The 55791-nt window shown below is 65.2% G+C and carries 54 protein-coding genes and 1 tRNA gene (2 of these 55 only partly in view); 22 read left to right on the top strand and 33 right to left on the bottom strand.

Annotated elements, in window-relative coordinates; translation table 11 throughout:
- Positions 1-901 carry the 3' portion of a 3-deoxy-7-phosphoheptulonate synthase gene (locus AC0YKC_RS23225; RefSeq protein WP_488512726.1) on the top strand. The gene continues 191 nt to the left of window position 1, outside the view, so the window shows 901 of its 1092 coding nt (coding positions 192-1092); its start codon lies off the left edge, out of view; it ends in the stop codon at positions 899-901.
- A 21-nt stretch (positions 902-922) separates the two neighbouring features.
- Here AC0YKC_RS23225 and AC0YKC_RS23220 read toward each other — a convergent pair whose 3' ends face one another.
- Positions 923-1558: a LysE family translocator gene (locus AC0YKC_RS23220; protein WP_488512725.1), complete on the bottom strand. Its 636-nt coding sequence runs from the start codon at positions 1556-1558 to the stop codon at positions 923-925.
- A gap of 125 nt (positions 1559-1683) precedes the next feature.
- Here AC0YKC_RS23220 and AC0YKC_RS23215 point away from each other — a divergent pair, with 125 nt between their 5' ends.
- A complete protein-coding gene (locus AC0YKC_RS23215; protein WP_488512724.1) occupies positions 1684-2385 on the top strand; it encodes a helix-turn-helix transcriptional regulator in 702 nt (233 codons plus the stop codon).
- Between the two features lie 48 nt (positions 2386-2433).
- Here the strand turns inward: AC0YKC_RS23215 and AC0YKC_RS23210 are convergent, their stop codons facing one another.
- Together AC0YKC_RS23210 and AC0YKC_RS23205 are read right to left on the bottom strand one after the other, a co-directional pair.
- Positions 2434-3231: a methyltransferase domain-containing protein gene (locus AC0YKC_RS23210; RefSeq protein ID WP_488512723.1), complete on the bottom strand. Its 798-nt coding sequence runs from the start codon at positions 3229-3231 to the stop codon at positions 2434-2436.
- A 107-nt stretch (positions 3232-3338) separates the two neighbouring features.
- Positions 3339-4451 carry a LacI family DNA-binding transcriptional regulator gene (locus AC0YKC_RS23205; RefSeq protein ID WP_320294015.1) on the bottom strand — a complete coding sequence of 371 codons (1113 nt, stop codon included), beginning with the start codon at positions 4449-4451 and terminating at the stop codon, positions 3339-3341.
- A 627-nt stretch (positions 4452-5078) separates the two neighbouring features.
- Here AC0YKC_RS23205 and AC0YKC_RS23200 point away from each other — a divergent pair.
- The 7 genes from AC0YKC_RS23200 (at position 5079) to AC0YKC_RS23170 (ending at position 12238) form a co-directional block, all read left to right on the top strand.
- Positions 5079-6041, top strand: coding sequence for a sugar-binding protein (locus AC0YKC_RS23200; RefSeq protein WP_434724793.1), 963 nt, complete (start codon positions 5079-5081; stop codon positions 6039-6041).
- Positions 6042-6163: 122 nt separating this feature from the next.
- A complete protein-coding gene (locus AC0YKC_RS23195) occupies positions 6164-7729 on the top strand; it encodes a sugar ABC transporter ATP-binding protein (RefSeq protein ID WP_488512722.1) in 1566 nt (521 codons plus the stop codon).
- Positions 7726-8721 (top strand): ABC transporter permease, encoded by a 996-nt coding sequence (locus AC0YKC_RS23190; RefSeq protein ID WP_488512721.1) that lies wholly within the window; start codon positions 7726-7728, stop codon positions 8719-8721. Before AC0YKC_RS23195 ends, AC0YKC_RS23190 begins: the two co-directional genes overlap by 4 nt.
- 184 nt (positions 8722-8905) lie before the next feature.
- Entirely contained in the window at positions 8906-9748 is an 843-nt protein-coding gene (locus AC0YKC_RS23185; protein WP_488512720.1) for a transporter substrate-binding domain-containing protein, read from the top strand.
- 217 nt (positions 9749-9965) lie between these two features.
- A complete protein-coding gene (locus tag AC0YKC_RS23180; protein WP_434725606.1) occupies positions 9966-10682 on the top strand; it encodes an ABC transporter permease in 717 nt (238 codons plus the stop codon).
- Between the two features lie 3 nt (positions 10683-10685).
- A complete protein-coding gene (locus AC0YKC_RS23175) occupies positions 10686-11423 on the top strand; it encodes an ABC transporter permease (protein WP_488512719.1) in 738 nt (245 codons plus the stop codon).
- Entirely contained in the window at positions 11423-12238 is an 816-nt protein-coding gene (locus AC0YKC_RS23170; protein ID WP_320294021.1) for an ABC transporter ATP-binding protein, read from the top strand. Before AC0YKC_RS23175 ends, AC0YKC_RS23170 begins: the two co-directional genes overlap by 1 nt.
- A 163-nt stretch (positions 12239-12401) precedes the next feature.
- Here AC0YKC_RS23170 and phnN read toward each other — a convergent pair whose 3' ends face one another.
- The 9 genes from phnN to AC0YKC_RS23125 all read right to left on the bottom strand — a co-directional run bounded on the left by phnN (position 12402) and on the right by AC0YKC_RS23125 (position 22669).
- A complete protein-coding gene (gene phnN / locus AC0YKC_RS23165) occupies positions 12402-13028 on the bottom strand; it encodes a phosphonate metabolism protein/1,5-bisphosphokinase (PRPP-forming) PhnN (RefSeq protein ID WP_320294022.1) in 627 nt (208 codons plus the stop codon).
- Positions 13025-14164, bottom strand: coding sequence for an alpha-D-ribose 1-methylphosphonate 5-triphosphate diphosphatase (locus AC0YKC_RS23160; protein ID WP_488512718.1), 1140 nt, complete (start codon positions 14162-14164; stop codon positions 13025-13027). Before AC0YKC_RS23160 ends, phnN begins: the two co-directional genes overlap by 4 nt.
- Before the next feature lie 134 nt (positions 14165-14298).
- Entirely contained in the window at positions 14299-15006 is a 708-nt protein-coding gene (locus AC0YKC_RS23155; RefSeq protein ID WP_320294024.1) for a DUF1045 domain-containing protein, read from the bottom strand.
- A 390-nt stretch (positions 15007-15396) separates the two neighbouring features.
- Positions 15397-16209, bottom strand: a complete 813-nt coding sequence (gene iolB / locus AC0YKC_RS23150; RefSeq protein ID WP_488512717.1) for a 5-deoxy-glucuronate isomerase — start codon at positions 16207-16209, stop codon at positions 15397-15399.
- Between the two features lie 398 nt (positions 16210-16607).
- Positions 16608-16820, bottom strand: coding sequence for a DUF3329 domain-containing protein (locus AC0YKC_RS23145; RefSeq protein ID WP_320234997.1), 213 nt, complete (start codon positions 16818-16820; stop codon positions 16608-16610).
- Positions 16821-16884: 64 nt separating this feature from the next.
- Positions 16885-17799, bottom strand: a complete 915-nt coding sequence (iolE, locus tag AC0YKC_RS23140) for a myo-inosose-2 dehydratase (protein ID WP_488512716.1) — start codon at positions 17797-17799, stop codon at positions 16885-16887.
- Between the two features lie 36 nt (positions 17800-17835).
- Positions 17836-19680 carry a 3D-(3,5/4)-trihydroxycyclohexane-1,2-dione acylhydrolase (decyclizing) gene (gene iolD, locus AC0YKC_RS23135; RefSeq protein ID WP_488512715.1) on the bottom strand — a complete coding sequence of 615 codons (1845 nt, stop codon included), beginning with the start codon at positions 19678-19680 and terminating at the stop codon, positions 17836-17838.
- Between the two features lie 53 nt (positions 19681-19733).
- A complete protein-coding gene (locus AC0YKC_RS23130; protein WP_488512714.1) occupies positions 19734-21668 on the bottom strand; it encodes a bifunctional 5-dehydro-2-deoxygluconokinase/5-dehydro-2-deoxyphosphogluconate aldolase in 1935 nt (644 codons plus the stop codon).
- A gap of 155 nt (positions 21669-21823) precedes the next feature.
- The gene (locus tag AC0YKC_RS23125) at positions 21824-22669 is read right to left on the bottom strand and encodes a MurR/RpiR family transcriptional regulator (RefSeq protein ID WP_224586284.1); all 846 of its coding nucleotides are present in this window, start codon (positions 22667-22669) and stop codon (positions 21824-21826) included.
- Positions 22670-22829: 160 nt separating this feature from the next.
- Here AC0YKC_RS23125 and AC0YKC_RS23120 point away from each other — a divergent pair, with 160 nt between their 5' ends.
- On the top strand, positions 22830-23939 hold the full coding sequence (locus tag AC0YKC_RS23120; RefSeq protein ID WP_488512713.1) for a Gfo/Idh/MocA family protein: 1110 nt from the start codon (positions 22830-22832) through the stop codon (positions 23937-23939).
- Positions 23940-24007: 68 nt separating this feature from the next.
- On the opposite strand, the gene AC0YKC_RS23115 is transcribed toward AC0YKC_RS23120, so the two are convergent.
- The 7 genes from AC0YKC_RS23115 to iolE (AC0YKC_RS23085) all read right to left on the bottom strand — a co-directional run bounded on the left by AC0YKC_RS23115 (position 24008) and on the right by iolE (AC0YKC_RS23085) (position 31106).
- Positions 24008-24946 carry a sugar phosphate isomerase/epimerase family protein gene (locus AC0YKC_RS23115; RefSeq protein ID WP_488512712.1) on the bottom strand — a complete coding sequence of 313 codons (939 nt, stop codon included), beginning with the start codon at positions 24944-24946 and terminating at the stop codon, positions 24008-24010.
- Between the two features lie 34 nt (positions 24947-24980).
- Positions 24981-25973 carry an inositol 2-dehydrogenase gene (gene iolG / locus AC0YKC_RS23110; RefSeq protein WP_320294031.1) on the bottom strand — a complete coding sequence of 331 codons (993 nt, stop codon included), beginning with the start codon at positions 25971-25973 and terminating at the stop codon, positions 24981-24983.
- 66 nt (positions 25974-26039) lie between these two features.
- Positions 26040-26858 (bottom strand): carbohydrate ABC transporter permease, encoded by an 819-nt coding sequence (locus AC0YKC_RS23105; protein WP_320294032.1) that lies wholly within the window; start codon positions 26856-26858, stop codon positions 26040-26042.
- Positions 26855-27760 carry a carbohydrate ABC transporter permease gene (locus AC0YKC_RS23100; RefSeq protein ID WP_320294033.1) on the bottom strand — a complete coding sequence of 302 codons (906 nt, stop codon included), beginning with the start codon at positions 27758-27760 and terminating at the stop codon, positions 26855-26857. Before AC0YKC_RS23100 ends, AC0YKC_RS23105 begins: the two co-directional genes overlap by 4 nt.
- Positions 27760-29073, bottom strand: a complete 1314-nt coding sequence (locus AC0YKC_RS23095) for an extracellular solute-binding protein (protein WP_488512711.1) — start codon at positions 29071-29073, stop codon at positions 27760-27762. The genes AC0YKC_RS23100 and AC0YKC_RS23095 overlap by 1 nt, the downstream gene beginning before the upstream one ends.
- A complete protein-coding gene (locus AC0YKC_RS23090; protein WP_488512710.1) occupies positions 29070-30167 on the bottom strand; it encodes an ABC transporter ATP-binding protein in 1098 nt (365 codons plus the stop codon). Before AC0YKC_RS23090 ends, AC0YKC_RS23095 begins: the two co-directional genes overlap by 4 nt.
- A 27-nt stretch (positions 30168-30194) precedes the next feature.
- Complete coding sequence (iolE, locus tag AC0YKC_RS23085) at positions 30195-31106, bottom strand: myo-inosose-2 dehydratase (protein ID WP_488512709.1); 912 nt, start codon at positions 31104-31106, stop codon at positions 30195-30197.
- A 544-nt stretch (positions 31107-31650) separates the two neighbouring features.
- Between iolE (AC0YKC_RS23085) and mocR the strand changes: the two genes are divergently transcribed.
- The gene (gene mocR, locus AC0YKC_RS23080; protein ID WP_488512708.1) at positions 31651-33123 is read left to right on the top strand and encodes a rhizopine catabolism transcriptional regulator MocR; all 1473 of its coding nucleotides are present in this window, start codon (positions 31651-31653) and stop codon (positions 33121-33123) included.
- Positions 33124-33518: 395 nt separating this feature from the next.
- Here the strand turns inward: mocR and AC0YKC_RS23075 are convergent, their stop codons facing one another.
- The 3 genes from AC0YKC_RS23075 to AC0YKC_RS23065 all read right to left on the bottom strand — a co-directional run bounded on the left by AC0YKC_RS23075 (position 33519) and on the right by AC0YKC_RS23065 (position 35432).
- Positions 33519-34052, bottom strand: a complete 534-nt coding sequence (locus AC0YKC_RS23075) for a hypothetical protein (protein WP_488512707.1) — start codon at positions 34050-34052, stop codon at positions 33519-33521.
- 156 nt (positions 34053-34208) lie between these two features.
- Positions 34209-34285, bottom strand: a tRNA-Arg gene (locus tag AC0YKC_RS23070).
- A gap of 217 nt (positions 34286-34502) precedes the next feature.
- A complete protein-coding gene (locus AC0YKC_RS23065) occupies positions 34503-35432 on the bottom strand; it encodes a DUF1003 domain-containing protein (protein ID WP_434724810.1) in 930 nt (309 codons plus the stop codon).
- A gap of 462 nt (positions 35433-35894) precedes the next feature.
- Between AC0YKC_RS23065 and AC0YKC_RS23060 the strand changes: the two genes are divergently transcribed.
- Positions 35895-36344: a universal stress protein gene (locus AC0YKC_RS23060; protein ID WP_488512706.1), complete on the top strand. Its 450-nt coding sequence runs from the start codon at positions 35895-35897 to the stop codon at positions 36342-36344.
- 241 nt (positions 36345-36585) lie between these two features.
- Here AC0YKC_RS23060 and AC0YKC_RS23055 read toward each other — a convergent pair whose 3' ends face one another.
- The 6 genes from AC0YKC_RS23055 to AC0YKC_RS23030 form a co-directional block, all read right to left on the bottom strand.
- Complete coding sequence (locus tag AC0YKC_RS23055; protein WP_488512705.1) at positions 36586-37644, bottom strand: D-alanyl-D-alanine carboxypeptidase family protein; 1059 nt, start codon at positions 37642-37644, stop codon at positions 36586-36588.
- A 174-nt stretch (positions 37645-37818) separates the two neighbouring features.
- A complete protein-coding gene (locus tag AC0YKC_RS23050; protein WP_488512704.1) occupies positions 37819-39987 on the bottom strand; it encodes a malate synthase G in 2169 nt (722 codons plus the stop codon).
- 250 nt (positions 39988-40237) lie between these two features.
- Entirely contained in the window at positions 40238-42259 is a 2022-nt protein-coding gene (locus AC0YKC_RS23045) for a hydantoinase/oxoprolinase family protein (RefSeq protein ID WP_320294047.1), read from the bottom strand.
- Between the two features lie 328 nt (positions 42260-42587).
- Positions 42588-42890, bottom strand: coding sequence for a cupredoxin domain-containing protein (locus AC0YKC_RS23040; protein ID WP_320294048.1), 303 nt, complete (start codon positions 42888-42890; stop codon positions 42588-42590).
- 58 nt (positions 42891-42948) lie between these two features.
- Positions 42949-43575 carry a CDGSH iron-sulfur domain-containing protein gene (locus AC0YKC_RS23035; RefSeq protein WP_320294049.1) on the bottom strand — a complete coding sequence of 209 codons (627 nt, stop codon included), beginning with the start codon at positions 43573-43575 and terminating at the stop codon, positions 42949-42951.
- A 117-nt stretch (positions 43576-43692) separates the two neighbouring features.
- Positions 43693-44064, bottom strand: coding sequence for a hypothetical protein (locus tag AC0YKC_RS23030; RefSeq protein ID WP_320294050.1), 372 nt, complete (start codon positions 44062-44064; stop codon positions 43693-43695).
- A 252-nt stretch (positions 44065-44316) separates the two neighbouring features.
- On the opposite strand from AC0YKC_RS23030, the gene AC0YKC_RS23025 reads away from it, so the two are divergent.
- From AC0YKC_RS23025 to AC0YKC_RS23010, 4 genes are all read left to right on the top strand, one after another.
- Entirely contained in the window at positions 44317-46230 is a 1914-nt protein-coding gene (locus tag AC0YKC_RS23025) for a methyl-accepting chemotaxis protein (protein ID WP_488512703.1), read from the top strand.
- A 174-nt stretch (positions 46231-46404) separates the two neighbouring features.
- Positions 46405-47511 carry a hypothetical protein gene (locus tag AC0YKC_RS23020; protein WP_488512702.1) on the top strand — a complete coding sequence of 369 codons (1107 nt, stop codon included), beginning with the start codon at positions 46405-46407 and terminating at the stop codon, positions 47509-47511.
- Positions 47512-47729: 218 nt separating this feature from the next.
- Positions 47730-48341 (top strand): nucleoside triphosphate hydrolase, encoded by a 612-nt coding sequence (locus AC0YKC_RS23015; RefSeq protein WP_488512701.1) that lies wholly within the window; start codon positions 47730-47732, stop codon positions 48339-48341.
- Positions 48342-48511: 170 nt separating this feature from the next.
- Complete coding sequence (locus AC0YKC_RS23010) at positions 48512-48838, top strand: hypothetical protein (protein ID WP_434724817.1); 327 nt, start codon at positions 48512-48514, stop codon at positions 48836-48838.
- 408 nt (positions 48839-49246) lie between these two features.
- On the opposite strand, the gene AC0YKC_RS23005 is transcribed toward AC0YKC_RS23010, so the two are convergent.
- From AC0YKC_RS23005 to AC0YKC_RS22995, 3 genes are all read right to left on the bottom strand, one after another.
- Positions 49247-49951: a glutathione S-transferase family protein gene (locus AC0YKC_RS23005; protein ID WP_488512700.1), complete on the bottom strand. Its 705-nt coding sequence runs from the start codon at positions 49949-49951 to the stop codon at positions 49247-49249.
- A gap of 134 nt (positions 49952-50085) precedes the next feature.
- Positions 50086-51294: a beta-ketoacyl-[acyl-carrier-protein] synthase family protein gene (locus AC0YKC_RS23000; protein ID WP_320294056.1), complete on the bottom strand. Its 1209-nt coding sequence runs from the start codon at positions 51292-51294 to the stop codon at positions 50086-50088.
- A gap of 4 nt (positions 51295-51298) precedes the next feature.
- Positions 51299-51553, bottom strand: coding sequence for an acyl carrier protein (locus AC0YKC_RS22995; protein ID WP_126063251.1), 255 nt, complete (start codon positions 51551-51553; stop codon positions 51299-51301).
- Positions 51554-51755: 202 nt separating this feature from the next.
- On the opposite strand from AC0YKC_RS22995, the gene AC0YKC_RS22990 reads away from it, so the two are divergent.
- The 5 genes from AC0YKC_RS22990 to AC0YKC_RS22970 are packed head-to-tail and all read left to right on the top strand — an operon-like array spanning position 51756 to position 54166.
- The gene (locus AC0YKC_RS22990; protein WP_488512699.1) at positions 51756-52643 is read left to right on the top strand and encodes an urease accessory protein UreD; all 888 of its coding nucleotides are present in this window, start codon (positions 51756-51758) and stop codon (positions 52641-52643) included.
- Between the two features lie 21 nt (positions 52644-52664).
- The gene (locus AC0YKC_RS22985; protein ID WP_041003069.1) at positions 52665-52967 is read left to right on the top strand and encodes an urease subunit gamma; all 303 of its coding nucleotides are present in this window, start codon (positions 52665-52667) and stop codon (positions 52965-52967) included.
- A gap of 12 nt (positions 52968-52979) precedes the next feature.
- Complete coding sequence (locus AC0YKC_RS22980) at positions 52980-53234, top strand: DUF1272 domain-containing protein (RefSeq protein WP_488512697.1); 255 nt, start codon at positions 52980-52982, stop codon at positions 53232-53234.
- Between the two features lie 25 nt (positions 53235-53259).
- Complete coding sequence (locus tag AC0YKC_RS22975; RefSeq protein ID WP_320294059.1) at positions 53260-53853, top strand: HupE/UreJ family protein; 594 nt, start codon at positions 53260-53262, stop codon at positions 53851-53853.
- A gap of 7 nt (positions 53854-53860) precedes the next feature.
- Positions 53861-54166, top strand: a complete 306-nt coding sequence (locus tag AC0YKC_RS22970; RefSeq protein ID WP_320294060.1) for an urease subunit beta — start codon at positions 53861-53863, stop codon at positions 54164-54166.
- Positions 54167-54201: 35 nt separating this feature from the next.
- Here the strand turns inward: AC0YKC_RS22970 and AC0YKC_RS22965 are convergent, their stop codons facing one another.
- Together AC0YKC_RS22965 and AC0YKC_RS22960 are read right to left on the bottom strand one after the other, a co-directional pair.
- Positions 54202-54681 carry a hypothetical protein gene (locus tag AC0YKC_RS22965; protein WP_320294451.1) on the bottom strand — a complete coding sequence of 160 codons (480 nt, stop codon included), beginning with the start codon at positions 54679-54681 and terminating at the stop codon, positions 54202-54204.
- Positions 54682-54828: 147 nt separating this feature from the next.
- Positions 54829-55206, bottom strand: coding sequence for a hypothetical protein (locus AC0YKC_RS22960; RefSeq protein WP_320294061.1), 378 nt, complete (start codon positions 55204-55206; stop codon positions 54829-54831).
- Between the two features lie 182 nt (positions 55207-55388).
- Between AC0YKC_RS22960 and ureC the strand changes: the two genes are divergently transcribed.
- Positions 55389-55791 carry the 5' end (the start) of an urease subunit alpha gene (gene ureC / locus AC0YKC_RS22955; RefSeq protein WP_430699224.1) on the top strand. The gene runs 1310 nt beyond the window's last position, so only the first 403 of its 1713 coding nucleotides appear in the window; it begins with the start codon at positions 55389-55391; the stop codon falls past the right edge of the window.

Genomic DNA, 55791 nt, shown 5'->3' with positions numbered 1-55791 from the left:
CGATCCGGTCGCCGCCGTGGACTACGCCAGCCGTCTGGCGGCGCTGCGCGAGGCCCTGGCCGACCGGCTCGAGATCGTCATGCGCGTCTATTTTGAGAAGCCGCGCACCACGGTCGGCTGGAAGGGTCTCATCAACGATCCCGACCTTGATGGCTCGTTCAACATCGACAAGGGCTTGCGCATGGCGCGCAACGTTTTGTCGGCCGTCAACAATCTCGGCCTGCCGGCGGCGACCGAATTCCTCGACATGACCACGCCGCAATACATCGCCGACCTCGTCGCCTGGGGCGCCATCGGCGCGCGCACCACCGAAAGCCAGATCCATCGCGAGCTGGCGTCGGGCCTCTCCTGCCCGGTCGGCTTCAAGAACGGCACCGACGGCAATCTCAGGATCGCCGGCGAAGCCGTGAAGTCGGCCGCCCAGCCGCATCATTTCATGGCGGTGACCAAGGACGGCCGCAGCGCCATCGCGGCGACCACCGGCAATGAGGATTGCCACGTCATCCTGCGCGGCGGCATCACGCCGAACTACGATGCGGCAAGCGTCGAGGCCGCGGCTGCCGAGCTCGGCCGCATTGGTGTTGCGCCGCGGCTGATGATCGATGTCAGCCACGCCAACAGCGCCAAGAAGCCTGAGAACCAGCCCAAGGTCGCGCATGACGTGGCGGGGCAGGTGGCGGCGGGGGACGAGCGCATCATCGGCGTCATGATCGAGAGCAATCTCGTCGCCGGCCGGCAGGATGTCGTGCCCGGCAAGCCGCTCACCTACGGCCAGAGCATCACCGACGGCTGCATCGACTGGGCGACCACCGAGACCGTGCTGCACGGCCTTGCCGGCGCCGTCGAATGGCGCCGGTCGGTGAAGCGCGAGCTGCTCGCCAGCCGGCAGGGCGCGGCCTGAACAAAATCGAGAGGGCGGCGCTCACGCCGCCCTCAACCCTTCCCAGGCCGTGAATATCGAAACCGCGAACAGCAGCAAGCCCGCCGCGCGGCCTGCGAGTATGGTCGCTTGCGGATTGTCGACCAACAGCCCCCGGCTGCGCCCGGCCGTGACGGCAAGTCCGCCATAGACCGCGGCCTGGGTGGCGACGGTCAGCAATCCCATGATGGTCGCCTGCATCCAGATCGGACCGTAAGCCGGCTTCAGGAATTGCGGATAGACGGCAAGGATGAAGAGATACGCCTTGGGATTGATCAGGCAGGTGATCATGCCTTGCCGAAAGGCCTTCCAGGCCGAGCGGCTCCCCGCGGGTCCGTTGTCGCCGACGGTGATCGAGCTGCGCATCAGCGAAATGCCGATATAGGCCATATAAGCGGCGCCGGCGAGCAGCAGCGGCGTGAACAGCATCGGCACGAAATGCATGAGCAGGCCGACGCCGATCGCCCCGTTCAGCGTATGCACCGCGCCGCCCAGCATGATGCCGGCGGTCGCCGCCAGGCCTCGGTTGCTGCCGCCGGTCAGCGCGTTGGCGAGCACGAACAACATGTCCATGCCCGGCACGGCGATGATGCCGAACAGAAGCACGAAGAACAGCCAGAGGTTTTCGGCATAGCTCATGTCAGTTGCCCGTCGCATGACCCGCTTGCGCAAAAAGGAATCTGTTGATTTTCAAGCCGGTAGGCGGCCCTATAGGTCACCCCAACTGACGGGGATGTGTCAGTTGCGTTTCGTCGGATGGAAAAATGCGCAAGGCCTCGCGCCTGTTCGAGATCATCCAGATCCTGCGGCTGGCCAGAAAGCCGGTGACCGCAGCCGCTATGGCCGGACAACTGGAGGTGACGGTGCGCTCGGTCTATCGCGATATTGCGGCGCTGCAGGCGATGCGCGTGCCCATCGAGGGCGAGCGCGGCATCGGCTACATCCTGCGCCCCGGCTTCGACCTGCCGCCGCTGATGTTTTCCATCGAGGAGATGGAAGCGATCGTATTGTCGCTGGCGCTGCTCGAACGCACCGGCGACGACGAGCTCAAGCAGGCCGCGAAGCGCGTCGGCGCCAAGATCGCCGGCGCCGTGCCGCCGCCTCTACGGCAGACGCTCGATGCCAACGCAATCCATGCCTGGGGCTTTGCGCCGCCGTCAGCCGCCGCTGTCGATCTTGCGCTGGTCCGCCGCGCCATCCGCGACGAGGAGAAGCTCGACCTTTCCTATCGCGATGAGTCGGGACGGGCGACCGACCGCATCATCCGTCCGGTTGCGCTGATCTACTATGCCGAGACCGCCAACATCGTCGCCTGGTGCGAATTGCGTCAGGCGATCCGCAATTTCCGCAGCGACCGTATCGAAGACTGCCGGCCGGCGGGCCAGTGGTTCAAGGGTGAGGGCGACCGGCTGCGGCAGGTCTGGGTCGACGGCTGGGAGATCAATGCCGCGGCCGCCGGCAACTGACGCTTTGCCGGCTTCGCGATGCAGTGCGCCGGACACTCGACGTGGATTTCAGGGCACGATGCCGCGACAGGCCCAGGCGACATTGGCGAAGGATCGCGGGCCGTCGGGCCGGCCGGCCTGATAGGCATCGCGGACGGCGGCCTCGATGCGGTCCCGCTCGGTGGCATCCAATGTCATATATCTGCCGAGCGGGCCTTCCCCAGCGCCGATCGGCGCCCAGAAGTCGTCGAAATTCTGGTAGTCCATGCGGATCATCAGCTCGACTTCGCTGACGTCGGCCAGGCCTTGCTCGACAAAGGCCCGCTTCATCTCGCCCGGCTGCATCATCGGCTGGAAGCAATAGCGGCTGCGCATCTGGCGCCCGCTTTCGCTGAGCGCCGCCACCGTGTCGATCATCATGCGCATGCCGGTCATGCCGCCGTAATGATCCCAGACCACGGCCGCGACCACGCCGCCAGGCCGCACGACGCGGCGCATCTCGGCCACAGCCTTGCCGGCCTCCGGCACGAAGTGCAGCACCAGCAGCGCCAGCGCGCGGTCGAACGCATTGTCGGCGAATGGCAGCGCCGTGGCGTCGGCCTGGCTGATGGTGACGCGCGGATCGCTGTTTTTCTCCTTAGCCGCCTCGACGAACACCGGTGAAAAGTCGATGGCCTGGATTTCCGCAAGATCGGCGGATTTTGCCAGCTCGAAGGTAAGACTCCCCGTGCCGCAGCCGACATCGAGGATCTTTTCGCCACCGGCCAGACCGGCGAAGTCGATGAACTTGGGCGCGAGCCTGCGGCTCCAGCGCCCCATGAGCTGCTCGTAACCGGATGCCGCATGGACGGTGAAGGTGGACGTCATCGGAGCCTCCCATTGATGAGCTTAGGCTAAACGACGGCGCAACTGCTGCATAGGCGCCGGGTGATCTGTAACATCGGCAGCAAAGGTAGCCTGACTGGGTCGGCGCTTTATGTGGGCGATCTCACGGTCGCGACCGACTCCCGCTCCACGAGCGGGCACTCCAGCTTGGTGATGGGATACCGGCCGCGGCCGGGCGTCGGCGGCGCTTCGAGCTGCTCGATTGCCCATTGCCCCATCGCCAGATGCGGCAGGATGGAGGTGGTCAGCGGCGGGAAGAGGTGGCGGGCGATCTCCTCGTCGTCATAGCCGACCACGGAAATGTCCTGCGGGATGTGCAGGCCGGCTTCCTTCAGCGCCTCGTAGCAGCCGATCGCGGTGCGGTCGTTCTGGCAGAAGATGGCGGTGGGCCGCTCCTTGAGTCCCAGCAGCTTGACCGTCGCGGCATAGCCGGCGCTGGCCGACCAGTCGCCCTCGACCACCAACTCGGGGTCGAACGGGATGTCGGCGGTGGCCAAGGCGCGGCGATAGCCTTTCAGCCGATCTTGCGCGGCCTGCATCCACGGCTCGCCGGTGATGGTGGCGATGCGGCGATGGCCATGGCCGATCAGGTGCCTTGTCGCGCTCTGGCCGCCGGCGATCTCGGAGGGAACCACCGCCGGGAAGGCATAGTCGGCCGTATAGCAGTTGAGCAGGATGACCGGGATATCGAGGCTGTAGAGGAAATCCGGCGCCGTGATCTCGCGCGTGAAGATGGTCATATAGATCAGCGCCGAGATGCCGCGCCGCGTCAGCGCTGAAATCGCGCGCGGCTCCATCACCGCGTCGCCCATGGTCTGCGCCACCAGAAGCACATTGCCCGCGTTCCACGAGGCCTGCCGCGCGCCCTCGATGGCGACCACCGCCTCGGGGCTGGTGGCGAGCTGGTCGACCGCGAAGCCAATGACGCCGTCCAGGCCTTCGAATGGCGTCACGGGCGGCCTGAGCGCCGAAAAGACCGGCGGCGAATAGCCCAGCGCCCGCGCCGCCTCGATCACCCGGTCGCGTGTCTGCTGCGACAGCCTGATACCTGGCGAATTGTTGAGCACGAACGAGACCGTAGCCTGCGAGCAGCCGGCGGCGCGCGCAATGTCGGTCATGGTGACGCGCCCCTTCGGCTTGGCCCCCGGCTTGCGGCGCCTGGAGGCTCCGGGGGGATCGCGCAGGTCCGTCGGTTCGCTCATGGTCGTTTCCCAAAACCCAGCCGGCTCTAAAGCAAAGGCGGCGGTAACGGCAAGATGGTCCAGGCCGTTGCGTTTATCGAGGCTGCGCCAGACTAATACATATTAGCAGGCAACACATGCAAATCGCCGGCTAAGCCGCTGCGCGACGAAACCAGTCAGACAAGGTCGGCAACGCTGACAATTCAGGTATTTCCCGCGCGGCCATAGACTCTGTCGCGCTCGCTCTCCTCACTCCCGGCGCGTCCTTCGACAAGCGTCTCCTCCGCATCGAAATCGCGCCTGGCGGCTTCATAACTAATAGTATTTACTAATAGCCGTAAGCGTTCTACTGTCAACTCGTCGTAACCGTCCGGGCTTCCGCTCGGTGCCGGCAGTGCGAAGGACGCTTGCCCGGAACTCGGCGGCATGCCGGATCGGGTGCGCACTCCATCTCACGAAAATGTCAGACAAATCGGACTATTTACGAACGCCACATGAGTGTCTAGTGTCTCGACCGCGGCCGGATCGGCACCGTTCTTAAGTCGGCGGACCTTTGCGCCACACCCTTGAGGAGGAGGGTTATCCAGGCCGCAGCCGAGACATCAGCGACGAGTTCCACAAGGCAAGTTCTACAAGGGAGGTTGAACTATGAAATCCACGATCCGTAACGCATCTGTCGCCGCGGCGGCCTTGCTCATCGGCCTGTCGGTAAGCGCCAGTGTGCGCGCCGACGACAAGCCGACGCTGGCCTTCGTCGTCAACGGTGCGTCAGACTTCTGGAAGGCGGCGGAAGCCGGCGTCAAGAAGGCGCAGGGCGAACTGCCCGACTACAATCTCGAGCTCAAATATCCGGAACAGTCCTCGGTCGCCATCCAGCAGCGGCTGATGGACGACCTGGTGACGGCAGGCGTCAAGGGCATCATGGTCTCGGCCGTCGATCCCAAGACCTCGACCGACGGGCTGAACAAGATCGCGTCGCAAACGGCGCTGTTCACCACCGACTCCGACGCCCCGCAGACCAAGCGCGTCGCCTATATCGGCTCGTCCAACGTCGACGCCGGCAAGCAGGCGGCCGAGATCGCCAAGAAGGCGATGCCGAACGGCGGCAAGTGCCTGGGCTTCGTCGGCCTACTCGGCGCCGACAACGCCAAGGAGCGCATCCAGGGCATGAAGGACGGGCTCGCCGGCAGCAAGATCGAGCTGGTCGACGTGCGCGGCGACGACATCGACCAGGCGCGCGCCAAGAAGAATGTCGAGGATGCGCTGGTCGCCAGCCCCGACATCACCTGCATGGTCGGCTTCTACTCCTACAACACGCCGCGCATCTATGAAGCGCTGCGCGACGCCGGCAAGCTCGGCCAGATCACCGTCGTCGGCTTCGACGACGATCCGATCACGCTGGGCGGCGTCAAGGAAGGCACCGTTGCCGCCACCGTGGTGCAGCAGCCGTTCGAGTGGGCCTATCAGGGCATGAAGCTGATGGCCGCCTATCTCAAGGGCGACAAGTCCGGCATCCCGGCCGGCAACCTGATCATCATCCCGACCAAGATCATCGGCAAGGATGACGTCGACGCCTACGCCGCCAACCTGAAGGCGATGCAGGGCAAATAAGCCCAAAACAGTCGCGCCGGCTCAAGGGTCCGCCTTGAGCCGGCGTTCGTATTGACGGACCTGCCAAGGCCCGTCAGTCTGTGGGCCACCGGCTGCTGCCCCGTGCGGTAAACTATGGCGTGATGACCTCAACCGACACCACTCAACAGATCGCCGCTCCGTTCCTGAGCCTGGAGGCCGTGCGCAAGACCTATCCGGGTGTTGTGGCGCTGGACAGGTTCTCGATGGAAGTCCGTCCCGGCGAGGTCATCGGCCTGGTCGGCGAAAACGGCGCCGGCAAATCGACGCTGATGAAGATCCTCGGCGGGGTGACGCGGCCGGACAGCGGCACCGTCGCCGTCGATGGCGTGGCACATGACGGGCTGACCGTCGAACAAAGCATCGGCTCCGGCATCGCCTTCGTGCACCAGGAGCTCAACCTCTTCGAAAATCTCGATGTCGCCGCCAACATCTTCTTCGGCCGCGAGCCGCTGCGTGCCGGCCTGCTGAAGCTGGTCGACCGCGCGAAACTGCGCGAAATGGTGGCGCCGCTTTTGAAGCGGGTCGGCGCCAATTTCTCGGCCGACGCGCCGGTCGCATCGCTGTCGCTCGCCCAGCAGCAGATGGTCGAGATCGCGAAGGCGTTGTCTATCAAGGCCCGCCTGGTCATCCTCGACGAGCCGACCTCCAGCCTGCCGATGGCCGAGACCGAAAAGCTGCTCGACGTCATCAAGGGGCTGAAGGCTCAAGGCATAAGCGTCATTTTCATCTCGCACCGGCTGCATGAGATCGAGCGCGTCGCCGACCGTGTCGTGGTGCTGCGCGACGGCACGCTGGCCGGCACACTGGCGAAGGACCACATCAATCACGACGAGATGGTCAGGCTGATGATCGGCCGCATGCTGAAGGAGCGCGAGAAGGCCGGCGAAGCCGCCCGCGCGCCGGGCAGCGTGGCCCTGTCGGCGGACGCGATCCGCACCAGCACCTATCCGGATCGTCCGGTCAGCCTGGAACTGAGGCGCGCAGAGATCCTCGGCCTCGCGGGCCTGGTCGGCTCCGGCCGCACGGAGCTGGCGCGCGTGCTGTTCGGCATCGACGAGCGGCTGGCCGGCAGCGTCACGCTCGACGGCAAGCCGCTGAACGTGACATCGGCCGCCGACGCGATGGCGAACGGCATCTTCCTGGTGCCCGAGGACCGCAAGCTCACCGGCATCCTGCTCGATCTGTCGATCGCCCAGAACATCTCGCTGCCCAACCTGCCGGCGCATGCCAGGCGCTCGCTGGTCTCGGCCAGCGCCGAGCTCGCGACGGCCGAAAAACAGAAGAAGAACCTCGGCATCAAGGCGCCATCGGTCCTGACCCGCACCGGCACGCTGTCCGGCGGCAACCAGCAGAAGGTGGTGCTGGCCAAATGGCTGGCGATGAACCCAAAGGTGATGATCCTGGACGAGCCGACGCGCGGCATCGACATCGGCGCCAAGGCCGAGATCTACGGGCTGATGCGGGCGCTGGCCGATGCCGGCGTCGCCGTGCTGATGATCTCCAGCGACATGGAAGAAGTGATCGGCGTGTCGGACCGCATCGCGGTCATGCATGAGGGGCAGATCTCCGGCATCCTCGACAAGGACGATTTCAGCCAGGAGAACGTGCTCTTGCTGGCGGTCGGCAAGAAGCCGAAACTGCTGCAAGCGGCGGGAGGAGTTGAATGAGCAAGAAAGATCTCGGCCTGCTGATCCTGATCCTGGTGGTCGGCGCGGTGGTGACGGCCATCAACCCGCGCTTCCTGTCTGCGATCAACCTCGCCAATACCTCCAACCTGGTCGCGCTGTTCGGCATCCTGTCGATCGGCCAGGCCTTCGTCATCATTACCGGCGGCATCGAATTGTCGGTTGGCTCGCTGATCGCGCTGCTCGGCACTCTGTTCATCGACTTCATCGCGGTGCGCGAGGTGGACTGGCCGCTGGCCTTCGTGCTGATCCTCGTGCTCGGCGCCGTCATCGGCTTCGTGCATGGCTGGCTGATCACGCGGCTGAAACTGCAGCCCTTCGTGGTGACGCTGTGCGGCCTCTTGATCTATCGCGGCGTGGCGCGCTTCTACACCGCCGACGGCACGGCGGGTTTCGCCTTCGGGCAGAATTTTCCGACGCTCGAATTCCTGACCGCCGGACGGTCGGGCGGCCTGCCGAACAGCTTCATCGCGCTGATCGTCATCGCCGTCGTCATGTGGGTGGTGCTGCACCGCTCGGTGTTCGGCCGCTATCTCTATGCGATCGGCAAGAACGAGGAAGCGGCGAAATATTCCGGCATCCGCACGGGCCGCGTGATCATCGCGGCCTATGTCATCTGCGGCGTGCTGACGGCGCTGTCGGCGATCTATTTCGCCATGTACACGCGCTCGATCTCGCCGGCGAGCCACGGCCAGTTCTACGAGCTCTATGCCATCGCCGCGGCGGTGCTCGGCGGCTTCTCGCTGCGTGGCGGCGAGGGCTCGCTGGTCGGCGTCATCCTCGGCACCGTGCTGCTGCAGGAGTTGCAGAACCTCGTCAACCTGCTCGGCATCCCGTCCTCGCTCAACTTCGCCGTGATGGGCGGCGTGATCCTGATCGGCGTGCTGGTCGACCAGCAATGGGGCGTCTTCCGCGCGCGACGCCGGATGATCGAAGCGACGCGCCAGAACGTTGCTGGCGCGCCGGCGGAGTAGCTTCGCTTCTCCATTCACGGTCCCGATTGGATCGATGCTCGCGGTGAAGCCGCCGGGCAAGCCCGGGCTCGTGGGCGGATTGCAACAACGCGTGAACCGGAAAACTGCCCTTGTCGCAGAATTGGGGCTGGGCTAAGCAATTGGTATCAGAGGGTTCCAAGAACAAAATACGGGAGACACACCTGTGACATCATCACGTTGGATCGCGCTCGCAGCGCTGGCGTTGACTTGCTCGACCCCGGCACTGGCCAAGGACTGGAAGACCGTGACGGTCGCCATGGAGGGCTCCTACGCCCCCTGGAACCAGACGGACTCCAGCGGCAAGATCGTCGGCTTCGAGGTGGACATCCTCAACGACGTCTGCGCCCGAGCCAAGCTCGAATGCAAAATCGTCGCGCAGGATTGGGACGGCGTCATTCCCGGCCTCACGGCGGGCAAGTTCGACATCGTCATGGACGGCATGTCGATCACCGAAGAGCGTATGAAGACCATCGACTTCTCGATCCCCTACGCCTCGTCGCCGGTCGCCTTCCTGGCCGACAAGAACGGCCCGCTGGCCAACCTGTCCAACAGCGGCAAGATGATCGACCTGTCGAAGGACGACGCCGAATCCAAGGCGGCGCTCGACACGCTGCGCAAGGAGCTCACCGGCAAGAATGTCGGCCTGCAGGTCTCGACCACCGAGGCGACCTTCGCCGACAAATATCTCAAGGACGTCGCCAACGTCCATGAATACAAGACCACCGACGAGCACGACCTCGACCTGATGGCCGGCCGCATCGACGTGGCCTTCGCCGACACCACCTATTTCCTCGGCACGCTGGCCAAGCCCGATGCCAAGGACCTGGAATTCGTCGGCCCGCAATTCAAGGGCGGCCCGATCCTCGGGCCGGGCATCGGCGCCGCTTTCCGCAAGACCGACAAGGACCTGCAGGACATCTACAACAAGGCGCTCAAGGCCGCGCTCGACGACGGCTCGGTGTCGAAATACTCCATGCAATGGTTCAAGATCGACATTACCAAGTAATGTCGCAACGGGAGCAGCCAAGGCTGCTCCCGTTTTGCATTGCATGTCGGCCAAAAGTGCGCAGCGGTTTTGGGAGAACGACATGCATCAAGGCAAGGCCTAAAAGCGCGTCGCCTAGTCCGTTTTGACACGCGCTTTAAGGCGGGCAACCCGTCGATGCCTATCTCGGCGCCCGCAGGAGCCGTAAGTGGAGTTTCTCAACGATCTCAAGGACCAGATGTCGACGGCCTATGAGCTGTTGGCCGCCGGCTGGGGCGTGCAACTGCTCTGGGGTATCGGCTGGACGCTCGCCGTTACCCTCGTGTCGATGCTGATTGGTGCGGTGCTGGGCTCGCTGGTGGCGGCGGCCAAGCTTTCGCATCGCGGCGGACTGAGGTTCATCGGCGAGAGCTACACCACCGTGTTTCGCGGCGAGCCGGAACTGCTGATCATCTACCTGTTCTACTATGGCGGCACGCAGGTTCTGACCGGCGTGGCGAGGTCCACCGGATCGATCGGCTCGACCGACATCTTGAACATGCCGAGCTTCCTCGGCGGCGTTCTCGCGGTCGGCATCATTTCCGGCGCCTACCAGGCCGAGGTTTTTCGCGGATCGTTCCTGGCGATCCATCGCGGCGAGCTGGAAGCGGCCCGCGCCTACGGCATGTCGGCCTGGCTGCGGTTTCGCCTGGTGATCGTGCCGCAGGTCCTGCGCCTCGCCGTGCCGGGGCTGGGCAATGTCTGGCAATTGACCATCAAGGATTCGGCACTGATCTCGGTCACCGGCGTCGCCGAGCTGATGCTCACCGCGAACAAGGCGGCGCGTTCGACGCATCATTCGCTGCTTTTCTACACGGTCGCCGGCATCCTCTACCTGGTGATGACCTCGGTCTCGACGCCGATCTTCGAGAAGGCCGAGCGCTACACCTCGCGCAGTTTCACGCGGCCGAAGTGAGAGGTGGCGGTGGATTTCGACTTCTACCTTTCGACCATGTGGAGCGTGCTCAAGGCGCTGCCGCTGACGCTCGAGATCTGGTTCTTCGGCATCGCCTTCGGGCTCATCATCGCCTCCGGCCTGACCTGGCTGCGGGCTTCCGGCCACAAGTTCGGTGAATATTTCACCCGCGCCTATGTCTTCGTCTTCCGTGGATCGCCGCTCTTGGTGCAGCTCTATCTAATCTATTTCGGGCTCTCCCAGTTCGATTTCGTGCGCCACAGCCCGATCCTGTGGCCGATCCTGCGCGATCCGATGTATTGCACGATCGTCGCCATGGCCTTGAACACAGCCGCCTATGAGAGCGAGATCTTCCGCGGCGCGCTGCGGGCGGTGCCTGTCGGCCAGATCGAGGCGGCCAAGGCGTTCGGCATGTCGGCCTTCACCCGCTTCCGCCTCGTCACGCTGCCGATCGCGCTGCGGCTCGCCTTGCCGGCCTATTCGACCGAAATCATCCTCATGACCAAGGCGACCGCGCTCGCGTCCGTCGTCACCATCATGGAGATGATGGGAACGGCGCAAAAGATCCAGCACGACACGTTCCGGCCGATCGAAGTGCTGACCTGCGCCGGCGTGATCTACCTGCTTCTCAACCTGTCGATCGCCCGGCTGTTCGCCTGGGTCGAATACCGGCTTTCACCGCATCTGCGCCCGCCGCCTGAGCAGAGCCAGCAAATCAAACCCGTCCCGGAGGTGTTGTGATGTCGGCAAATGTCGCCGCTGCCGCGCAAGCGGCATCGTCTCCGGACGACAAGGCAGCCATCAGCGTCAAGGACCTGCGCAAGTGCTTTGGCGATCATGAGGTGCTCAAGGGCATTTCGCTCGAAGCCCACAAGGGCGACGTGATTTCGATCCTCGGCTCCTCGGGCTCCGGCAAGAGCACGATGCTGCGCTGTATCAATCTCTTGGAGACCCCGGATTCCGGCGAAGTGCGGGTGGACGGCGAGCTCATCCAGATGAAGCGGAGCCGCGACGGCCACCAGTTGCCGGCCGACATCCGCCAGGTGGAGCGGATCCGCGCCAATCTCGCCATGGTTTTCCAGAGCTTCAATCTCTGGTCGCACATGACGGTGCTGGAAAACCTCGTCGCCGCGCCGACGCATGTGCTGAAGCGGCCGCGCGCGGAGTGCCTGGAACAGGCAGAGGCCTTGCTGAAGCGCGTCGGCATATGGGAGCGCCGCAACTACTACCCGCCGCATATGTCGGGTGGCCAGCAGCAGCGCGCGGCGATTGCCCGCGCGCTTGCGATGAATCCCAAGGTGATGCTCTTCGACGAGCCGACATCCGCGCTCGATCCGGAACTGGTCGGCGAGGTGCTGCGCGTGATGCGCTCGCTCGCCGAAGAAGGGCGCACCATGTTGGTCGTCACCCATGAGATGGGCTTTGCCCGCGACGTATCGAGCAAGGTGATGTTCCTGCACAAGGGCGAGGTGGACACGGTCGGCGAACCGAAGGAGATGTTCGCCAGGCCGCCAACGCCGCAGTTCAAGCAGTTCATCGCCAACTTCAACAAGTGAGCGCGCCTTCCCCTTCTCCCCCTGTGGGAGAAGGTGTCGCCGAAGGCGACGGATGAGGGGTGTTCCAGGGAACGCCGGCGTCTCACTCCGCTGGAACACCCCTCATCCGTCTCGGCGCTGCGCGCCGATCCACCTTCTCCCACAAGGGGAGAAGGACAAGGCGTTAGATCATGTCCGACAGGTCCGAGAACGCCATCGCCCTGCGCAGCACCTCGGCGAAGCGTTCGCCGGCGACCTCCTTGTCGCCGCCATTGTCGATCGACGTGACGTCCGGTCCCGTCAGCTTGACGTTCGTGCTGCGCGCCAGACGGGCAAGCACTTCGCCGCGCGATTCACGGCCGCGCGCCGCCAGCCGCTCGGCGAGGATCTCCGGCGCCGCCGTGATCTCGACCACGGCCAGATTGGCGTAGCGTTCGCGCAGCGCCGGGATGACCGCGCGCGACACGTTGGCGACCGCCACATGGCCGTTCGCCACGGCCCAGTCGACATCGGCCGGCAGGCCGTAGCGCAGGCCGTGCGCGTCCCAGCACAGCGAGAAGGCGCCGTCGGCCTCGGCTTCGGCGAAGGCGGCATCGGCCAGCGTGTCGTGGTCCTCGCTTGCCGTGTCGCTCGGCCTGGTGATGACGCGGCGCACGAATTCCAGCCGCGTCTCGTCGGCAAAGCGCTGCTTGGCGTAGCCGATCACCGTATCCTTGCCGGCGCCACTCGGGCCAACCACCGCGACGAAGACGCCGTTGCGGATCGGCAGGCTCTCGGCCAGCTCGCGCTCGATGAGGGCCGACACCATCATGCGACCCGGCGGCCCTGGCGCCACACGGTGCGCACGACCGGCACGTGGTCGTCGACGCGCACGCGCACCAGGTCGGCGCGTCGGCCCGGCTCGATGACGCCGCGATCGGCAAGGCCGACCGCTTCGGCCGGGTTCTTGGAGACCATGGCGACCGCCTGCGGCAGCGAAATCCCTTCGACGACATCGCCGAGGAAGAAGGCCGACTGGATCAGGCTGAAGGGGATGTAATCGGAGGACAGGATGTCGAGCAGGCCATCGGCGGCGAGCGTGCGCGCCGAAACGTTGCCGGAATGCGAGGCGCCGCGCATGACGTTCGGCGCGCCCATCAGCACGCCGAGGCCTGCGGCCTTCGAGGCCTTGGCCGCCTCTTCCGTCGTCGGGAACTCGGCGACCCGCACACCTTGCTCGATCGCTTCCTTCACATGGCCGGTGGTGGCATCGTCATGGCTGGCCAGCACGATGCCGCGCTCCTGGCAGGCGGCCGAGATGAAGACGCGGTTCGGACCGGAATTGCGGGCCGATTCCGCCATCCGCTTCTCGCAGAATTTCTTGAAGTCACGGTCCGTCAGCTTCAGTTTGCGCTGGTAGTAATAGGCATAGGTCTCGAGATTGACGAACTGGCGCTGTCCGGGCGCATGGTCCATCAGCGAGGCGAGCTTCACCCGGTCGTCGGTCTCGAAATTGGCGAAAGCCTCGAGGCAGTCCGGCGCCGAGACTTCGCAGCGCAAGTGGATGAAATGGTCGGCCCTGAGCCGATCGTGGCGCACGCTGTCCTCGATCGCGTCGGCCAGCTTGCGAACGTCGTCGGATTTCAGGTCGGCGTCCTCGTCCATGCCGACGCGCAAGGCGTCGAGCACGGTGGTGATGCCTGCGGTCGCCACCTGCGCATCATGGGCGAGCACGGCGGCGATCGGGTTCCAGCGTACTTTCGGGCGCGGCGCGTAATGACCTTCGAGGTGATCGGTGTGCAGCTCGACGAGGCCCGGGATGATATAATCGCCGCCCATGTCCTCGCCGGTTCGGGCAGCGCCCGGCTCGACCGCGGCAATCAGGCCGTCGCGCAACAGAAGCGAACCTTCGACGATTTCGTCGGGCAGCACGATGCGGGCATTGGTGAGAACGGTTTCGGCGGTCATCTCAGGCGGTCCTATCTCAAGCGGTCGGTCGGCGGTCATCCAGAGCAATTCCAGGAAAAGTGTTTTTGCGGTTTTCCGTTTGGAATTGCGTAAAACAAAGAGATAGGGCGGTTCAGCGTTTCCGCTGATCCGCCCTAGGCGGTCTTGCGGGCAGGGCTGCGGCCAAGCGCATGGTGGGAAAGCGCCATGAACGGCGCACCGGGCTCGCTTTCGACGAACAAGGTCAGCGCATCCACCGGCACCGGCTGGCGCAGGATGTCGGCGAACAGGCCGTCTATCGCTGCCCGAAGACGTGGGCTTTCCTGTGGCCCGACGCGCCCCGACAGCGTCATGTGGAAGCGGAACGTGTCGAAGACGTAAGGATAGCCCCATTGGCAGAGGTTGCGGAACTCGTCCGGCTTCAGCGCATCGGGGCTGCGGCGCTCGATCTCGGTCTCGGTCAGCGGCGCGCGGAACGGATCGAAGGCGCGCACCACCTCGCCGGCAAAATCGTTGAGTGGCGCAAACTGCGTTTCCGGCACCAGCGCGAAGAAGCCGTCGATCTGCCCGACGACCAGACGCGGGATGACGACCGGCGGCGTCGCCTCGGCGAAAGTGTCGAGCGCGGCGCGCAGCGAGGCTTCCGTCTCGTTCGCCGCCAGCCGGAACGGCGCCTTCAGCGTCGCGTGGAACCCGTAACGCCTGGCGGAGGCCGTGTGGAAGGCGACTTCCGCGGCCGACAGGTCGCCCACGGCCTCGACCGGCCGCGTCGCCGCACCGAACGGGTCGCGGCCCAGCCAGTTGGCGGCAATGCGCGCCAGCTTCTCGTCCTGTCCCGGGGTGTAGTAGATGGCGTAGCGCATGGGCGTTCCTCGTCAAGCGCTGCGCGCCCCGAAGGATCATGCGACACGCTTCAAGTCATTGTCTTGGCAGGTCGTGGCCCCAAAAACGCCGGAGCGTTTACGGCGACATGCACCGGAACCGCTGCCATAGGTGATTTCCATGACGGATTGACGAAGCTTTCATGGGTTTTCGAAGGCAAGTCCAGCCGCCAGGTGCTTAGCCGACGATTTTTCTCAACTGGACCAACGGCTTTGCCGGCCTGCTTAGGGTGTGTTGAGATTCAGGTCAGGCCGAGTCGAAATGGCGGCTTCCGAGAACCGGAGCGGAGCGTACTTGAAGTACGTGAGCACCGGAAGCGCAGGAAACCGCCATTTGCAGGCCGGCATCACCTGAATATCAACACACCCAAATCAGGCCTTCATCAGCCACTCATGCTCAGCAGCGTTGTGGAATTTCCACGTCCGCTTCGGTCCGGCCATGACATTGAGGTAATAGAGGTCGTAGCCGTGGCAGGCCGCGCAGGGGTGATAGCCCTTCGGCACCAGCACGACGTCGCCGTCCTCGATGGCCATCGCTTCGTCCAGCTCGCGCACGCCGTTGCGGTCGGCATCCGTGTAGACGCGCTGGAAGGCAAAGCCCTGCGGCGGGTTGAGCCGATGGTAATAGGTCTCCTCGAGATAGGATTCCGCCGGCAGATTGTCCTGGTCGTGCTTGTGCGGCGGATAGCTCGACGTGTGGCCGCCGGGCGTGATCACCTCGACCACCAGCAGCGAATCCGCCGGCTTGCCCTCGGGCAGGATGTTGGTGACGTAGCGCGTGTTGGTGCCCTTGCCGCGCACCTCCTGGCCGAGATCGTCAGGCCCGATGACGCGCACCGGCAGGCTGCCGCTTAAGCCAGGCGCCGAGCAGACGGCGACCTCCAGCTCGGTGTCGGCGGTCACCGACCAGTCGGCGCCTTGCGGCACATAGACCGACCACGGCTTGCCTTCGAAGGGCGACATGCGCTCGCCGAGCAGGCCAAGATCCTTGCCGCCGGCCGAGGCCTTGCCCTTGCCGGTGACGAAGACCAGGCAGACCTCGCGGTCGCCGGTCTTGCCGGACACCGTCTCGCCGGGCTTCAGCCGATGCAGATCGAAACCGACATAGGTCCAGCCGGCGCTTTGCGGTGTGACGTGAGCGACGTGGCCGTGGCCCTTGTCGGCCTTGACGAGCAGTTTCGACATTTTTGTCTCTCCTATCCTGGACGCCCGATTGGCGCAGCTAAGAATCCGATGGGCTATCGCGAAAACCTTGGAGATTAGCCGGTTCCCTCGCGACGTCGTCATTCTAGGGCGGAGCGACGCGAAGCGGCGCGCAGACCCTAGAATCCATGCCGTTACCTCGGTCGTAGAATGCAGTGGTGCAGAAAGAGGCTGTCTGGGCCGGCGTTCCGGCGCCATTGTCTACACCGTCGCAACACTTCAAAGTCACGGCATGGATCCTAGAGTCTGCGCTGCGTCGCTTCGCTCCTTGCTCCGCCCTAGGATGACGAAGCGAGGGGCGTTCCGGCCAATCGCCGACGCATGCGATCCGTCATGCACGTAGCATCCGGTACACAAAACCTCTGCGCCGTGCATCCCAATCATTCCTTTGGCTCGGCCGGAGGTTTGGCCCCCTCCGCCGGCTTGTAGAGATAGAAAAACTGCCACACGGCATAGCCGGCGAAGCCTAGCGCGATGACGCCCCAGAACGGCGTGCCGGAGGCGAACTCGATCACCGACCAGACCAGGCAGACGGCGACGACGGCGATGCGGCGCCACAACGGCCGGAAGAAGGGATGCTCATAGTCTTTCATCGCGCCAATCCAGGATTTGCCCAAAGCGCAACGGATAAACCGGGCGCCCCGACTAATCCACCGTTCAGGCCGGAAAACCTTGCGTCTCCACCGTGTAGCCGGCGGCCGTCATCACCCGCATCAGCTCCTTGTGGCCGACCTGCGCCATCTTCAGCGGCGGGTTCTTCTTGGGATCCTGCTCGGCCTCGACCACGAACCAGCCTTCATAGCCGTAGTCGGCGAAGCGCTGGACGATGGCGCCGAAATCGAGCGAGCCGTCGCCGGGCACGGTGAAGGCCCCGAGCGCCACCGCATCGAGGAAGGACTGCTTGGTACGATCGAGCCCCTCGATCACGGCCACGCGCACGTCCTTCACATGGACGTGGTTGATGCGCTTGTGGTGGTTGTCGATGGCGCGCAGCACGTCGCCGCCGGCAAAGGCGAGATGACCGGCATCGAGCAAGAGCGGGATGCCTTCGCCGGAATGGCGCATGAAGGAATCGAGCTCCGGCTCGGTCTCGACCACGGCGGCCATGTGATGGTGGTAGGAAAGAGGCATGCCCTGTTCCGCGCACCATTCACCGAATTCGGTGACGCGGCGGCCATAGGCCTTCATCTCGTCGCCGGTGAGCTTCGGCTTGGTGGCCAAGGGCTTGGAGCGGTCACCCTGGATCGAACGGCCGACCTCGCCATAGACGATGCAGGGCGCGTCGACCGCCTTGAACAGGTCGATCATCGGCTGGATGCGGTCCTTGTTCGTCGCCAGGTCCTCATTGACCAGCGTGCCGGAGAACCAGCCGCCGCAAAGCGTGACGTCGGCTTCCTTCAGGATCGGCAGCATCACCTTCGGATCGTTGGGGAAGCGGCGGCCCATCTCCATGCCGGTGAAGCCGGCCGAGCGCGATTGCGCCAAGCATTCCTCCAGCGACACGTCATCGCTCAACTCCACGAGATCGTCGTTCCACCATGCGATGGGGGACATGCCCAGTTTGGCTTTCAAGTCGTCACTCCGATGTCGGTTCGTTGCGAGCCCGGTTCAGCCCTTTCGGCTGCCCACGGCTTCCTCGTATTTCTTGCGCGCGGCGTTGACCTGGGGCCGCGACGAGACTTCCGGTACGGCAACGTCCCACCAATGGCCGCCGGCATCGGTCGAAACCAGCGGATCGGTGTCGATGACCAGCACGGTCGTCTTGTCGTTCTTCTTCGCCTTGGCCAGCGCCGTTTCCAGCTCGGCGATGGAGGCCACCTTCTCGGCGATGGCACCGAGGCTCGCCGCATGCGCGGCGAAGTCGACGTCGGGCATCACCTCGTGACGGGCGTCCTTCAGGAGATTGTTGAAGTTGGCGCCGCCGGTCGCCATCTGCAGCCGGTTGATGCAGCCATAGCCGCGATTGTCGAGCAGTACGACGGTGAGCTTCAGGCCAAGCATAACCGAGGTCGCGATCTCGGAATTCAGCATCAGATACGAGCCGTCGCCAATCATGACGACGACCTCCTCGTCCGGCTTGGCCATCTTGGCGCCGAGCCCGCCGGCGATCTCATAGCCCATGGTCGAGAAGCCGTATTCGGCGTGGTAGGAACCTGGCGCGCCGGCCTGCCAGAGCTTGTGCAATTCGCCCGGCAGACCGCCCGCGGCATGCAGCAGCGTGACGCCCGAGCCCATGGCGCGCTGCACGGCGCCGATCACCTGCGCGTCGGACGGATAGGCGGCATTGGTCGAGGCTGTCACCTTGGCGGCGGCCGCCTGCCACTCCGTCTTGCCCTTCAGCGCATTGTCCGTCCAGGCGGCCGGCGCCTTCCAGCCCTTCAGCGCGGCGGAAAGTTCGGCAAGCCCTTCGGCCGCGTCGGCGACCAGCGGCAGCGCCCAGTGCTTGCCGGCGTCGAAGACCTGGCTGTTCAGGCCGATGATTGTGCGGCCGGCATTCTTGAACAGCGCCCACGACCCGGTGGTGAAGTCCTGTAGCCTGGTGCCGACGGCAAGCACCACGTCGGCCTCTTCCGCCAGCCGGTTGGCGGCGGAGGTGCCGGTGACACCGACAGCGGCCATGTTGAGCGGATGGTCGTCCGGCAGCGAGGATTTGCCGCCCTGCGTCTCGCAGACAGGAATGCCGGCGCCCTGCACCAGCTTGGCGAGCTCGTCCGAGGCCTGCGAATAAAGAACGCCGCCGCCGGCGATGACCAGCGGCTTTTTGGCCCCTTTCAGCTCCGCGACGGCCGCCGCCAGCTCATTGCGGTCCGGGCGCAGCCGGCGCGGTGTCCAGATGCGCTCGGCAAACAGGCTTTCGGGATAATCATAAGCCTCGGCCTGCACGTCCTGGCAGAGCGAGAGCGTCACCGGGCCGCATTCGGCCGGATCGGTCAGCACCTGCATGGCGCGGTTCAGCGCCGGGATGATCTGCTCCGGTCGCGTGATGCGGTCGAAATAGCGCGACACGGGGCGGAAGCAGTCGTTGACGCTCGCCGTGCCGTCGGAAAAATCCTCGGCCTGCTGCAGCACCGGGTCCGGCAGGCGGTTGGCGAAGACATCGCCGGGCAGGAACAGGACAGGCAACCGGTTTACATGCGCAAGGGCCGCTGCCGTCACCATGTTGAGCGCGCCCGGGCCGATCGAAGAGGTCGCGGCCATGAAGCGGCGGCGGAAATTCGCCTTGGCGTAGGCGATCGCCGCATGCGCCATCGCCTGCTCGTTATGGGCGCGGAAGGTCGGCAGCTCGTCGCGCACCTGGTAGAGCGCCTCGCCGATACCGGCGACATTGCCATGGCCGAAGATCGCCCAGACGCCGCCGAAGATCGGTACTGTCTTGCCGTCGATCACGGTCATCTGCCGGCTGAGGAAGCGGGTCACGGCCTGCGCCATCGTCAGGCGAACGGTCTTGCTCATTGTCGTTTCCTCCGGCTTTCGTTGACGCCGTTTTCTTATGCTGCCCGTGTTTCTTATGCTGCTTTACGGCCACGCGCGGCAAGCCAGGCCTCGGTCAGCTGCTCGAAGCGCGCGGCCATGTCGGCCACCGCCTCGTCATCCGACATCTTGCCGGCCAGCCATTGTTCGGCGGCGCTGATGAAGATGGTGCGACCGACCGCAAATCCCTTGACGATCGGCGCATTGCTCGTCGCGGCAAAGGCCGCGACCAGCTCGTCCTGCGGCGCCTCCAGCCCGAGCAGCACGACGCCGCGGCACCATGGATCGTTCTTGACGATCACCTGTTCGATCTTTGCCCAGGCGCCTGCCGAAGCCTGCGGCTCCAGTTTCCACCAGTCGGGCTTGATGCCCAGCGCATAGAGCTCCTCCAGCGCGCGCGGAATGGTGGTGTCGTCCAGCTTGCCATGCTTGCCGGCGATGATCTCGACCAGCAGCTCCCGGCCGACCTTCCGCGCCGCCTCGAACAGCGCGCGCAGCTTCTGCTGCTGCTCGACTTTAAGCGCTTCCGGGTCGTCCGGGTGATAGAAGCACAGGCATTTGATGCAGTGGTCGACCGGCCATTCGGTAAGCTGCGAGCCGATATCCTGCGAGAACTCGAAGCGCAGCGGCCGCGATCCGGGCAATTCGACCGGACGGCCGAGCCAGGCAAAGGGGTGGCGGGCGAATTCGAACATAGCGTCGCGGCCATATTTCTCGTCAATCAGCATGCCGTAGCCGTCGCGGCCAGCGGCGACCTTGGCCGCAGCCTTGACCGTCAGCACCTTGAAATCGGGAATGCGTGCAACGTCGGCGCCGACTTTCGCCGCGACGTCTTCCAGCTGGACGCGATGGTCGCAGGCCAAAGCCATCAGCGAGGGTATGTCGCGCCGCCGCGTCGTCGCCCAATGGATGTGGTTGATCGCCTCGTCCTTGCGCAACGCCAAATGCTTGCTGCCGTGCTTGAGGAAGAACTGCAGCTCCTCGAAGGTCGGATATTCCGGCGCGCAGAGCAGGCGCGAGACGGCAAAGGCGCCGCAGGCATTGGCCCAGGTGGCGGCGGTGGCAAAACTCTCTCCGCCCAGCCAACCGCGCAGGAAGCCCGACATGAAGGCGTCGCCGGCGCCCAGCACATTGTAGATCTCGATCGGGAAACCCTTGCCGACGATGCCGTCCTCGAGGTCGTCGCTGATCGGCCCGTCATAGACGATGCAGCCCTTGGCGCCGCGCTTGAGAACGATGGTGGCCGAGGACAGCGCGCGGATCGTCTTCAGCGCGCTCAGGCAATCGTCGGCGCCCGACGCGATCATGATCTCTTCCTCGGTGCCGACGATGAGATCGCAATCGGGCAGCACCGTCTTCAGCTGCGCCGATACCCGGTCCGACTTGACGTAACGCTCGAAACCCTCGGCATGGCCTGCAAGGCCCCAGAGGTTCGGGCGGTAGTCGATGTCGAACACCACCTTGCCGCTCTTGGCCTTCATCAGGCGGATGGCCTTGCGCTGCGCGGCATCGGAATTGGGACGCGAGAAATGCGTGCCGGTGACGACCACCGAGCGGGCCGAGGCGATGAAGGCCTCGTCGATATCCTCTTCGGCGAGCGCCATGTCGGCGCAGTCCGAGCGGCAAAAGATCATCGGCGAGACGCCTTCGCTCTCGACCGAAAGCAGCACCAGCGCCGTCAGGCGTTCCTTGTCGGTCTTCAGCCCGTCGACCGAGACGCCCTCGCGCCGAAGCTGTTCGCGAATGAAGCGGCCCATCTGCTCGTCGCCGACGCGCGTCAGCAGCGCCGAGCGCAGGCCGAGCCTTGCCGTGCCGACGGAAATATTGGCCGGACAGCCGCCGACCGACTTGGCGAAAGAGGCGATGTCCTCCAGCCGCGAGCCGATCTGCTGGCCATAGAGATCGACCGATGCGCGGCCGATGGTGATGACGTCGAGCGGCGGGTATTTCCCTTCCACGGCTTCGCCCATTCGAACCTCCCATCAGCCTTGTTGTGCAGAGCAGCGTCGTTTTGGACAGCACGCGCCAAGGGCGGCGTGGTGCCGTCAATATGAAATATTAATTCCAATCCGTAGTCAATATGGAATGAGCGTTCCCGTGCCGAAAAGCGCTTCCCGGCGAGGGCTCAGCCCTTGCGCCGGCGTCCGGCTTCGCGGCGCTTCTCGCCAACGGCGACGGTCAGCGCCATGGCCAAAGCCATCGTCGCCGAAATCGAACGGAAGCCGCCGAAATCGGCCTCGGCCACCTCGAACCAGACCTTGGCGAATTGCGCCAGCGGCGAGAACGACGAGTCGGTGATCGCCACGATCGGCACGCCCTGTTCCGCGATCGAGCGCGTCTCCTCGATGGTCGCCGGTGCATAGGGCGAAAAGCTTATGGCGATGACGGCGTCGCGCGGCGTGGCGAAGCCGATCATCTCGGCATTCAGCCCCGCGGCCGATTCCACCAGCTGGTTGCGGATCTTGAGCTTGCCCAGCGCATAGGCGATGTAGGAGGCGACCGGATAGGAGCGGCGCTTGGCCAGCACATAGATGGTCTCGGCTTTCGCCAGAAGCGCCACCGCCTCTTCGAAATGCGCATCGTTGAGCGAGCGCGAAATGTCGCCCAGCGAGGTGCTGGCGGCGGCGACGAAGCCGTCGAAGATCGCCCGATGGCCGCCGCCGTCCTCGGCCTTGGCGCGCAGCGCCGCCAGCCGCTCGTCATAGGAGGAATTGCGCTCGCGCAGGCGCTCGCGGAAAACCTGCTGCAGGCTGGTGAAGCCGTCGAAGCCGAGCTGCTGGGCAAAACGGATCAGCGTCGAGGGTTGGACGCCGGCCGAGGCGGCAATGCTGGCCGCCGTGCCGAACGCGATGTCGTCGGGGTTGTCGAGCGCGTAGGCGGCGATCTGCGCGATGCGCTTGGGCAGGCTCGCGCGCCTGTCCAGGATCGTCGCGCGCAGTGTTTCGAAATCGCGAGGCACCCGTTCGTCCATCGTCGCTCCGCCTACGCCCATAAAGATCTGTCCCTCTCCTGCCTCATCATAGCGAGTTCACGCAAGAACACCATAAAAAATGATTTGGATGTTCCATTCTCAGGTGAAATGGACTAATTCATCCATATAGACTTTCCCCTCTATTATGGAGACAATCGACATGGTCGCAGTGGGCCTCATCGGCACGGGCTTCATGGGCAAGTGCCACGCCATCGCCTGGAACGCGGTGGGCACGGTCTTTCCCGATGTCGACAAGCCGCGACTGGTGCATCTGGGCGAGGTCAATGACGAGCTTGCCCGGCGCAAGGCCGGCGAGTTCGGCTTCGCCAAAGGCTCCGGCGACTGGCGCGCCGTGGTCAACGACCCGGAGGTCGACGTCGTCTCGCTGACCACGCCCAACCAGTTCCATCCCGAGATGGCGATCGCCATCCTGGAAGCCGGCAAGCATCTGTGGTGCGAGAAGCCGATGGCGCCGAGTTTCGCCGAGGCCGAGACCATGGCGGCCGCGGCGAAGAGATCCGGCAAGGTCGCCGTGCTCGGCTACAACTACATCCAGAACCCCGCAATTCGCCACATCGGCGCGCTGCTCGAGGAGAAGGTCATCGGCGACGTCAACCTCGTGCGCATCGAGATGGACGAGGATTTCATGGCCGATCCGGAAGCGCTGTTCTTCTGGAAGCACGAGGCTTCGTCCGGCTATGGCGCGCTCGACGATTTCGCCGTCCATCCGCTGTCGCTGATCAAGGCGCTGTTCGGCCGTGTCAGCCGCGTCATGTGCGACATGGTCAAACCCTATGCCGATCGCAAGACCGCCTCCGGCGCCCGCCGCGCGGTCGAGACCTACGATATCGCCAGCGTCTTGATGCATCTCGAGAACGGCGTTGCCGGCACGCTGCTGCTCAACCGCTCGGCCTGGGGCCGCAAGGGCCGCATCGCCATCCAGATATTCGGCTCGAAGGGCTCGATCCTCTACGACCAGGAGCGGATGAACGAGTTCCAGCTCTACCTCACCGCCGACCGGCCGACCGAGCAGGGCTACCGCACCATCCTGGTCGCGCCGCATCACAAGCCCTATGATTCCTTCCTGCCGGCGCCCGGCCATGGCCTCGGCTTCAACGACCTCAAGATGATCGAATGCCGCGAGCTCCTGATGCGCATCGCCGGCAAGCCGGCCCGCATCATCGACTTCGACGAGGGGCTGGAGATCGAGCGCACCGTGCATGCCATGGCGCGCTCGTTCCAGGAGCAGCGCTGGGTCGATGTGAGGTGATCGAGCCAAGCGCTCAGACTGGTATGGTGGCCCGCGGTGACCGGCCAATGCAAAATCGGATCTGAGCATCAGGCCAGGTTGATGGCGACGTTGCGCAGCAACGCCACGGATTTGCGCATGCCTTCCATCGGCGACAGCATCATGTCCTCGTGCTCGATCGACAGCACGTCATCGTAACCGGCCTGCTTCAGCGCGGTGCAGAACTGCCGCCACCAGGTTTCGCCGTGGCCGTAGCCCAGCGTGATGTAATTCCAGGCCCTCTCGGCATAAAGCGTGGGCGGGCGCGCATCGAGCGTGCCGTCGATGCCGGCCGGCACCGGCTCGACGCGGGTATCCTTGGCGTGGACATAGTAGATAGCCGACCCAAGCTTGCGCACGGCGGCGATGGGATCGGCGCCCATCCACATCGGATGGCTCGGATCGTAGTTCGCGCCCACAGTCTCGCCGACGGCATCGCGCAGGCGGAACAGCGTCTGGACGTTGTACACAGCCTGATGTCCATGCAGTTCCAAGCAAAGCTTCCTGATACCGAGATTGTTCGCGAACCTGACCAGATCACGCCAGTAGGGGATGATGCAATCATCCCACTGGTAACGCTGGATGTCGGCGCATTCGGGCGGCCAGTCGGTGATGATCCAGTTGGGGTTGGCGTCGCCGGGGCCGCCGGGCAGCCCGGACATCATCACCACCCGGTCGATGCCCATCAGGCTCGCCAGCCGGATCGTATCCTCGGTCACCTGGCGGTGCTTCTTGCCTTGCGGTCCAGGATGCAGCGGGTTGCCCGAGCAGTTGAGCGCCGCGATCGTCAGCCCGTGGTCGCGGACCTTGGCGACGAATTCGGCGCGGGTCGCAGCACTTTCCAGCATTGCCGCGAGGTCGATATGCGGCGCTGACGACCAGTTGCCGCAGGCGAACTCCAGCGTCTCCAGCCCGAGCTCGGCCGAGGCGCGCAGCATTTCGTCGAAGGACAGGTTGCCTAGGCTGTCGGTGATCATGCCAATCTTCATTTTGGGGACTCCCGCTTGCCTTCAGACCGTCCGCTCAGAGTTTTACCGGCTCGAACCGGCCGGACCGCGCCGACGCAAGAGCCGCCTCGCAAAGGATCATCGCCTTGCGGCCGTCGCTCGCCGTGACCGCCGGCGTCCTGCTCGTTTCGACGCAGGTGATGAAGTGATCGATCTCGGCGGCGTAGGACTCCGCGTAGCGTTCGACGAAGAAGTAATAGGGCTTGTCGCGCGATATGCCCTTGCCGCCATACATTTCCACGGAGGTCGGCAGCCGGTTGCCGGCCTGCAGCATGCCGTCGGCGCCATGCACCTCGATGCGCTGGTCGTAGCCATAGGCAGCCCTGACGCTGTTGTTGATGTGGCATTGCCGGCCCGACGCCGTTCGCAGGACAAACATCGCGGTGTCGTAGTCGCCGAGCTTCCTGTACTGCGGCGCCACCAGCGAGGAGCCGGTTGCGAACAGTTCCACCGGCTCCTCGCCGAGCATGTTTCGCGCCATATCGAAGTCGTGGATGGTCATCTCGCGAAAGACGCCGCCGCCGCCTGCCAGCGCTTCCTCGGTCTCGGGCTCGGGGTCGCGGCTGGTGATGATGACCTGCTCGACGGCGCCGATCTCGCCGCCGTCGAGGCGCTCTTTCAGCGCCCGGAAGCTCGGATCGAAGCGGCGGTTGAAGCCGATCTGGAACGGCACGCCGGCTTTCGCGACAGCGGCCAGGCACTCGTCCGTGCGCTTGAGGTCGAGATCGATCGGCTTCTCGCAGAAGATCGCCTTGCCTTTCGCCGCCGCGGCCATGGCGAGCTCGGCATGGGTGCGCGTCGCCGAGGCGATGAACACCATTCTCACCGACGGATCGTTCATCACTGTCTCGGTGTCCGCGATCTCGGCGCCGGTAACGGCGGCGACCTTTTCCGCCGCCTCGCGATTGGGATCGACGATGTAGCGCAGCCGCACCTTTGGATGGCGCGCCAGATTGCCCGCGTGCACGCGGCCGATCAGCCCCACCCCGAACAGACAGACATCCATCATGCGTTCGACTTTCCTATCGGGCCGCGCCATCGCGGCACGGCCGGTTCAGTGTTGCCCGCGCGGTGTTCATTTCACCGCGCCCATGGTCAGCCCGCGCACCAGATGCCGCTGCACCAGGAGCGCGAAGAAGACGATCGGCAGCGCGCCGATGACGCCGGCCGCCGACATCGACGCCCAGTCGGTATCGATGCGGCCGATCAGCGTCGCGGTGCCGCGCGGCATGGTCATGGCGCGCGGCGTCGCCGTCAGCGCCAGCGCGAAGAGGAACTCGTTGAAGGTGACCAGCACGGCGAAGATGGCGGTGGCCGCGAGCCCGGGTGCCGCCAAAGGCAGCGTGATGCGGCGGAAGGCGCCGAAGCGCGAATCGCCGTCGACCATCGCCGCTTCCTCGAGATCGACGGGGATCTCGCGGAAGAAGCTCTCCATCATCCAGACGCAGAAGGTGACGTTGAAGGCGGTGTAGGTGGCGATCAGGCCGAGCCAGCTGTCGAGCAGGCCGAGGCTGAGCATCAAGAGATAGACAGGGATCAGGATGACGACCGGCGGGATGATGCGCAGCGTGAGCAGGAACAGGCCGACCTTGCGCTCCGCGGCGAAGGGCAGGCGGAACCTGGCGATCGCATAGGCGCCCATCGCGCCGACGATGAGCGCGATGGCGACCGAGAAGAAGGTCACCACCAGCGAGTTCGTCAGGTAGGAGCCGAACTGCTTTTCGGTGAACAGCCGCACGTAGTTGTCGAGCGTCGGCACATGCGGGTAGAGCGTGCCTTCCTGGGTGATCTCGCGGTTCGATTTGAGCGAGGTCGAGACCAGCCAGTAGATCGGCAACAGCACGACGGCCAGCACGAAGACGGTGGTGAGGATGCGGGCCAGACGGTTGCTCATGACGCGTCGATCCTGCGCAGGAGCCTGATGGCGCTGAAGGCCAGCGCGAGCACGACAAGGCCGATCGTCACGAACAGCGCCGCCGCGTATCCGGTCTGCTGGAACTTGAATGCGGTGTCGTAGCCGTAGATCGAGATCAACCTCGTCGCTTCGCCCGGCCCGCCGCGGGTCAGCACGAAAACCTGGTCGAAGGTGCCGAAGGCGTCGATGGTCCTGAGCACGATCGCCACCGCCAGCACCGGCCGCATCATCGGAAAGGTGAGGTCGGCAAAGACGCGCCAGGCACCGGCGCCATCGACGCGCGCCGCCTCGAACGGCTCGTGCGGCAGCGATTGCAGCCCGGCAAGCAGGATCAGGAACATCAGCGGCGTCCATTCCCAGACGTCGAGCGCGACCAGGCCGATGAAGGCATTGAGCGGATTGCCGAGGATCTGCACCTCGCCGCCGCCCATGGCCTTAGACAGCGCGGTCAGCATGCCAGCGTCGCTGGCGTAGATCAGTCGAAAGACGATGGCGACGACGACGGGCGTGACCACCATGGGAATGATCAGCACGGTCCTGAGCAGCCGGATGCCGCGAAATTCGTTCAGGCAAAACAGCGCCAGCGCGAAGCCGAGCACCGCCTCGAAAGACACCGACAGCGCCACGAACTTCACCGTGACCCAGAGCGCGTTGAGAAACTGCGCATCGCTCCACAGATGCAGATAGTTCTGCAAGCCGACATCGGCGACCGGCGAGCCATAGCGGTAGGCCCTGGTGCTGGCGCGCAGCCCATCCCAAAGCGGATAGACCAGCACGCCGAGCACGATCATCAGGCCCGGCGCCAGCATGAGATAGGGGAGGGCGAGGTCGAGCCCCGCCCCCTGCAGGCGATATTTGCGCGCCTGCGTTGCCCCTTGCATCAGTAGTAACCGGCCGTGGTCAGGTAATCCTTGACCTGCTTGGCCGCCGTCTCGAGCGCGGCGCCGCCGCCGGAACCGGCCTGCAGCGCCTTGTTGAGTTCGATGCCGAGCAATTCCTCGACCTTCGCCCAGTCCGGCGTGCGCGGCCGCGGCAGCGCGCCGGCGTCGAGCTGCTGGAGCGCAACCGGGATCAGCCGGTTGCCCGGCTTGGCGATGCCGAAGGCGCTGCGCTTGACGGGAATAGAGCCCGCTTCCGAGAGCTTGGCCTGGGTTTCTGCGCTGACATACCACTTCAGGAACTCGATCGAGTTCGCCTTGTTGGGCGCCGATTTCGGCACCCCGGCGATGAAGATGCCCATCTGCGCGATCGCCTTCTGCTGCTTCGGCACGACGCCGAAATCGAGCTTGCCGGCGACCTTGGTCTGCGCCGAATCGTCGGCTTTCAGCGCATTGCCCGAATACTGGATGATCGCGCCGGCATCGCCGCCGAGGATCGCAGCGCCCTCCTGGTCGGAGTCGAACTCGACCACCCCGCTCGGCGCGTTCTGCTTCATCGTGCCGACGAAGAAATCGGCTGAAGCCTTGCCTTCGGCCGAATTGAAGATCGGGTTCCACTTGTCGTCGAAGAACGAGCCGCCGAACGACAGGAAGATCGGGTACCAGCTGGTGACGATCGGGTTGCCCGAGACGCCGCGGAAGACGACCGGGTATTTGATCTTTCCGGCGGCCACGCCTTCCTTGCCCTTGGCGATCACCTCGTCCCAGGTCTTGGGCGCGCCGCCGGTGAAGACGTCGTTGCGATAGGTGAGCGTCTGCAGGTCGCCGACGAAGGGTACGCAGATCAGCGTCGGCTTGGCCTTCTCGAAGCCCTTGACGCGCGGCCCCTGCTGCGGCGGCCAGTAGCCCATGTCGATCATCGAGCCGATCCAGTCCTTGTCGGACCCGTCGATGCCGCCGGCGCCGAGATCCTCGAGCACGTTGGCGGCGCCGAACTGCGGCACCCATGGGTCGTCGAGCAGATAGAGGTCATACTGGCCGGCGCCGCTCTGGGCATCGGCGAACCACTTCTCCAGCGTCACGCCGTATTCGTCCTCGAGGAACTGGATGTCGAAACCCTGCTCCTTCGCCAGCGGTATGATTTTTTCCTTGAACGGCGTCAGCCCGCCATCGGCAAAGGCGCCGATGATCACCTTCTTGCCGGCGGCGCGGGCCGGCATCGGCAGGCCGAGCGTGGTGAGGGCGGTGGTCGCCAAAGCCAGGCCAAGCCCGCCCTTGATGACGGAGCGGCGAGTAAGTCTGCTGGAATGCATCATGTCACTCTCCCATTGTTGTTGACCCTGTGGACGGCGGTGAGGCCGGCCGAATTGAAGAAACAGGCGTTCGCCGGGTCGAAGGCGACGCCGATGCTTTCACCCACCACACCCCTGAAATCGCGGCCGGCCCGGACCGAGACGTTGCCGCCTTCGAGGCGGACATTGACCAGCGTCTCGTTGCCCATTGGCTCGACGACATAGATTTCGCCGGGCAGCGCATCCGGCGTGTCGGCCGGGGCGACGCTGCAGTCCTCCGGCCGCAGGCCGATTTCAGCGATGGAGGCGGCATGGCAGGCGGCGAGCCGCGCGGCCTCTAGCGGGATGGTCTTGCCAGCCACCATAACGCCTTGCTCGGAGAGCCCGGCCGGCAGGATGTTCATTGGTGGATTGCCGACGAAGGTGGCGACGAAGCGGTTGGCCGGGCGGTCGTAGATGTCGATGGGCGGCGCCATCTGCTGCAACTCGCCGCCATGCATGACGGCGACGAGGTCGGCCATGGTCAGCGCCTCGACCTGGTCATGGGTGACGTAGATGGTGGTGGCGCTGAGACGCTGGCAGAGCCGCTTGATCTCGCCGCGCATGGTGAGCCGCAGCCGCGCGTCGAGATTGGACAGCGGCTCGTCCATGAGAAAGGCCGCCGGATCGCGCACGATGGCGCGGGCCAGCGCCACGCGCTGGCGCTGGCCGCCGGAGAGCTGCCGCGGCCGGCGGTCGAGCAGATGGCCGATTTCGAGGATGGCGGCGACCTCGCCGATCTTGGCCTTGCGCCCGGCGTCCGGCGTGCCTCGGATCCACAGCGGGTAGCCGATGTTTTCGGCGACCGTCATCTGCGGGTAGAGCGCATAGCTCTGGAACACCATGGCGATGTCGCGGTCGCGCGGTTGCAGCCGGGTGACGTCGCGCTCGCCGATGAAGACCTTGCCCGCGGTCGGCATGTCGAGCCCCGCCAGGATGCGCAGCGCCGTCGTCTTGCCGCAGCCCGATGGACCGAGCAGGGCGAGGAATTTATGGTCCGGCACGGCGAGGTCGAGCGATCGCAGCACGTTAAGCGCGCCGAAATTCTTGACCACGTTTTGATACAGGACCGAACTCATCGCCCTCCCCGGCCCTCCATTCCGCCTTCAGGCCTTGCGCTCGTGCGCGTAGAAGCCCGCGCCCTCGGCCAGCCTTTTCAAATTGCGATACCCCATCGTGGCATAGGTCAAGGGGTGCGCCTTGGCCGGGTCCTGCTCGGCCTCCACCACCAGCCAGCCGGAATAGCCCTGGTCGGCGAGGATCTTGAGCAGCGTCGGGTAGTCGATCGCGCCGTCGCCAGGCACCGTGAAGATGCCTTCCATCACCGCGCCCATGAAGCTCATATCGGCCTCGCGTGCCTTCTTCAGCATCGCCGGGCGCACGTCCTTGCAATGGACATGCACGACCCGCTCGACATGCCGGCGCAGCAATTGCTCCGGGTCGCCGCCCGAAAAGGCGCAGTGCCCGGTGTCGTAAAGCAGGCCGACGGCCTCGCCGGTTGTATGCATCAGCCTGTCGATCTCCGCGTCGGTCTCGACGATCGTGCCCATGTGATGGTGGAAGGCCATGCCGACGCCGAAATCGGAAAAGCGCTCGGCGAGCCTGGTGATCTTGGCGCCATAGGCCTTCCATTCCCCGTCCAGCAGCTTCGGCCGCTGCGAGATCGGGTCGTGGATCGCGCCATGCCGGCCGCGCGAGGTGTCGGCATAGACGACGCGCCTGGCGCCGAGATCGCGCAATAAAGTCAGATGCGGCCGGATCGCCTCGAATTCCTCGTCCACCTCTTTCTCGCAAATGCGCCCGTCATACCAGCCGGAGACCAGCGCCAGCCCGTAATGGTCGAGGATAGGCCTGAGCTGGCGGGCTTCACGCGGAAACTTCCCGCCAAGCTCGGTGCCGGCATAGCCGGCTTCCGCGGTTTCGGCGAGGCAGGTCTCGAGCGGCGTGTCGCCGCCCAGTTCCGGCACGTCGTCATTGGTCCAGGTGATCGGGTTGATGCCAAGTCGAACTGTCGTCATTGCTCGCTTTCCGCCCCGCAGCCGGGATGGCTGCGGGGTGTCTGGTCTCGGGAGGAGATGGCTGCGATTGCTGGCGACAGGGCGAAAACCCTGCCGTCTTCGTTCGGCAGGACGCCCTCCCAGCATCCCGCCTCACATGTCCCCGTCTTCATGTTCTTGTCGACGTCCTACCCCAACGTCAGTAAGCGAAGTCTACCCCGCTCTGTCTCCCTCGCGAGGGCCAGTTTTGAAGGAAATGAAGGAACCAGTTTGTGCTGGAAGGTGGGTGTGGCAGGATGGGGGGATGGGAGATCTGGAAATCATCAAGCGGTGGCGCGAGGCCCCCCTCTCTGCCCTGCCGGGCATCTCCCCCTCAAGGGGGGAGATTGGCAGCTTCGCCGTCGCGCCCCCCTTTGCGACGTTGGCGATTTGCGAAGGCCTCCGCGCCATCCGATCTCCCCCCTTGAGGGGGAGATGTCCGGCAGGACAGAGAGGGGGGCGAAGGAACTCGACCTTCAAAGCCTGCGGCACGCAAATGCGCGCTATGCGTGGAGCGACGTGATCCATGCGCCCCCACCCCAAACCGCAACCCTTCCCCCTCGACATGCTGGCCGTCAACCGCGGCAGCCCCGAGCAGCTGTCGCGCCAGCTCTATCACGGCCTCGTCGCCATCATCCGCAGCCGCGCGCTGCCGCCGGGCTCGGAGCTTCCTTCCACCCGGGCCCTGGCCGCCGAGCTCGGCCTCGGCCGCAACACCATCGTCGCCGCCTACGACCAGCTCGTCACCGAAGGCTATCTCGCCAACCGCCAGGGCGCGCGCCCGGTGATCGTCGACCTGCCCGACGGCCCGCGCGAGACGCCGGCGCAGGAGCCGCCCGAGCCGCTGCGATCACCTTCGCTGCGCGGCCAGCTTCTGCTCAGCCAGCCCTATCATCACGGCAGGCCGGGGCATGTCGCCTTCCATCCCGGCATGCCGGATGCGCAGAGCTTTCCCTTCGGCGTCTGGGGCCGGCTGGTCGCGCGTCGCGCCAGCCATGGCGGCGAGACGCTGTTCGGCACCTATGACGTCACCGGCCACCCGGCGCTGAAGGATGCGATCGCCGGCTATCTTTATTCCGCGCGCGGCGTGCGCTGCAGGCCGGAGCAGATCGTCATCACCACCGGCGCGCAGGCCGCCTTCGATCTTCTGGCGCGCCTGCTGCTCGACCCCGACGACACGGTGTGGATGGAGGAACCCGGCTATTACGGCGCCAAGGCCGCCTTCACCGTGGCCGGCGCCAGGGTCCTGCCCATCCCGGTCGACCAGGAGCGCGGCTGGCGGCTCGATGCTCCAGACTTTTCGCCTCGCCTCATCTATGTGACGCCGGCCTGCCAGCATCCGCTCGGCATCACCATGCGCATGGAGGAGCGGCTGCGCCTGCTCGACATCGCCGAGACCGCCAATGCCTGGGTGATCGAGGACGATTTCGACGGCGAGTACCGTTTTCAAGGTAGGCCTGTGCCGGCGATCCAGAGCATGGACCGCTCCGGCCGCGTCATCTATGTCGGCACCTTCGCCAAGCTCCTGTTCCCGGCGCTGCGCCTGGGCTTCATGGTGCTTCCCGCGGAACTCGCCGGCCGCATCGTCAACGCCCTCTCCACCACCGGCCAGTTCGCGCCACTGCTGTTGCAGGCAGCGCTCGCCGATTTCATCACCGAAGGCCATATGAGCCGCCACCTGAAGCGCATGCGCCGCATCTACGCCCAGCGCCGCCAGCTTTTCCGCGACATCGTGAGCGAGCGCCTGCGTGACGAGATCACGCTCTCCCCCGCCGAAGCCGGCATCCAGGTGGTGGGCTATCTGAGGCCTGGCATCGACGACATCAAGGTCAGCCAGGCGGCGGCGAAAAGGGCCATCAACGTCTCGCCGCTGTCGAAATATTTCCAGAACACGGCGCCGACCCAAGGGCTGGTGCTGGGCTATGCGGCCTGTGATGCGGCGCAGATGAGGGATGGGGTCGAGAGGTTGGCGGCGGCGATACGGGAGACGCTGGGATAAACCAATTCCGCGAAGAGTGGACCTCAAGAGGGGTAGATCTCTGAGCGGCGGCCGCCTTACCCTCCGAATCGGATCGTCTGTGTGGCGCTAAGACTCGTCACCTTTCATCAAGCAAGGCTTACGGCAATAGAGGTAGGCCAAGCTCCCTGATCGGACAGACCAACCGGAACATTAGCTCTTGCTGAAGGTTCACGTTCAGGAAGACACACGTTGGGTGAACCGATGTCCGAATTGGCGTTCGCCTTCGTCTATTATTCAGGATTGACCAACCAAGACATGGTAGGGGCGGTCGTGTCCCTGATCGCTGGCCTGCTTCTATACAACGTTTTGCGGGAGGACCGACCCAGCCGGTAGCTGCTTTACCGGACGGATTCCGCCAGGGTCAGGTCGTACGTTTATTTCTTCGAAGTCAGATAGTCCCAGTACTCTCTCATTGCCGTCGGTGCGATCATGACCAGATTTCTGAAATTCGGATTTGACTCTATCGGCACGTAAAGCCAGCGCCGCCCCTCCTGCTGGAACCGAAGCATTTTGCCGCCGTGCAAGACAAACGAGATAGTCGTGTTTTTACGATCGAGGGTTTCGACGTATTGGGCGCCGATGTAGCAGCCCGTCTCAATGAATGCGCTGTCAGTGGCGATCATTCTTATACGCAGGTGCGACAATGGACCGGTTAAAGAGATGGTTGCCATGGTGGCGAGCGCCGCTATCCCGCTGACGACCAGGATTGGTCTCACGGTCGGATCAGCTTTCATAGCCTCCAAATCCCATCCGAAGCCACCTGGTGCTGTCAGTCCGTTGAGGCAGACAACCGCAATCCAAATGGCGACAAAAACAATGATGAGGCCAAACACCTTGAAGTACGCGATCAACGCCAACTGCAGGCACGTCGGCGTTGCAAATGAACCGTCGAGCAGCAGGTCAGGCATGCTGACAAAATGGCTGGAGCTTACACTAAACGCAAGCCGGCCAGCTTTCGGGAGCGGCCCGCAAGTTGGCGTTTTGTACCGCATCTAGCTGCATACAAATGCGAGCCAGAACAAAACCGGCTCGGTGTAAGTGCTCATTTTCATTGAGAAGGTTATTGGCGCACCCGACAGGATTCGAACCTGTGACCTCTGCCTTCGGAGGGCAGCGCTCTATCCAGCTGAGCTACGGGTGCTTCCCGGAAACCGGAAAACGAACCGACCGGTGAGCCGGCCAGCCACGGCTTCTTAGCGGAAGCCGCTGCGGGCTTCAACGGGCAATTGGAGTGGCGGCGGCTTGTGATGGTTGATTGTCTTACCGACAGAGCAATCGGACACGGCGCTCCCCCTCTCCGTCTCGGCTTCGCCGAGCCACCTCTCCCCCGCCTCTGGCGGGGCGAGGAACTCCTAGCCTCACCCCTCCGCCCCGCTCTTCGCCGCCTTGCGCCGCACGGCCCGCCTTGCGGTGTGCTTCTGCTTCTTCGCGGTCAGCTCGTTCATCGCGTCGAGCTGCATCTGCTGCATTTCGGCCAGCCGCGTCCATTGGCGCGAGATCAGGTAGTCGAGCTTTTCGTGCAGGTGCCGCACTTCGAGCTCGGCCTTGAGGTTGACGCGGTATTCGTTGAAGGAGCGCAGGCGGTCTTTCACCTCCTGGCGCTTCTGGCTCATCATGATCACCGGCGCCTGGATGGCGGCGATGCAGGAGAGCATCAGGTTGAGCAGGATGAACGGGTAGGGGTCGAACGCCTTGGATTCGCCCTGGACGAGGTTGAGGCCGATCCACACCAGCAGGATGGCTGCGAAGGAGATCAGGAACCACCAGCTGCCGCCAAAGGCGGCCATCGAGTCGGAGACGCGGTCGGGAAACGTCCGGTGCTCCTCGAATTCCTCCTCCGAGTTTTCCGAGATCGTGTCCTGCTTCGCGATCGACTCCACCACCTGGCGGTCGAGCTCGGAGAATTCGCCGTGCTCCTGCTGCAGCAATTCCTCCATGTAGCGCATGCGGTAGCGGCCGAGCTCCTCGCGGCTGACACGGGCGCCGCGCGGCAGGTCGGGATGGTCGGAGCGGATGCGGTCGGCGAGGCTGGGCCGCAGATCATCGATGCGCACCAGGTCGCGCTTGCGGAACTTGCGGCCGCTGATCGCCGAGGGCTTCTTCTTCGGCTTGACCCTGGTCGTGCCCGGAACATGCGGCTCGGAATCCGGCACTTCCGGCGCTTCGAGGATTTCGTCGGCGGCGGCTTGCGCATCCTCCGGCACGGTTTCCGCCTCGAGATATTCGCCGGCGATGTCGTTCTCATTGTCGGCCTGGACTTGCGCGGATGTCTTCGGGTCGCCTGCCATGGTCGGTGCTCCTGTTCGCGGGCTTTGCGAGGTACGATACGCCAAGCCGGCGCGGCATATCCATGGTCAGTGTGAAGGTGGTATGACCGAACAAGTTCTTGTGATCGGCGGGGGGCGGGTTGCTTCGCTGGCCCGCTATCCAATAGGGCGGCGCTCGCCCCTCATCCGGCCGCTACGCGGCCACCTTCTCCCTGGCGGGGAGAAGAGGAAGCGCCGGCGCTGACAATCTCCTCTCCCCGCCGGGGAGAGGTCAGCCGAGCGAAGCGGAGGCTGGGTGAGGGGGAGCGCCGTTGGCGATTTCTCGCCCAACCCCTGGAGCAACCGTCTCTGCCGGCTGGCCTTGATCCAGATCAGGCTGGCCCCTGTGGCGGGCCTGGTAGGCTGACTATATCGAAGCCAGGCCTGAAGGTTCAGGCTCCCGCCACCTGGGGCGCGTCGCCCCGCAAATGAGGGATCGCCAGCATGTACAAGAAAATCCTGATCGCCACCGACGGCTCGGAACTCGCCGGCAAGGGCGTCGCCCATGGTCTCGAACTGGCCAAGGGCCTCGGCGCCGCCGTCGCCTTCGTCACCGTCTCCGAGCCGTTCCCGGCGCTCGCCTGGGGCGGCGCCATGGCCGGCTATGTCGCCGCCGACGAACTGGTCAATTACGAGGAAAGCGCGCGCAAATACGCCCGCGAGGTGCTCGACAAATGCAAGGCCGAGGCCGCTGCGAAGGGCGTCGAGGCGAAGACCCTGCATATCGAGAACCGCACGCCCGCCGAGGCGATCCTCGAGGTCGCCGGTGCGGAAGGCAGCGACCTCATCGTCATGGCCTCGCACGGCCGCCGCGGCATCGGCCGCCTGGTGCTGGGCAGCCAGACCGCCGAAGTGGTGTCGCTGACGCAGATCCCGGTGCTGGTGGTCAGATAAGCAACGGCAGGGCACCCTCAGAACGAGATAGGCAGCGTTCCTTCGCCCCCCTCTCTGTCCTGCCGGACATCTCCCCCTCAAGGGGGGAGATCAGCCGTCACGGCTGCCTTCGCCAATCGCAGCCGTTGCAGGGCGAGCGCCGTCGCCGAAGCTGCCAATCTCCCCCCAAGAGGGGGAGATGTCCGGCAGGACAGAGGGGGGCGCTGTCCCGCCGACGTCTCAGACTTTCCCCCTCGCTCCGCTACTGCGCCGGCAGCAGTGGCGCGCCGGGCGATGCCAGGTCCGGCGACGGAAAATCGGATGCCGGCTGGCTGGGCTGCGGCGACGCGGACGCCACGGAACCGGGCGGCGGCAATCCCGGCAAAGCCGAATCCGCCTGCGGCAAGCCGGGAAGCGGCGCGGCAGAGGGCTGTTGCCCGGAATACATGAGCTTGGGCTGGCTTGCATCGGCGATCGTCGGCCCCAGGCTCCTCTGGATCAGCGCCTCGACATGGTCGTTGCGCTGCCGCGCTGAGTCGGCGCCCATCACCACCACGATCAGGTGCCGCCCGTCGGCATTGTAGGAGGTGACGATGTTGTAGCCGGAGGCGCGTATATAGCCGGTCTTGATGCCGTCGACGCCGCGCACGCGCCCCAGCATGTCGTTATGGCCGCGCACCAGCCGGCCGCGGAACATGAAGTCGCTTTCGGAGAAATAGTGGAAATGCTGCGGGAAGCGCTTTTCCAGCGCCATGCCCAGCACCGCCATGTCGCGCGCCGTGGTCACCTGGCCGTCGTCGGGCAGGCCGCAGGCGTTGCGGAAATTGGTGCCGCTCATGCCGAGCGAGCGCGCCTTGGCGGTCATCATGGCGGCGAACTGGTCCTCGGAGCCACCGCCCAGATATTCGCCCACCGCCACCGCCACGTCGTTGGCCGACTTCACCACCATGGCGCGGATGGCGGAATCGACGTCGATCGTCTCGCCGTGCCTAAAACGCAATTTCGTCGGCGGCTGCGAGGCGGCGTGGTCGGAAACCGGGATCCGCGTTTCCTTGCTGACACGGCCGCTCTCCATCGCCTCGAACAGCATGTAGAGCGTCATCATCTTGGTCAGCGACGCCGGATAGCGCTGCGATCTCGAATTGACCTCGAACAAGGTCTTGCCCGACGAGGCGTCGACCACGATCGCGGCATATTTCTGCGGCTGCGCCGGCACGGCGAGCACGCTTTCCGGCGGCGCGGCCGTCGTGCAGCCGGCGACCAGCAAAAGCAGGGCCAGCGCGGCGATGAGTTTCTGGAGGAAAGGGAAGGGACGGGGCAAGAACGTTTCTAAAGCTGTTGCTGAGACGCGGCGAAGCTAACGTAACCCATGTGCCGCGTCCAACTGGTTAACGGGGGGCAAGAAGGCATTTGCCCAGCTTTTGGAGGTTCGCGCCGCTGGCAACGCTGTCAATCTCCGCTCCTTGCGGGCCCTCAAGGGATGGCCGACGCCGCGCTACCGCTCTCGCGCCTTCAGCTCCAGCCGCCGCGCGTGCAGCACCGGCTCGGTATAGCCGTTGGGCTGCACCGTGCCCTTGAACACCAGGTCGCAGGCGGCCTGGAAGGCGATGGAATTGTCGAAGTCAGGGGCCATCGGCCGGTAGAGCGGGTCGCCGACATTCTGGCGGTCGACGATGGCCGCCATGCGCTGCAGCGAGTCACGCACCTGGATCTCCGAGCACACTTTGTGGCGCAGCCAGTTGGCGATGTGCTGCGAGGAGATGCGCAGCGTGGCGCGGTCCTCCATCAGGCCGACATCGTTGATATCAGGCACTTTCGAGCAGCCGACGCCCTGGTCGATCCAGCGCACGACGTAACCCAGAATGCCCTGCGCATTGTTGTCGAGCTCGCGCTGGATCTCATCCGGCGTCCAGTTCGGCCGCACCGCGACCGGCACCGAGAGAATATCGTCGAGCTTCGCCTTCGGCCGGCTCTTCAGCGCCGCCTGCACGGCGTGCACATCGACCTTGTGATAGTGCGTGGCGTGCAGCGTCGCGGCTGTCGGCGACGGCACCCAGGCGGTGTTGGCGCCGGCCTTGGGGTGCGCGATCTTCTGCTCCAGCATCGCCGCCATCAGGTCGGGCATCGCCCACATGCCCTTGCCGATCTGGGCGTGGCCGGCCAGCCCGCATTCGAGGCCCGTATCGACATTCCAGGCCTCATAGGCGGAGATCCAGGCGGCCTGCTTCATGTCGCCCTTGCGGATCATCGGGCCGGCTTCCATCGAGGTGTGGATCTCGTCGCCGGTGCGGTCGAGGAAGCCGGTGTTGATGAACACCACGCGCTCCTTCGCGGCGCGGATCGCTTCCTTGAGGTTGACGGTGGTGCGCCGCTCCTCGTCCATGATGCCCATCTTGATGGTGTTTTTCGGCATGCCGAGCAGCGCCTCGACGCGATCGAAGATCTCGACGGCGAAGGCGACCTCCTCCGGCCCATGCATCTTCGGCTTCACCACATACATCGAACCGGCGCGGGAATTCGCGCGCCGGCCGTTCTCGCCGACATCGTGCAGCGCGATCAGCGCGGTGAGCGCGGCATCCATGATGCCTTCCGGCACCTCGTTGCCGTCGCGGTCGGTGATCGCCGGATTGGTCATCAGGTGGCCGACATTGCGCACCAGCATCAGCGAGCGTCCGGGCAAAAGCAGCTGGCCGCCATTCGGCGCCGTGTAGCGGCGGTCCGGATTGAGGGTGCGGGTAAAGCTCTTGCCGCCCTTGGTGATCTCTTCCGCCAGGTCGCCCTTCATCAGGCCGAGCCAGTTGCGGTAGACGACGACCTTGTCCTCGGCATCGACGGCCGCGACCGAATCCTCGCAGTCCTGGATGGTGGTGAGAGCCGATTCCAGGATGACGTCGGCGATGCCCGCGGCATCGGTCCTGCCGATCTGGTTGGCGCGATCGATGACGATCTCGATGTGCAGCCCGTTCTTCACCAGGAGCACGGCTTCGGGATTGGCGGCATCGCCGCGATAGCCGGCGAACTGTTTCGGGTCGGCGAGCGTCGTGGCGCCGGCGCCCTCGCCCAGCTTCAACGCGCCGTTCTCGACCGTCAGCCCATTGACGCCGGCCCATCTGCCCGTGGTCAGCGGCACCGACTGGTCGAGGAAATCCCTGGCCCAGGCGATCACCTTGGCGCCGCGCGCGGGGTTGAACCCCTTGCCCTTCTCGGCGCCGCCGGTCTCGGGAATGGCGTCGGTGCCGTAGAGCGCGTCGTAGAGCGAGCCCCAGCGCGCATTGGCGGCGTTGAGCGCATAGCGCGCATTCATCACCGGCACGACGAGCTGCGGCCCGGCGACGACGGCGATCTCGGGGTCGACATGATCCGTGCTGACGCTGAAGGCCGGGCCATCCGGCACCAGATAGCCGATCTCCTTCAGGAAATTCTTGTAGACTTCCATGTCGATCGGCGCGCCGTTTTCGCGATACCAGCCGTCGAGCTTTTCCTGCATGGCGTCGCGCTTGGCCAGCAGCGCGCGGTTCTTCGGCGCGAGGTCGTGGACGATCTCTGAAAATCCGGTCCAGAATTGTTCGGCGTCGATGCCGGTGCCGACTGCGGCCTCTTCGGCCACGAAGTCATGGAGCTCCCGGGCAATCTGCAACCCGGCGATCTCGATGCGGTCGGTCATCAGCACGTCTCCAGATAGGTAGCTTGCCGGGCCTTTGGCATGTTTGGGGTTGCGGGGTCAATTCGGCTTAGGGTGTAGGGAGCGCTGCCTTCTCCTTCTCCCCTTGTGGGAGAAGGTGTCGCCGAAGGCGACGGATGAGGGGTGCTCCAGGGAAAACCAGCGTCTCACTCCGCTGGAACACCCCTCATCCGTCTCGGCGCTGCGCGCCGATCCACCTTCTCCCACAAGGGGAGAAGGAAAAAAAGCGCCCTCACACCGCGATCCGCGGCCGTCCCGACGCCACTGCCACCACATGCGCCTCGATGAACATGCGCTGGCCCTCGATGGTCGAGACCTTGAACTCGGTGGCGACGTCGATCTCGGCGCTGTCGGTGCCGGCGTCTTTCGCGCGCTCGGCGGCGATCGCGCGTACATCGGCCTTGGCCGCCGCTATCGCCTTGTCCTCGTCGATGAAGTCGCGCACCGTCTGGCCGGAGGCAAGGCGGAACAGGCCTTCCTTGGGCTGGCTGACGCGGGCTTCGGCCGAGACGCGAACCTGGCCGACCACGGCGCCGAGCGCGTTGGCGACGTCGGTGTCTTCCGGCACGATGCAACCATTGCCGACGAGCGGCGGCAGGCCTGCATAATGCAGCGGCGCCGACGCCCCGAGGCCGATGACCGGGCGGTCGAGCGCGACGGTGAAGCGGGCGATGCCCGGATGGGCGTCGACCGCGCGCTGCACCAGCGCGTGCGCGACGGTGGCGGCGCCGTCCAGCCCGTCCTCGGCGAAGGCAGTTTCGAGGATGTATTCGGCCGACCAGCGGGTCAGCGTGACGAGCACGCGCTCGGCCAATGCTTCCGGCGTCGCCGCAATCGCCTGGCCGCGGCCGTCGCGGCGGCGCGCGAAGAGCTCGGCGCCGAGGCGCGCGGTGGCGGCGTCCCAATTGGCCTGTTTTCCCAGCACATGCGCGGCATCCGACGGGGTGAAGCCGCTGATGTGCACGAGACCACGCGCCACCAGCCGGTTCAGCGTGGCGTTCTGTGCGTTGGAGGCGAGCAGCCTATCGAGCGCCAGCGGGGTGGCGCCGATCGTCTCGTAGAGTTTTGCTTCCGGCGCGGTGAGGCCGGCGGCGAGCCGGTCCGGCACGCCGGTGCGGACGGCAAAGCGCCCGTCCATGCGACCGGGGTTCGGCGCGCGCAGCTGGCGCTCCAGTTCCGACGTCACCGCCTCGCCATGCACCATGCCGGAAAGCGCCAGCGGCACCAGGCGGCGCGGTCCAAGCAGGATTTTCGGGTCGAGCGCGCCGTCTTCCAGCGCCACTTCCGAGTCGCCGCCGAGGCCGAAGGTGCGCATGGCGACCGCTTCGACCATGGTGCGGAAACCGCCGACCGTGGCGCCTTCCGGGTCGAGGCGCGGCCGGCCGCCATCGAGCACGGCGACGTCGGTGGTGGTGCCGCCGATATCCGAGACCATGGCGTCGTCCAGCCCGGTCATGTGGCGGGCGCCGACAAGGCTGGCGGCGGGGCCGGAGAGGATCGTCTCGATCGGCCGCTGGCGGGCGAAGGCCGCCGACACCAGCGCGCCGTCGCCGCGCACCACCATCAGCGGTGCCGCGATGCCGCGTTTGGCGAGGAAACCTTCGGTCGCCGCGACCAGCCGGTCGATCATCGAGATCAGGCGGGCGTTGAGCAAGGTGGTGAGCGCGCGGCGCGGGCCGCCGAGCTTGGCCGAAAGCTCATGACTGGCGGTGACCGGCAGGCCGGTCTTCTCGCGGACGAGATCGCGGGCCGCAAGCTCATGCGCCGGGTTGCGGGTGGCGAAATAGGCGCAGACGGCGAAGCCCGACACCGAGCCGCCGAGTTCGGGGAGCGCCGCCTCGAGGCCTGAAAGGTCGAGTTTTGCGGCATTGCCATGCACGTCATGGCCGCCGGGGCAGAACACCACGGGATCGGTGCCCAGCGCGGTCTTGAGCCCATCACGGGCAAGGTCGGCCTCGGAAAAGCCGATCATGACCAGCGCCACGCGCCCACCCTGGCCCTCGACCAGCGCGTTGGTGGCTAAAGTCGTCGACATCGAGACCAGCTTGATGGCGGCCGGGTCGGTGCCGGATTGCTGAAGCACCGCGTCCACCGCTCCGGAAATGCCGACGGCGAGATCGTGGCGCGTGGTGAGCGACTTCGCCTTGGCCAGAACTTTTCCCTTGGGGCCACCTTCCTCGGACCACAGCACGGCGTCGGTGTAGGTGCCGCCGGTGTCGATGCCGAGGAAGAGAGGGTGAGGTTTGGCGGTCATTTGGGGCGGCAGTCCGGGCAAGAGGTTTGATGTCTGCCCCTTAGCCGATACGCGCTGGCGGATAAAGGAGGGAGGGATGGGCCAAGGATGCGGCGTTGGGCGCTAAGAGATGTCGGCGCGAGGCCCCCCTCTCTGTCCTGCCGGACATCTCCCCCTCAAGGGGGAGATTGGCAGCTTCAGCGCCGGCGCTCCCCTTGCAACGTTGGGGAATAGCGAAAGCCGGCGTGACATCTGATCTCCCCCATGGGGGGAGATGGCCGGCAGGACAGAGAGGGGGGCTGTCCTGCCGACGTCTCAAGGCTTGGGTTGCGGGCGCCCTCAGCGCCGCCTACTTCGCCGTGACGGTGCCCTTCATCGAGCTGTGGATGGCGCAGTGGAATGGGTGCGCGCCGGCGGCTGTTATCTTGACCTTGGCGCTCTTGCCCGTGGCGAGTTGGCCGGTGTCGAAGGAACCATCGAGCGCGGTGGCGGTGTGCGTCATCGGATCGGCATTGGTGAAGGTGATGGTGTCGCCAACGGCAACGCTGACCTTCGACGGGTTGAATTTCATGCCCTTGATCTGGACCGCGTGATTGGCGGCATAGGCGGGCATGGCCAAGGCAAGCAAAGCAAGGACGAGCATGGTGCGCATGATGGATATCCTCCCGAGCGCGAAACCTCATCCTTAACTAACGCCGGCGCGGCGCTTGTCATCCCACGAACCCCACCTTTTTATGGCTCCCATCGCAAAACGGCTTGTTGGCCGAATGCCCGCAGCGGCAGAGGAAGACCTTGGTGGTGCGGGCGATGGTGTGGCCGGTGCCGGTGACGATCTCGGCATTGCCTTCGACCTTGAGCGGGCCGTTGACGGTGGGCGTGACCTTCAGCGGGCCATCCCGTGCTTCCAGCACCTGCGCTTCCTTCAGCGGCGGCTCGCCGGTGGCGGTGAAGCCGCCCTTGATGTGGCTGTTGTCGCAGAACGGCTTGTTCTGCGACAGGCCGCAGCGGCAGAGCGTGGCGCGCAAGAGGGTTTCGTCGCCCAGCACGATCTCGGCATGCACCGCCAGCGGACCGTTCTCCCTCAACCGCACGGTGTTGACCACCGGCGGCTTCTCCTGCGGGCCGCCGTCCTTACGGTTGTAGGTGATGGCGCCGGACGGGCAATTCTGCGCCAGCGCCACGACCTGCTCGACGCTGGCCGCCTCCGGGTGGATCCACTCGCCCGGAGCGTTGGGCACGAAGACATGCGGGTTGCCGAGCACGCAATTGCGCGAATGGATGCAGCGCTTGCCGCTGAAAGAAACGTCGATCTTCTCGCCTTCGACCGTGCCTGCCATGGGGCTCTCCTCTAGTGGGTTGAGGCAAGGCTAGGGCGGCGGTGCGAAGGGCGTCAAGCTGGGAGGATGGGCAGCCTTTCCCTTCTTCCACAAGGGGAGAAGGGGAAACGCCTCCCGCTACTGCTCCAGGTCGATCTCCTCGGTCTGGCCGCCACTGCAGGTGTAGCAGCAGTCTTCGCAGGTTTCCTTGTTGTTCGGGCCGACGCCCCAATAGGTGCTCTCGTCGCCGTCGACCCAGGCGCCGTAGCAGATCTTCTCGCCCTCGTTGCAGGAGATCGGCAATTGCTTGGTCTCTCCGTCGTCGAGGTAGAAATCCTTGCCCTCGCCCGGCCAGACATAGTCGCGGTCCTGGCTGTAGAGCTCGACGCGCATGGCGTTGGGATGGTTGTTCTTGATCTGGAACGTGACGTCGCCGGCATGAGCGGCGGGTGCGAACGGCACGGCAAGCAAAAGCGCGACGGCAGCGCGGCGCGCGAAAGAGATGGACATGAAGACCCCCGAGGTAGAATCGGCCTCCACAGCCGATGCGCGATGATGGCATGGCGCCAGCCAATGCCAAGGGGTGGGGATGAAAATAGCTGAGTGAATTTGGTTGGCGAGGCGGAGGCGCCGGCTGATCTCCCCTTGTAGGCCCCTTGGGGGAGATCGGATGCTGGTTAGGCTTTCGCCAATAGCCAGCCCCCGCTTTGCCATCCCCGCCCCCTTGCCGCTATGATGGCGCATCGATTTGGGGGGATCGGCATGTCGGAAATCGCCACAGGTACGACTTCGCTGCTCAGGGCCTCGCTCAGCCGCACCGGCAAATGGGCGGCGAGCTTCGCCTTCGTCAGCGGCGCGGTCGGCGACGTGCTCAACCCGCTCGGACCCTTCGCCGCCTATATCGCGCTGGGCGCCGCGGTCGCGGCTTTGATCATCGCCATCGCCATGGTGCTGCGCCTGGTGCTGGCGGCAAAAGCCATGCCGGCGCTGATCTTCGCCACCAGCGCCGCGGCGATCGCCGGCGGCATCTACGGCATCCAGCAGGAAACCAATTCGCAGAACGGCGTGATCGCCAATCTCGTGCCGGCGGTCGCCGAGCTGCAGCAGTCGCTGGGCATCGTCTCCGAAAAAGTGGCGAAGATCGAAAAGACCGTCACCGAAACGCAGAAGACCGTCGAGGACGTCAAGAAATCCACCGACGCGGTGGCAAAGACGACCGAAGAGATCGCGCAGACGCAGACTAGGCAGACCGCGCAGGGCGCCGAGACGCAGAAGACCGTGGAGGCGGTGAAGCAGGCGACCGATACGGTCGCGCAGAAATCCGAGCAGATCGCCTCCGCCCAGCAGCAGCAGGCTGAGCAAGGCGCTCAGACACAGAAAACCGTCGAGGCGGTCAAGCAAACCACCGACACACTCGCCGCGGGCCAGCAACAGCAGCAGGCACAGGCCGAAAAGCTGCAGGCGACGACCGAGCAGATCGCCGCTTCGATCGACACGATTGCCAAGGGCTTTGCGCAGCTTTCGGCCCAGGGAGGGGCGATCGCCGATCCCAAGCGCCCGGACGAGTTCTACCACAATGCCCGCGTCTATGAGCTGGCCGGCGACATGCTGAACGCCCGCCGTTCCTATCTCGCCTTTGCCGGCTTCGATGTCGACGCCATCGATCCCTATACGCGCTTCGCCACGCTGCTCAGGGTCCAGGACGGCAAGGCCGGCGCCCGCGAAGTGTTCGGCTCACTGGCCGAAAAGGCCAAGGCGCCGTCGATCAAGCTCGTCCATCTCCTTCAGTTCGACGATGCCCAGCGGCTCGACAAGCTCAACGCTTTCATTTCAGCCAATCCGGATTACGCGCCGGCTTACTTCCTGCTGGCGCAGGAGTTCTCCGAGGACCGCCTGGGCAGCCAGACGCTCGCCGACAAGCGCAGCGAGGCGCAGGCGTTGACCAAATTCTCCTCCTACGAGAAGGACGGCGGCCTGCTCAAATATTTCGTCGACCAGACGCAACTGGCCGACTGGCTGGACCGCAGCCGCAGCCGGCTGGCCGCCCTTGGCGACGTGCTCGACCCATCGCGCTTCGCGCCGACACTGACGCCGACCCGCTCCAACGCCGGCTGGTCGATGACGATCTCGCTGCCCGAGCCGGCGACGGCGATTTCCTGGCGGCTCGGCGATAGCGGCTCGTTCACCTATACCGGTCTGATGGCGATGAACGACCAGCGCACCGGCAAGCCGATGCCCAATCCGAGCTTCGAATTGCCCGACAGCACCGCCGCGTCCACCATCGCGATCAAATATCTCGACATCCGGGGCCGCGAGACCGGTCCCTTCGCCATCCGCTTCGACCCCGATGCCGCGCTGCAGCAGGAGAACAAGCAGATCCTCGACCAGTTCTGGACGTCATGGATCGCCTTCGACTCCGGCGGTAATCACGGCCTCGTCTATTTCACCCAGATGCTGTCCTACCGCTGCGCCATCAAGGAACTGCACTACAGCCTGAACGGCACGGGGCTCGATAAGGAGATCAAGATGCCGCCTTGCGACGCCAAGGACCCTTACGCCATTCCCTCCGACTACCAGCCCTATTTCAAGGTCAAGGACGACGTGAAATCGATGGCGGTGCAGGTGACCTATACCGACGGCACGAAATCGCCGGTCAGGGAGTATAAGAGGCAGTAGTATGCCTCTTTCTCCCCGTTTACGGGGATAAATGCCCGGCAGGGCAATAAGGGCAAGCGTTTGCGACCACAAGTGGCGGCTCCGGCCGCGTCTGATGCAAAATGCCAGACGCCCCGCTTGCGCGCCCTCCATCGGACAGGCTTTGCTATCCTCAAAGATTCGCGGGAGGCATTCATGGATACGGTCACGATCGGCGCAAAAGGCATCTCGGTCTCGCTCGATCTCGCGGTCGGCCATATCGCCGCGATGGATATCGAGGCCGACGGTCGCGTTCTAAAACCCCTGCATCGCGCCCCCTGGGTCGGATCGCCGCGCGAAAGCCTGCCGGAAAACCTGCCCGAAGGCACGGTCCGCCTGTCCGGCGATTTCCTCTGCGCGCCGTTCTCCACCAGCGATGTCGAGGCGGCACCCCTGCATGGGTGGTCGGCCAACAGTGCGTGGGACGTCGTCGAGAACGGCGCCATTGCGGGCGGCTGGCGCGCCGTCTTCCGGCTGCGCCGCAAGGTCATAGGCGCCACCATCGACAAGGTCTTCACGCTGCGCGACGGCCACCCCTTCCTCTACCAGGAACACATCTTTTCCGGCGGCTCCGGCGCGATCTCCGTCGCCCATCATCCGATGACGGTGATGACGGGCGGCGGCCGGCTAGCCTTCTCGCCCAAGCGCATGGCGGTCACGCCCCCGACGCCGCCGGAGCCGGATCCGGCGCGCGGCCGGTCCATGCTGGCCTATCCGGCCCGCGCCGGCGATCTCGCGCGGTTCCCGCTGGCCGCCGGTGGCACCACCGACCTCACCGATTACCGCATGGAAGACCGGCGCGAGGACTTCATCACCCTGGTCGAGGCGGATCACGGCGGCCCGGGCTGGACGGCGATCGCCCGCCGCGCCGAGCAGGACCTTGTGCTGGTGCTGAAGAACCCGGCCGAACTGCCGGTGACCATGCTGTGGTTCTCGAATGGCGGTCGCGACTACGCGCCCTGGAGCGGCCGCCATATCGGCGTGCTCGGCGTCGAGGACGGCCGCACGGCCGTCGGCCACGCCGCCTCGCTCGGCGACAACTGGCTGAAGCATGAAGGCGTGGCGACGGCCTTCGCGCTCGCCGAGGGGCGGTCGGTCTCGTTCCGCCACGTCATCGGTGGGGTTCCGTTCGACGAGGTCGAGCCGCCGAGCGGCCTGGTATCGGCGCCTGATCGCCTGCGCGTCCTCGCCGCCGGCGGCGCGGCGCGGGAGCTGCCCTTCGACGGTGGCTTCCTGCGCATCGGGCGCACGGTTCCTGCCTGAGAGGTCGGGCCAGAGCGCCTGAGAGTTCGTCATTCCAGGGCGGAGCAAGGAGCGAAGCGCTTCGCTCCTTGCTCCGCCCGTGGATGACGATGGGATGGGCGTCTCGGCCAATCTCGAAGGCGGGAAAGCGGTCGAAACTTCGGCATCAAGAAACCAGGTTTGAAATTTCCATCCATACCCGCCAAGATGCCAGCCGAACCGCAGCCGGAAAGCCGCCGATGTCCGAGATCGCCCATATCACCGCCGCCATCTTCAAGCGCGCCGGCAAGGCCAAGCGCTTCGTCGTCGCTATCGCCGGTCCGCCCGGCTCCGGCAAGTCGACACTGTCCGCCTCACTGCATGAGCTTTTGCCGGAGGGCTCATCCGATGTCGTGCCGATGGACGGCTTCCATTATGACGACATCATCCTCGACCGTCGCGGCCTGCGCCCTCGCAAGGGCGCGCCGGAGACCTTCGATTTCGCCGGCTTCGAGACGCTGTTGAAGCGCATCCGCTCGGGCGAGCCCGACATCGCCATTCCGGTCTTCGATCGCAGCATCGAACTGTCGCGCGCGGCCGCCGAAATCGTCGGCGCCGACGCCAAGTTCATCCTGGTCGAGGGCAACTACCTGCTGCTCGACGAGGAGCCGTGGTCGCGGCTGGCGCCTCTGTTCGATTTCACCATCTTCGTCGACGTGCCGCGGGCTGAGCTCGAGCGCCGCCTGATGGAGCGCTGGCGCGAGCATGGCAAGTCCGACGAGGACGCCCGCGCCTGGATCGCCTCCAACGACATGCCCAATATCGAGCGGGTGCTGGCGCGGCGCCGGCAGGCCGACATGGTCATTGGTTAATGACTGGTCATTGGTTAACCTGCTCAATTTTCAATAGTTTCCGGCGGGAACTTTAAGGTTTTCACGCCGTTATGCCCCTATCCCGAATTGTCCGGCGCCGGAGCAATTCCAGGAAGGCGAGCAGCGCTTTTCGTCCGGAGTTGCGAAAAGAAAAGAGCAGGAGCCGTCAGATGGCAACCAACAGCAGAAAACCCGCGCCCAAGAAAGGCAAGGCCAACCAATCCAGGACGACGCAGGCCAAGGCTGGCGCCGGCCCCGCAATCGCGGAGCGATCAAAAGACGCCAAGCCGAGTTTCGGCAAGGCGACGCCCAAGAGAGTGACGCCCGGCGCGGTCCACAAGGTCGCGGCCAAGGCCGCGAAGCACCCCAAGCCGGCGGCAAAGAAGTCAGGGCCGATCCGCACCGTGGCAGGCGTCGCCACAGGAGCGGTTGTTGCTACCGCACGGCTCGCGGCGTCCGTGTTCGGCCGCGGTGGCGCCAAGGCCAAGGCGAAATAGCCCTTTTACGCGATTCCGGACGGCGAAGTCGCCGAGCCGGACCTTCGCGATTGGCCGCCACGACAGCTCGGTCGTGATTCTAAGCGGAGCAAGGAGCGAAGCGACGCGCGCAGACCCTGGAATCCATGCCGTGACGCTAAAGCATTGCTCTGGTTGCAGAATTCTGCACCGTTGCCCTCTACGGCAGAGGTCACGGCATGGATACTCGGATCAAGCCCGAGTATGACGACGGGGGTTTCGGCTAGTCTTCAACGTGAGCGCTAGCCGCGCCCACCGCCACCTTCAGCCAAAGCGCCTTTTTGCCGAGCGTCGAAACCAGTCCGGCATGGGCCGCGCGATCGACCTCGGTCAAGTGCGCCCGCAGGGCTTTTTTGTTCCCACCACCGCACGCCTTTACCGGAATCGCCTTCAGCCCTTCGCCGGGATGGTGAGGCCCCGCTTCACCGCCGGCCGCGCCAGGCCGCGCTCCAGCCACTCGGCAACGATCGGGAAATCGTCGAAGCCGACCAGTTCCCGCGCCTCGTAGAAGCCGATCAGGTTGCGCACCCAGCCCAGCATCGACACGTCCGCAATGGTGTAGTCGTCGTCCATGATCCACTTGCGGCCCTTGAGGCGCGTCTCCAGCACGCCGATCAGGCGCCGCGATTCGTCGCGGTAACGCTCCAGCGGCCGCTTGTCGGCAATCTCGCGCCCGGCGAATTTGTGGAAGAAGCCGACCTGTCCGAAGATCGGGCCGATCGCCGCCATCTGGAAGAACACCCACTGGATCGCCTCGTAGCGCCGCGCCGGATCGGCGGGAATGAGCCTGCCGGTCTTGTCGGCCAGATAGAGCAGGATGGCGCCGGATTCGAACAGTCCGATCGGCTTGCCGCCAGGGCCGTCCGGGTCGATGATCGCCGGTATCTTGCCGTTCGGGTTGAGCGACAGGAATTCCGGCGTCCAGCTCTCATTCTTGCCGATGTCGACGTAATGCGGCTCATAGGCAAGGCCGATCTCCTCCAGCGCGATCGAGACCTTCACGCCATTGGGCGTCGTGGCGGAATAGAGCTGCAGGCGGTCGGGGTGCTTGGCCGGCCAGCGCTTGGCGATCGGAAAGGCGGACAGGTCGGTCATCGGAAACTCCGGATGCGGATCGGCGCCGGGCGGCGCTCATGGCGGGTGAGCAAAGAGTTAGGGTCCCGCCCGGCCCGGATCAATACACCGGCAAGCGGCTTGCCATGCACGCACAGTCGACGGACCGGCTGCGATCAGACCGCCTTGAAGGCCAGCACCGCATTGGTTCCGCCGAAGGCGAAACTGTTGCTGAGCGCGGCGCGCACCTTGCGTTCGCGCGCCGTGTTCGGCGTCACGTCGAGGTCGCATTCCGGGTCCGGCTCGCGGTAATTGGCGGTCGGCGGCACGATGCCGTCGCGGATTGCCATCACGCAGGCGATCATCTCCAGCCCGCCGGAAGCGCCGAGGCAATGCGCATGCATCGACTTGGTCGACGACACCGAAAGCGAACGCGCATGCTCGCCGAAGACGCGCTTGATCGCCGCGGTCTCGATCTGGTCGTTGGCCTTGGTGCCGGTGCCGTGCGCGTTGAGATAGTCGACATCTTCGGGATTGAGCCCGGCATCCGCCAGGCAGAAACGCATGGCCGCCTCCGGTCCCTCGACAGTCGGCGCGACGATGTCGGAGGCGTCGGCCGAAAGCCCGACGCCGGCGATCTCGGCTAAAATGGTGGCGCCGCGCGCCATCGCGTGATCGTAGCTTTCAAGCACCGCCATGCCGGCGCCTTCGCCGAGCACCAGGCCTGCGCGATCGGCCGAGAACGGCCGGCACGTGTCGGGCGAAAGCACCCTGAGCGCCTCCCAGCCCTTGAGCACGCCCCACACCAATGGCGCTTCGGTGCCGCCGGCGACCATCACGTCGGCGCGGCCGAGCCTGATCTGGTCGACGGCCGAGGAAATCGCATGGTTGGCCGAAGAGCAGGCTGAAGTGGCGCCGAAGACGGGGCCGCGCAGCCCGAGCGCCATGCTGACCTGGCCGGCGGCCGCGCCCGGCATCACTTTCGGCACGGTGAAGATGGCGGCGCGGTTGCGCCCCTCGAGCAGGATGGCGCGGTAATTCTCTTCGATGGTCTCGAAGCCCGCGACGCCGATACCGACGATTGCGCCCATCCGGTAGGTGTTGTCGGCATGCGCCGTCAATCCGGACTGCCGCATGGCCTCGCGCGCGGCGATCACCGCCAGCAGGCTGAAGCGATCCATCGACACGACCTGCTTGCGGTCGATGCCATGGTCAGGCAATTCCTTGATCTCGCAGCCGGTCTTGACCTTGAGGTCATGCAGCGACGGGTTGTCGATGGGACCGATGGCCGAGCGGCCGGCGCGCATGGCGTCCCACATCGCCGGCACGCCATTGCCAAGCCCGCAAATCCCGCCAATGCCGGTGATGACGACGCGTTTCTGCATGAAGTCAGGCTTTTTTCGCGATCAGTTCGCGAACCGCCTCGACCATGTCGCCGACGTTCTTGAGATTGCTCCAGGCGTCGACCGTGTTCATCTCGATCTCGATGCCGTATTTTTCCTCGAGATCGAAGATGATCTCGGTCAGCTCCAACGAATGGATGCCGAGCGTGCCAAGATCGGTGCTGGTGGTGATTTCCTCGCCGCCGGTATCGGCGTGCGCTTTGATCTTTTCGATGATCTCGGTCGTCAGTTGGTCAGCCATTCGGTTCCTTCCCCTGTCGTTGCCCGACGCCAACTGATCAGCGCCCCTTTTTGATTCCCGGACCCAACAAACACCGTCGCCCTTACCTCGCCAGGTACCGCGCGACCGCTCCAAGGTGGCTTCCCTCTATAGAAACCGAAACGATGTCAAGCAACAAGCGATATCGACAAAGCCGCCGGAGTGCTTAACCTGGATCATGGACATGATCGACGACACCTTGACATCCCAACCTGCCTCGCCCTTGGCACCCCTTTCCTTGCTTGCCGCGCAACGTGTTGCCGGCTTGGGCAGGCTTTTCTGCGGCAAAAACGACGGTCGGACGCGCCTGCAGCGGCTTTACCAGGACGGATCGGCCAAGATTCGCCTGCCGGCGGTAGAAGGCGATCCGCTCGAGGCGGTGCTGATCAACACGGCTGGCGGGCTGACCGGCGGCGATCGTCTCGGCTGGGCGGTCGAGGTCGGCGCCGCCGCCTCCGCCGCCATCACCACCCAGGCCTGCGAGAAGGTCTATCGCGCCGCCGCCGACAGGGCCGAGACAAGCGTCCGCCTGCGGGTCGGTCCAGGTGGCCGCTTGGCCTGGCTACCGCAGGAAACCATCGTTTTCGACCGCGCCGCCTTCGCCCGTACGCTGGATGTCGAGCTTGGCGACGATGCCGAGGCATTGGTGCTGGAAGCCGCGCTGTTCGGCCGGCTGGCGATGGGCGAGCGGACGGTTCGAGGCCGTTTCCATGACCGCTGGCGGGTCCGCCAGGGCGGCGCGCTGATCCATGCCGAGGATTTCCGGATCGGCCCGGATATCGCGGCAACGCTCAAGCGGCCGGCGGCGACCGGCGGCGCGCTGGCCGTCGCCACGTTGCTGCTCGTTTCGCCGCGGGCTGAAAGCCTGCTGGAGCCGGCCCGCGCCATCATCGGCGATCCCGCCATCGGTGGCCCCGTTATCGGCGGCGCCAGTTTCTGGAGCGTCGGCCGATCTGGCAAGCTTCTTGCGAGGCTTTGTGCCGGCGACGGTTACCTGCTCCGCAAGCGGCTGGTTCCGCTCGTCGAACTGCTCAATGGGCGGGCGGGTCTGCCTAAATTGTGGTCACTCTGATTTGGAATACCGGGACATCGCATGAACCTGACGCCGCGTGAAAAAGATAAGCTGCTCATCGCCATGGCGGCGATGGTGGCGCGCAAGCGGCTGGAGCGCGGCGTCAAGCTCAACCATCCCGAAGCCATCGCGTTGATCACCGACTTCGTCGTCGAGGGCGCGCGCGACGGCCGCCCGGTCGCGGAACTGATGGAGGCGGGGGCCCATGTCGTGACCCGCGCCCAGGTCATGGACGGCATTGCCGAGATGATCCACGACGTCCAGGTCGAGGCGACGTTTCCCGACGGCACCAAGCTGGTGACCGTGCACGAACCGATCAGGTGAGGAGAACGACCCGTGCTGGAGCTCAGGCCGAATTGCGAATGCTGCGACAAGGATCTGCCGCCGCAGGCGGCGGATGCGCTGATCTGCACCTTCGAATGCACCTTCTGCGCCGACTGCGTCGACAATGTGCTGGGCGGCGTCTGCCCCAATTGCGGCGGCAATTTCGCGCCGCGGCCGATCCGGCCGGCGGCCAGGCTGACGAAGTATCCGCCATCGACCAGGCGCGTGCTCAAGGCCGAAGGCAGCGGTCCGCGCAAGGCCGCTTGAACAGGTCAATTGGAAGGGCAGAAAGATGATCCCCGCTTCGACGAAACGTACCACACTTGCCGCGATCCTTTTCCTGGCGGCCGCCATGCCGGCCTACGCCCATGTCGGCGCAGGCTCCACCTCGTCTTTTGCCGCCGGCTTCGCGCATCCGCTGTCCGGCCTCGACCACATGACGGTCATGATCGCCGTCGGCCTGTGGGCGGCGCTCAAGGGCGGCAAGGCGATCTGGGCCTGGCCGCTTGCCTTTGTCGGCGTGATGCTGCTCGGCGGTGGGCTCGGCATGCTGCATGTGCCGGTGCCCTTCGTCGAGCCGGGCATCCTCGCTTCCGTCGTGGCGCTCGGCCTGCTCGTGGCGCTGGCGATCGACCTGCCGGTCTCGGCCGGTGTCGCCGTCATCGGCCTGTTCGCGTTATTCCACGGTCACGCCCATGGCACGGAAGTGCCGGAAAACGCCGGCGGGCTGGACTATATGGCGGGCTTCGCGGTGGCCACGGCGCTGCTGCACGGCATCGGCATCGCGGCGGCTCTCGGCCTCGGCCTGCGCTTCCGCCGGCTGGTGCGCGCCGCAGGTGCGGCATGTGCTGCGGTCGGCGTCGGCCTCGCCTTCGGCGTGTTGTGAGGGCGCGATGATCCCCGGCGAAGTCATTGCGGCCAAAGGCGAGATCGAGCTCAACAAGGGGCTGCCGAAGGTGACGCTCAAGGTCGCCAACAGCGGCGACCGGCCGATCCAGGTCGGCAGCCACTATCATTTCTTCGAGACCAATGAGGGCCTGAAATTCGACCGCGAACGCGCGCGCGGCATGCGGCTCGACATCGCCGCCGGCACCGCCATGCGCTTCGAGCCGGGACAGGAGCGCGATGTCACGCTGGTGCCGCTGGGCGGCAAGCGCGAGGTCTATGGTTTCCAGCAGAAGGTGATGGGCAAGTTGTGACGGTGGCCGGCGCGCTCAAATCACTTCGGCGGCCATCACTTCGGGGGTTTGGCGGCGGCATAGATGACGATCCTGCCGGGATTGTCGAACTCCACCGCGAGCACGTCCTCGGCCTGCAGGCGCCGCGAATCGATCGCGTTGAAGAGCAGGGCATTCGCCTCGATCTCCTGGCGCAGTTCGGCCACATCGTCCTTATGCTGCTTGACCTTGTTCTCGATGGCCGGCGGCGGCCCGCCTTCGCTGCGCGCCGCATCGGTCAGGAACACGATGTCGACCGTGTCGAGCTTGGTGGTCTTGCGCACCGTGCCGATATTCTCGCGGGTGCGGTCGATAGCCGTTATGACCTTTCCGGCTTCCGTGCTGGAGAGCGTCTCTTCCTGACGGATGTGGGAATCGACGATCACCGCGGCAGGCTTGCCGCTGTCCAACGGCTGCGCCGCGGGTGCCGCGTGGGGCGCGGCCACCAAAAGCGCGGCGGCAGCCACGCAACTCCATTTTGCACGGCACTTCGCCATCGCTCGCTCCTGACTGAACTCGTGACGGGGCGAAAACAGCGAAACGGTCCTGCTTGGCCGCAGGTTCCCTTCAAAAGCGGGCAGGCGGCCCGCATTCCCTTCAAGATATGGTTGGCGGACCGCGATGCGGCCCGCCTGGGCGCGCAATCAGCTCGCCTTCTTGGTGATCAGCGTCAGCGCGCCGTTGGGCTGCATGCTGGCCGCGATCACCTGCGCGGAGGTCACGCCCTTGGCTTGAAGCGCGGATTTCACCTTGGGCGTCGAGTCGATCGACTTGCGCAAGGTCTGCAGGCCTGCATCGCCGCGCTGCGCCACGATCTGGTTGACCTGTGTCTGTGTGTCCTTGGGCAGTTCGGTGATGTCGACGACGTTGACGCTCTGGATCGCCGGCACCGCGGGCTGAGCTTTCGGTGCAGCCGGAGCGGTTGGCGCCGGGCTGGGCTGCGGCGTCGGCTGCTGCTGGGCATTCGCGGCGCCCGCCATCATCAGGGTGGCGGTCGCGGCGAGAACTATCGCTTTGCGCATGGATATTCCTTCCATCGGTTTTGGAGTGGTTTCGCCCGCCTCAAGCGCCCGAGAGGAACGTCCAAATGGGCGCTCAAGGTGTCGCCGAGCGGGTCATTGCGTGACCATTGGGTGGCGACAATGTGCAGCCCGCGCCCAAACAACGTTGGTTTTGGCAAGCTGAATTTCGGGAGCAATCGCTGATGGCCAGGATTAGCCGTGTCGCCTACGCGCAGATGTATGGACCGACGGTCGGCGACAAGGTGCGGCTTGCCGACACCGAGCTGTTTATCGAGGTCGAAAAAGACCTCACCGTTTATGGCGAGGAAGTGAAATTCGGCGGCGGCAAGGTCATCCGCGACGGCATGGGCCAAAGCCAGGTCACGCGGGCGGGCGGCGCGGTCGATACCGTCATCACCAATGCGCTGGTCGTCGACGCGCTCCTCGGCATCGTCAAGGCCGATATAGGCCTCAAGGACGGCCGCATCGCTGCCATCGGCAAGGCCGGCAATCCGGACACGCAGGCTGGCGTCACCATCATCATCGGCCCGGGCACGGAGATCATCGCCGGCGAAGGCAAGATACTGACCGCCGGCGGCTTCGACG

It is taken from the genome of Mesorhizobium sp. CNPSo 4661 (assembly GCF_057784215.1).
The sequence above is the reverse complement of the archived record's forward strand: the minus strand, read 5'-3'. Positions and strand labels throughout refer to the sequence as shown.

Coding starts and splice junctions, on each gene's coding strand:
- AC0YKC_RS23220 (WP_488512725.1), bottom strand. CDS start 1,558: ATGAGCTATGCCGAAAACCTCTGGCTGTTCTTCGTGCTTCTGTTCGGC.
- AC0YKC_RS23215 (WP_488512724.1), top strand. CDS start 1,684: ATGCGCAAGGCCTCGCGCCTGTTCGAGATCATCCAGATCCTGCGGCTG.
- AC0YKC_RS23210 (WP_488512723.1), bottom strand. CDS start 3,231: ATGACGTCCACCTTCACCGTCCATGCGGCATCCGGTTACGAGCAGCTC.
- AC0YKC_RS23205 (WP_320294015.1), bottom strand. CDS start 4,451: ATGAGCGAACCGACGGACCTGCGCGATCCCCCCGGAGCCTCCAGGCGC.
- AC0YKC_RS23200 (WP_434724793.1), top strand. CDS start 5,079: ATGAAATCCACGATCCGTAACGCATCTGTCGCCGCGGCGGCCTTGCTC.
- AC0YKC_RS23195 (WP_488512722.1), top strand. CDS start 6,164: ATGACCTCAACCGACACCACTCAACAGATCGCCGCTCCGTTCCTGAGC.
- AC0YKC_RS23190 (WP_488512721.1), top strand. CDS start 7,726: ATGAGCAAGAAAGATCTCGGCCTGCTGATCCTGATCCTGGTGGTCGGC.
- AC0YKC_RS23180 (WP_434725606.1), top strand. CDS start 9,966: ATGTCGACGGCCTATGAGCTGTTGGCCGCCGGCTGGGGCGTGCAACTG.
- AC0YKC_RS23170 (WP_320294021.1), top strand. CDS start 11,423: ATGTCGGCAAATGTCGCCGCTGCCGCGCAAGCGGCATCGTCTCCGGAC.
- phnN (WP_320294022.1), bottom strand. CDS start 13,028: ATGATGGTGTCGGCCCTCATCGAGCGCGAGCTGGCCGAGAGCCTGCCG.
- AC0YKC_RS23160 (WP_488512718.1), bottom strand. CDS start 14,164: ATGACCGCCGAAACCGTTCTCACCAATGCCCGCATCGTGCTGCCCGAC.
- AC0YKC_RS23155 (WP_320294024.1), bottom strand. CDS start 15,006: ATGCGCTACGCCATCTACTACACCCCGGGACAGGACGAGAAGCTGGCG.
- iolB (WP_488512717.1), bottom strand. CDS start 16,209: ATGTCGAAACTGCTCGTCAAGGCCGACAAGGGCCACGGCCACGTCGCT.
- AC0YKC_RS23145 (WP_320234997.1), bottom strand. CDS start 16,820: ATGAAAGACTATGAGCATCCCTTCTTCCGGCCGTTGTGGCGCCGCATC.
- iolD (WP_488512715.1), bottom strand. CDS start 19,680: ATGAGCAAGACCGTTCGCCTGACGATGGCGCAGGCCGTGACCCGCTTC.
- AC0YKC_RS23130 (WP_488512714.1), bottom strand. CDS start 21,668: ATGGGCGAAGCCGTGGAAGGGAAATACCCGCCGCTCGACGTCATCACC.
- AC0YKC_RS23125 (WP_224586284.1), bottom strand. CDS start 22,669: ATGGACGAACGGGTGCCTCGCGATTTCGAAACACTGCGCGCGACGATC.
- AC0YKC_RS23120 (WP_488512713.1), top strand. CDS start 22,830: ATGGTCGCAGTGGGCCTCATCGGCACGGGCTTCATGGGCAAGTGCCAC.
- AC0YKC_RS23115 (WP_488512712.1), bottom strand. CDS start 24,946: ATGAAGATTGGCATGATCACCGACAGCCTAGGCAACCTGTCCTTCGAC.
- iolG (WP_320294031.1), bottom strand. CDS start 25,973: ATGATGGATGTCTGTCTGTTCGGGGTGGGGCTGATCGGCCGCGTGCAC.
- AC0YKC_RS23105 (WP_320294032.1), bottom strand. CDS start 26,858: ATGAGCAACCGTCTGGCCCGCATCCTCACCACCGTCTTCGTGCTGGCC.
- AC0YKC_RS23100 (WP_320294033.1), bottom strand. CDS start 27,760: ATGCAAGGGGCAACGCAGGCGCGCAAATATCGCCTGCAGGGGGCGGGG.
- AC0YKC_RS23095 (WP_488512711.1), bottom strand. CDS start 29,073: ATGATGCATTCCAGCAGACTTACTCGCCGCTCCGTCATCAAGGGCGGG.
- AC0YKC_RS23090 (WP_488512710.1), bottom strand. CDS start 30,167: ATGAGTTCGGTCCTGTATCAAAACGTGGTCAAGAATTTCGGCGCGCTT.
- iolE (WP_488512709.1), bottom strand. CDS start 31,106: ATGACGACAGTTCGACTTGGCATCAACCCGATCACCTGGACCAATGAC.
- mocR (WP_488512708.1), top strand. CDS start 31,651: ATGCGCCCCCACCCCAAACCGCAACCCTTCCCCCTCGACATGCTGGCC.
- AC0YKC_RS23075 (WP_488512707.1), bottom strand. CDS start 34,052: ATGCCTGACCTGCTGCTCGACGGTTCATTTGCAACGCCGACGTGCCTG.
- AC0YKC_RS23065 (WP_434724810.1), bottom strand. CDS start 35,432: ATGGCAGGCGACCCGAAGACATCCGCGCAAGTCCAGGCCGACAATGAG.
- AC0YKC_RS23060 (WP_488512706.1), top strand. CDS start 35,895: ATGTACAAGAAAATCCTGATCGCCACCGACGGCTCGGAACTCGCCGGC.
- AC0YKC_RS23050 (WP_488512704.1), bottom strand. CDS start 39,987: ATGACCGACCGCATCGAGATCGCCGGGTTGCAGATTGCCCGGGAGCTC.
- AC0YKC_RS23045 (WP_320294047.1), bottom strand. CDS start 42,259: ATGACCGCCAAACCTCACCCTCTCTTCCTCGGCATCGACACCGGCGGC.
- AC0YKC_RS23040 (WP_320294048.1), bottom strand. CDS start 42,890: ATGCGCACCATGCTCGTCCTTGCTTTGCTTGCCTTGGCCATGCCCGCC.
- AC0YKC_RS23035 (WP_320294049.1), bottom strand. CDS start 43,575: ATGGCAGGCACGGTCGAAGGCGAGAAGATCGACGTTTCTTTCAGCGGC.
- AC0YKC_RS23030 (WP_320294050.1), bottom strand. CDS start 44,064: ATGTCCATCTCTTTCGCGCGCCGCGCTGCCGTCGCGCTTTTGCTTGCC.
- AC0YKC_RS23025 (WP_488512703.1), top strand. CDS start 44,317: ATGTCGGAAATCGCCACAGGTACGACTTCGCTGCTCAGGGCCTCGCTC.
- AC0YKC_RS23020 (WP_488512702.1), top strand. CDS start 46,405: ATGGATACGGTCACGATCGGCGCAAAAGGCATCTCGGTCTCGCTCGAT.
- AC0YKC_RS23015 (WP_488512701.1), top strand. CDS start 47,730: ATGTCCGAGATCGCCCATATCACCGCCGCCATCTTCAAGCGCGCCGGC.
- AC0YKC_RS23010 (WP_434724817.1), top strand. CDS start 48,512: ATGGCAACCAACAGCAGAAAACCCGCGCCCAAGAAAGGCAAGGCCAAC.
- AC0YKC_RS23005 (WP_488512700.1), bottom strand. CDS start 49,951: ATGACCGACCTGTCCGCCTTTCCGATCGCCAAGCGCTGGCCGGCCAAG.
- AC0YKC_RS23000 (WP_320294056.1), bottom strand. CDS start 51,294: ATGCAGAAACGCGTCGTCATCACCGGCATTGGCGGGATTTGCGGGCTT.
- AC0YKC_RS22995 (WP_126063251.1), bottom strand. CDS start 51,553: ATGGCTGACCAACTGACGACCGAGATCATCGAAAAGATCAAAGCGCAC.
- AC0YKC_RS22990 (WP_488512699.1), top strand. CDS start 51,756: ATGATCGACGACACCTTGACATCCCAACCTGCCTCGCCCTTGGCACCC.
- AC0YKC_RS22985 (WP_041003069.1), top strand. CDS start 52,665: ATGAACCTGACGCCGCGTGAAAAAGATAAGCTGCTCATCGCCATGGCG.
- AC0YKC_RS22975 (WP_320294059.1), top strand. CDS start 53,260: ATGATCCCCGCTTCGACGAAACGTACCACACTTGCCGCGATCCTTTTC.
- AC0YKC_RS22970 (WP_320294060.1), top strand. CDS start 53,861: ATGATCCCCGGCGAAGTCATTGCGGCCAAAGGCGAGATCGAGCTCAAC.
- AC0YKC_RS22965 (WP_320294451.1), bottom strand. CDS start 54,681: ATGGCGAAGTGCCGTGCAAAATGGAGTTGCGTGGCTGCCGCCGCGCTT.
- AC0YKC_RS22960 (WP_320294061.1), bottom strand. CDS start 55,206: ATGCGCAAAGCGATAGTTCTCGCCGCGACCGCCACCCTGATGATGGCG.